Genomic DNA, 57,671 nt, shown 5'->3' on the forward strand with positions numbered 1-57,671 from the left:
TGTCTTGATCGTTCGCAATGCGAATAAAATCTTTACTCATAATGTCAAAAACTCCTCAACTAGATTACATAAATTATAGCATAAAAGTATATCAAACAATTAATTCTCATTGAGCAGCTGTTACTTAAATACTTGTGCAGCCTTTACTGCTTTATGCCAACCTTCGAATAGCTGCTCGCGCTTCTTTTCATCCATCTTTGCCTCAAATGTTTGATCTAACTGCCAATGTTTTTGTATTTCCTCGATATTGTCCCAAAAACCTACTGCCAATCCTGCTAAATAAGCAGCTCCAAGTGCTGTCGTTTCATTGACTGCGGGGCGCTCTACCGGAACATTTAAAATATCTGATTGGAACTGCATTAAAAAGTCATTCATTACGGCACCACCATCAACTCGAAGCGTTTTCAAATCGATATTCGAGTCAGACTCCATCGCAGCTAACACATCGCGTGTTTGATATGCTAACGATTCAAGTGTTGCTCGAATAAAATGCTCCTTTGATGTACCACGTGTTAAACCAAAGACAGCTCCTCGCACTTCACTATCCCAATACGGCGTACCAAGACCTACAAATGCCGGTACAACATAAACACCGTCTGAATCGTCAACACTTGTAGCGTAGGCCTCACTATCTGACGACTTTCTAAACATTCGAAGCCCATCTCGAAGCCATTGAATAGCAGAACCCGCAACGAAAATACTTCCTTCAAGTGCATAAGTCACTTTGCCATCAATGCCCCATGCAATCGTTGTTAGTAATCCGCTCTCCGATTTTACTGCTTCTTCCCCCGTGTTCATTAACATAAAACATCCTGTTCCATACGTATTTTTTACCATCCCTTTTTCATAGCATGCTTGGCCAAATAATGCCGCTTGCTGATCCCCTGCAATCCCAGCAATAGGTACTTGATGACCAAAAAAATGCTTACCTGCGATTTCACTGTAAATTTCTGAAGACGGTCGAACTTCTGGCAACATTGACATTGGGACTGATAAAATATCAAGTAGTTCTTCATCCCATTTCAAATCATGTATATTGTACATCAATGTACGAGAGGCATTGGAATAGTCCGTTACATGGACAGCTCCGTCTGTTAACTTCCAAATAACCCACGTATCAATTGTTCCAAATAATAAGTCGCCATTTTCAGCTTTTTCACGTGCTCCATCTACATGATCTAAAATCCACTTGACCTTAGTTCCCGAGAAATAGGCATCAATTAGTAAACCTGTTTTATCTCGGAATAAATCGTCATGACCAGCTTTTTTTAGTTCATTACAAATGTCGATTGTTTGTCGAGATTGCCAAACAATCGCATTATATACTGGCTCACCAGTGTTTTTATCCCAGACAACGGTTGTTTCACGTTGATTGGTAATACCGATTCCTTCAATTTGCGTTGCCTCTATATTATTTTCCGACAACACCTTAGCGATTACCGTTAAAATAGAACTCCAAATTTCCTTAGCATTGTGCTCCACCCAGCCCGACTTTGGGAAATACTGTTTGAATTCCTGCTGTGCCGAAAATGCTATATTCCCTAATTGGTCAAATAAAATTGCTCGTGAACTTGTCGTTCCTTGGTCTAACGCCATAATATACTTTTCCATAAAGCTCTCCTTTTTTTGTACGACATGCATCATAACAACGATTTATATTATTAATAAAGCACCATTTAAATCTCGTGAAATTACTATACTTTTTTCACATCAGTTAGCGCTTTTTCTAACCACTCGATTTGTTGTTGCTTTTCATGATCTGACCATTTTAAATATTGAGCCATTTCATCAATAACCGAATCTTTAAATTGTTCCACAAAATGAATATTGAAAAATAACGCACTTGTTCTGCGGATGAAAAAATCTGTTGCGACACTCGCTGATTCATCATTCATCGCATAGTATAATTGTCCATAAACAATCGCTGGTAAATCACCTGTAGCCTGTGCTACATAGTCAAACACCTTGTCGACATTCGTGCCATAAAATTTAGCTAAGAAACTACTTTGTTCTTCTGATAATCCAAGCTGTTTCCCCATGATTATTCGTTTTTGTACAAAACTCTCAAAAAATCTCGAACCACTCATATCCCCACCTGATATGGGCAAGTGTTTTGTAATTGATTGGCCAAATTTTTTATTGAACTCTTGATTTATCTGATTTACGACTAAATCCACTATTTTTTCAGCCATTTTTCGATAACCGGTCAATTTACCGCCAGCAATCGTAATTAGTCCACTTTCAGTTTGCCAAATTTCATCTTTACGCGAAATTTCAGATGGACCTTTCCCTTTTTCATGAATAAGCGGACGCACACCAGCCCATGCAGATTCAATTTTATCTAACGTCAAATTCAAATTGGGAAACATATATTTAATAGCTTCAATCATGTACTTTCGCTCTTCTATTGTTACCGTTAATTTCAATGGGTCTCCATCATAAAACGTATCAGTTGTACCGACATAGGTTTTCCCATCTCGTGGTATTGCAAAGATCATACGTCCATCACTTTTGGTGTCGAAGTAAATCGCTTGCCGTAGAGGAAAATCCGTTTCGTCAAACACAAGATGCACACCTTTTGATAAGATTAAATGCTTTTCGCCAATGCTATGTTCTAATTTACGGACGTCATCTACCCACGGTCCAGCAGCGTTTACCACTTTCTTTGCTTTGACAATATACGATTCACCCGTAAATTGATCTTGCACTTCAACTCTCGAAAATGATAAGTTGCTCCCTTGAAAGCCTATTACCTTTAAATAATTGAGAGCTATTGCACCATTAGCAACAGCAGCCTTCAATACTTCAATCGTTAAACGCGCATCATCTGTACGATATTCTACATACATACCGCCACCAAGTAAATTTTCCTTTTTAATAAGTGGCTCCCTAGATATTATCTCGTCAGCCGATAGCATAAAGCGGCGCTCACTCTTTTTTACTCCAGCTAAAATATCATAGATTTTTAATCCTAATGACGTTGAAAACGAACCAAATGTACCACCTTTATGAAATGGTAGTAGCATCCACACAGGCGTTGTTACATGTGGCCCATTTTCATAAACAATCGCACGTTCACGACCTAACTCTGCTACTTCTTTCATTTCAAATTGTTTCAAATAGCGTAAACCACCATGTACTAACTTAGTAGAACGACTACTCGTTCCTTCTGCAAAATCTTGCATTTCTGCTAAGGCCACCTTTAAACCACGAGAAGCCGCGTCTAATGCAATACCTGCACCTGTAATTCCGCCACCAATAATGAATAAGTCAAATGTCTGTTCTTTTAAAACTGTATGTCTTTGGACTCTCGATGCTGCTGAAAAATTCACCACTTATTTTTCCTCCTCACCAAACCAAACTATTCCGTCTATATCCATATTCTATACAGATTTCAAACACACCTTTTTGTAAAAACCTTAGATTTTAATATCGACCATGAAAAAAGGGCTGTACAAAAAGTAAAAAACTTTTCACACAGTGCCCTTCTCAAGTATATTAAATTATTCAGCTGTTGCTGTTTCGAATTGGATTCCTGTCACATGAATATTTACTTCACTTGTTTCAATTGCAGTCATGTTTAAAATGGCTTGGCGAATTGTTGATTGTACTTCTTTTGCTACTTTTGGAATGGCATAGCCGTATTTTACAGTACAAAAAACATCAATGACAATATTACCTTCTTCTGACATCGCAGATTTAATGCCTTTAGAGTGTACCTTTTTTCCGAAGCGCTCTACCACACCTGTTGTAAAGTTGCCGCGCGTTGCTGCAACACCATCAACCTCAGTTGCTGCGATACCTGCGATAACTTCGATAACTTCTGGTGCAACTTCGATTTTACCTAATTCTTCTTTACCAACTGGTGTTGGCTGCACAAATGCTACTGGTTGTTTTTCTGCCATGTTCAAAACATCCTCTCTTATGTAAACTAATCATTTAAGGCTTACAGTTACCTAAGCTCAGTATACTACAATTATTTACATAGTGTTGGTTCAAAGCGCACTTTTTTCGAAAAAACATCTAAGTTTTCAATCGTTCCACACAAATTGCGCCTGAACAGGATCAACTTGAACAATTTCATATTTTTCACAGTAATGCTTTGCTACAAGTAAAATATCTTGGCGCACTTGCAGCATCACCTGAGTATCATTTGTCGCAACAAAATAACGAATTAATACGCGGTAAGCACTCGGTCGAATTTCATCCACTGCAACATGAATAACTGTTTTTAAAGTTTTAGGATGTAAGGCAATTTGTTCGCGTAGTGTTTCCACAAATTGTACAATTTCCGCTTCGTTATTCTCAGTGGATAAAAATAAATAATGCTCCACTTTACGCTGTGTACGCTTTGATAAATTATATATCGGACGATTCACTAAATAGGAATTCGGCACATAAACAAGCCCTTTATCCGATGTTTGAATAAGAGTGCTTCGCAAATTTATATCTTCAATCGTACCGTCAATTTTTTCATCACCGGTCATAACCCAATCACCAATTTGAAATGGTTTATCTAGCACTACACTCATACCACTAAAAATATGCGCTAATATGTCCCGGATACCAAAAGCGAGAGCAACACCTGTTAAACCAATTGCCGTTAAGAAACCATTTAAATTAAAGTTCCAAAGTGATGCAATCGTAAACATCGCAAGGACCATTACGATTACTTTACTCATCCGCAAGAAAAATGGAGTCAATAAATCTTGATCTTTTCCCGTTTCAAATCGTCCCGGGTTTTTCAAATAAAAGCCTAATACGTCATAAAGCGCTTTAAATGCAAAATATATATAGACAGAATCGATAAACCTACGTAATTTCACATGATCGAACAAATTCACTTCCACTAAAAGCGAGCAGGCAAGTACAAGTACCATAAAAATGAGCGCATTACGCATGGAAGGGAAAATATTTTTCGCGATATCACTCATAACCGGATGCCCACGCTCTTCTAACATACGAGCGAATTTAAATATTATTGGACGAAAAATAAATTGAATGAACAATACCCCAACAATTACAAGTACTAAAGCTGTTATGCCATCTGACCATGTCGGTGGTTTAACGTTTGGAATTAACCACTTAATTGAGTCCCACAAAATTTTCACCTACTTTTTTTACATTGCGAAAAAAATCATACCATGTAAGAATTTGTTTTGACTAGGAAAAGCATCTATTTTCGTTACCCCTAATAATTTTCAGCACGTTATATACTTTAATCTGTGGCATATTTAGTTTTCTTGAACCCCCGTTACTAGTAGGATTAGGTGTAATCTTCTTATTTTTAATGCTGAAGAAAGAAATAAAGGCCTGCTGAGCATTCAACGCACTTTAACGAGAAAAATAGAAAAACCACCCAAAATTTGCTTTTGGGTGGTAAATGCATTAGTGTGGCATATAAACAAGTTGCAACACAAATAATACGGCAAAAATATAAACTAGTGGATGTACATCACGTGCACGTCCTTTAAAAATCATGACAAGCGGATAGCTAATGAAGCCAAGTGCAATCCCTGTAGAAATACTTGAAGTCAGTGGCATCGCTAAAATAACTAAAAATGCTGGGAATGCATCTTCAATATCATCCCATTTCATGTTTTTCACAACACCAATCATTAAGCTCCCTACAATAATTAGCGCTGGAGAAGTGATTGCAGCGACACCTGATAATGAACCAACCAGTGGACCAAAAAATGAGGCAATAATGAATAACACTGCCACCGTCAATGAAGTTAATCCTGTACGACCACCAACGGCAACCCCAGAACCTGATTCCAAATAAGCTGTCGATGGGCTCGTACCAAACATCGCGCCAAAAGTTGTTGCTAAAGAATCAGATAATAGCGCTTTTCGTGCACGTGGTAATTTATCATCTTTCATCAAACCTGCTTGCTTTGCAACTCCAATCATCGTCCCCGTTGTATCAAATAAAGTTACTAAAATAAACGAAAACACAACTCCATATAGTCCGTATTCAATAACTTCACGAATCGCAATGATTGGATTAAATACTATAATTCCCTCTGGTAAATGCGGCATTGCCACGACTTTCTCAATCGTTAGTTGACCTGTCAGAATAGCAATAACCGCTGTGACAATCATCCCGATAAAGATTGCACCATTTACTTTGCGTGCCATTAATGCAACGGTAACAAATAAACCAATAATCGTAAGTAGTGTAGCAGGCTTTGCAATGTTACCGAGAGCCACTAAGTTCGAATCATTCGCAACAACAATACCTGACATACGCAAACCAATAAATGCGATAAATAAACCAATACCCGCTGTAATGGCCAATTTTAAGTTTTCTGGAATCGCCGTAATTAATTTTTCACGGAACGGCGTTAAACTAATCAAAATAAAGATTAAACCTGCCACAAATACTGCTGAAAAGGCCGTTATATACGTAATTTCTCCATTTGAAGCTAAAACCACGGTATAAGTAAAATACGCATTTAACCCCATCCCCGGTGCAACTGCGATTGGATAATTCGCACACAACGCCATCCATCCTGTACCAATCACAGCAGCAATAATTGTCGCCATAAATACTTGATCAATCGGCACGCCTGCATCTGATAATATAATCGGATTAACGATAATGACATAAGCCATCGTTAAAAATGTTGTTAACCCTGCGAATAATTCACGCTTCACCGTCGTACCATTTTCTTTTAATTGAAACATACTCATTCCTTCTTTCAAAACACGAACATTATTTAAGAACTCAACTATAGTATTCGTTTTTGAGATGAAATGCAATATATTTACTACAAATGTATAAATGTTATACTATTTTGCATAGTCAGACTTTTAAGTGAAAAGAAAAAATCCCTCTAACACCATGTGTTAGAGGGAAATAACTTATGCATAAATTACGATTAAGCCTTTGATTTAGCGTTTAAAATATCGTTCTCTTCAAGGAATTTCGTGTTGAATTTCGCAGATTGGAACACTTCGTTGTTCATTAACGCTTGGTGGAATGGAATTGTTGTGTTAATTCCAGGGCCAGCTACTTCGAACTCAGATAATGCACGGTTCATTTTTGCGATTGCTTCTTCACGAGTATCCGCGTGAACGATTAATTTTGCTACCATTGAATCGTAGTACGGTGGAATTGTGTAGCCTGCATATACAGCAGAGTCAACACGTACACCGTAACCACCAGGAACAACATAAGTTTCTACCGTACCAGCTGAAGGCATGAAGTTTTTGTATGCGTTTTCAGCATTGATACGGCATTCAATTGCCCAACCGTTGATTTTAATATCTTCTTGTTTGAATGGTAATTCTGCGCCAGAAGCGATTTTTAATTGTTGTTGAACTAAGTCAACACCAGTAATCATTTCTGTAACAGGGTGTTCTACTTGGATACGTGTGTTCATTTCCATGAAGTAGAATTTATCTTCTTGGTAATCATAGATGAACTCAATTGTACCAGCACCTTCATAGTTACAAGCTTTTGCAGCTTTTACTGCCGCTTCACCCATTTGAGCACGACGCTCTTCTGATAAAGCTGGAGATGGTGCTTCTTCAACAAGTTTTTGCATACGGCGTTGTACCGTACAGTCACGCTCACCTAAGTGAACAACATTGCCATGACCATCTGCTAAAACTTGAATTTCACAGTGACGGAAGTACTCGATAAATTTTTCTAAGTACACACCTGGGTTGCCGAATGCCGCAGCTGCTTCTTTTTGAGTAATTTCGATACCTTTTACAAGATCTTCTTCTGTACGTGCTACACGGATACCTTTACCGCCACCACCAGCTGTTGCTTTGATGATTACAGGGTAACCGATTTTCGCAGCCCATTCTTTACCTGTTTCGATATTTGGAACAATACCAGTACCAGGAACTAAAGGAACATTAGCTGCTTCCATTGTGTCACGTGCAACGTCTTTAATACCCATAATTTTAATCGCATCCGATGAAGGACCGATGAATTTAATTCCCGCATTTTCACATGCCTCTGCAAATGCTGCGTTTTCAGCTAAGAAACCGTAACCTGGATGGATACCATCAGCACCTGTTTTTTGAGCTACACCTAAAACTGCAGGGAAGCTTAAATAAGAATCTTTAGATAACTTTGGACCAATGCAATATGCTTCGTCAGCTAATTTTACGTGTAACGCATCTGCATCTGCTTCTGAGTATACTGCAACGGTTTGAATACCTAGCTCTTTACATGCACGAATAATACGTACTGCAATTTCGCCACGGTTTGCGATCAATACTTTTTTCATTGGTATATTCGCTCCTTATTATTCAGCTTTAACTAAGAATAAAGGTTGACCATATTCTACTAATTGGCCGTCTTTTACTAAAATTTCTACGATTTCACCTTTAATTTCAGCTTCGATTTCGTTGAATAATTTCATCGCTTCTACGATACAAACGATTGACTCATCGCCCACTTTATCGCCTACTTTTACGTATGCCGGAGAATCAGGGTTTGGAGATTGATAGAATGTACCAACCATTGGAGAAGTAATTTTATGAAGTTCAGCTGTATCTGCTACTGGTGCAGCTGGTGCTACTTCTACTTTTGGTGCTTCTACTACTGGTGCTGGTGCAGGAACAACAGCTGCTGCTGGTGCTGCTTCTTTTTTAGGAGCTACAACTTCAGTAACACCATTTTTCTTTTTTAGTTTAACTTTTGCCCCATCTGCTTCGTACACGAACTCGTCAATTGAAGACGCGTCCACTAATTTGATAATTTCACGAATTTCTTGAACTTTGAACATTCTTAACTCTCCCTTTTAAAAAGTAATCATGAATACAAACCCTATTTTATAATTTTTCCGACTATTTTAAAACAGTTAATTTTACTTTTTAGAAAAATCGGTATAAAACACAACATTTATAGGTTAAAACATTGATTTTTTTATCATACTGCTATATAACACATACATAATTATTGCATTATTATTCAAGGTTTTCAATTGAAAGGCTCGTAGCTAACAGTTACTTTTACATCTTCATCCATTTCAGAGAGAACCGTATACACAATTTCATTTATCTGTTGTTTGGATACCTCATCTGACATCACCGTTACTTTAACATCCTGATCTTCAACTCGTACAAGTGCATCATCATAGCCTAAAGATTTTACAACCATCTCAAGCATTGCTTCTGAAGATTCTAACTTAATTAGCTCCTCCATCTCATTAAATGCTGTGTTTTTTTCTTCGGCTGTAACTTCAGCAGAAGCAACTTTTTGAGTTAATTGCTCACGAAGTTGACTGCGTTTATTGCTTGCTTCTAAACGCATTTGCTGGAACATCTCACTTTCTGATGTAACCATTTGCGAGCCATCTTGACTCACGCCTAATATTTCTGTTTCACTAATCGTATCATCTGTAAAAACCTTTAATAAATTCGGTGTATTGCGATCTTCAAAAATATAAAACACGGAAATTACCGCCACTAAACTCGCTAATGTAAAGAACCACACTGTTCGTTTTTTTACTTTCACTTTGCTTCCTCCTTGTGTTGCATCGCGACCACTTGTATACGATGCGTTGGTATTTGTAGTACATTGCCTACTGTTTGCTTTAATAACCGCTGAACATGTACATCTTGTGCACCTTGTGCCACGATAATGACACCAGTAATGTTTTGTTGTTGTGTAACAGCTAAAAACTGTTTCTCTTTTTGTTGTTCATAATGAAAATATACAAATACTTGTCCAACATCCTCCATTTCACTTAATATTTTTGCTAATTGTTGCTCAGGTATATCCGTTTGTTCAGATTGACCATTCAAGCTCATCACCATGAAAATCGACAGCACAACAATCAATACGAAAACTATAAATAAAGGACGTTTTGCTCGCGTTTTATCCACATTTGTAAGCAACTGCGCCCCCTTGCCTCATCGAATTCATCATAATGTATGAAGGTATACTTCCACTTATGCTAACAGTGACGCAATCGATGTAGTAAAAATTATATATAATGCCAACTTGACATACGTTTGCCATTCCTTTTCCTCAACAAAAAATAATAGACTACTCCCTAACAACACAAATAAAAATAATTCAATCATGTACTCCCTCCAATGGACGTTTGTACAAAAAATATGCAGAGCAGTACAATGAAAACAATCGCAAAGCCTAATAAACCACTCACTGCACATGCAACAAATAACGTTTTACCAACATCATCAAATAATGCACTCAATCTTGTATTCGTAAAAGGTTCAATGATTGCACCAATTACCTTAAATGTAAGTGCATGTCCTAATAACATAATTGCTGGCGCAAATGCCGCACTAAAAACAACAGCCAAAAACGAAACACCTATAAAGGATGAAACGATTGATTGAGACTTTTGAAAAAAGGACAAACCTTCAACGATTAAATTACCTATAAGTGGAATATTTTGTTCGATCAATTTTTTAATGGGGGATTTGACGGCATCATTTATTTGAATGAGTGCAGCTCCTGAAAACGTCAAAATCGATGTTAATGCTACTATCGCTGCAATGATAAAACTTAATACCGAGCTTCGTAGCAAATCTGACGCCTTTGCAAAAGAGATTGCAGGGAAAATTTTAGTGGATATATCAAGTAATAAAGCAATGATCAATGAAGGTATGAGCAACTTTGTTGAGACAAATAATAAAAATTGAATTATAACAATTACAATTGGATTCCAGGCGAGTAATGTAAAGATGGATTGCATCGTTAACAGCATCATCGAAAGAATTGGTATTACCGCGACAAAAAAACTTTGCAATATCGAAATCAATTCATATAGAAGAACAAATGCATCAATCACTTGCTGTGCAAAGCTAACAATAAACAATAAAATAAACAGTTGCTCAATAATGGCCGTTTCATTTGGTAATAGTGCAACAAATAATAAATAAGCTCCTACATAAAGCAAACTTAACAGTATAATAGAAAAAATAGATTGAAGTGGCGTAGCTAATAGCCCTAGGAAATCTTCCATTACGACAGCCTCTCTAATAACTGAACAAAGGTTTGAAATGGTGTTGCAAACTCATTAACCCAATAAACAATAACAGTTAAGCGGACCGAAAGTGTAACTAACGATTCATAAGCCTCATACTCTAGCTGTTTCAATAAGGCACAAAATAAATCTTTACTTAAAAATAGCAGCGCCGTATAGAGTAACCCTTTACTATAGGGCACGCTTTGAAATAATGTGGCAAGCTGCTGCCAAAGTGGGTAAACTTGAGTACGTAATATAAATTGCATGATAAAAAAAAAGATAATAATAACGATGATACTATGAAGCTTTTCAAATGATTGTTTAATAAGAATAAGCAACAATAATAATACAACACTAATAAATAGAATAATCATTAGCTAATAGCCATTAACCACTGAAAAAACACGGCGATTTCTTGAAAAAATAGTTTCAAAAAACGTAACAATTCAATTGTCATATACAAATACGCAACGAAAAATAAAAAATACGAAAATTCCTTTTTCCCAAGCTGTTCAAAAAATATATGAAGAAGTGCTATCACAATTCCCACACCTGCAACGCGTAGCACATCTTGTAGTTCCACTAAGCCCTCCTCCTTTACGACAAACTATATGCAACATCAAAAAAATTAAGACCAAAAAAGCTGAATGAAAAGTAATTAACTTTCCATTCAACTTAAAGAATTCTATTAAAATAAACTATCAATAATTTCCTGTACTGATGCTTTCTTTGCTAAATAACTGTTTTCGCCCATCCAAAGTGATAAATATTCAGGTTTATTTTGAATTGCGCTTTCTTTGCGGATTTGTAATGTTAAATAATGCTGAATTGGATATGGCGCTACAGTAGCATTTTGCAGCTGTTCTGTAAATTTGTTTTTTAATCCGCGTGCATATTTACCTGTAAATGCTTTTGTTAAAGTAGTTGACTGTTGTTCAGAATTAATAATCGCTTGCTTATGAGTGTCACTCGCATCACATTCATGTGCAGTTAATAATGCTGTTCCAATTTGAATATAATCTGCCCCTAAGCTAAACATTTGCTCGACATGATCTTTCGTCATAATACCACCCGCGGCAATAACAGGGATCGTTAGTTTCTCCTTTGCATCTGCTACGAGCTCGGCTGTAGAAATTAACTCAATTGATTCTGTGAATGAGCCACGATGTCCCCCAGCTTCACTACCCTGAACAACTACTGCATCTAACCCAGCTTGTTGTACAGCTACAGCTTCCTCTACCGTTGTTGCTGTACCAATTAAGTACACGTCGTTATTTTTCAAACGAGAAATTACCTCTGCAGAAGGTAAACCAAATGTAAATGATACGATCTTTACGCCTTCATCTAATATAGCTTGCACTTGTCCTTCAAACACTTCTGTTGATACAACACGTTGTGTATCTGGAATCCCTAATTCTTCATAGATAGGCTGCAATGCCCCGCGTGCCTCTTGTAAAATATTAATATCAATTCGCGGCTCTTCTTGTATAAATAAGTTGACACTAAAAGGCTTGTCTGTAAGCTCCTTTACTGCCCGAATAAATTCCAGTGTTTCTACGCCATTTAAATAGCCTGCCCCGATTGAACCTAACGTACCTGCCTCGCTACACGCTGCAACAAATGAAGGTGTTGTAATGCCTGCCATCGGTGCTTGGATAATTGGTTTTACTAATTGTAGTTTTGTGCTCATAGCTGCTTCACTCCTTTCCTTGATTATACTTAATCTCTACTTTTTTTGGCTATAATTTGTAAACGTTTTCTATATTTCGTCCCTATGTACTAAAAAGCCGTTTTCAAAGAGAATAAAAAAAGATAGAAATGCCGAATGACACAGCATTTCTATCTTCAATCAATTACGCACGTGATACGTAAGAGCCTTCAGTTGTGTTGATGATTAATTTGTCGCCTTGGTTTACGAAGAATGGAACGTTTACGACTAAGCCTGTTTCCATTTTCGCCGGTTTTGAACCACCCGAAGCTGTATCACCTTTAATACCTGGCTCAGTTTCAGCAACTTCTAAAGTTACTGTGTTTGGTAATTCGATACCAATTAATTCGCCTTGGAAAGATTGGATGTGTAGCTCCATGTTTTCTAATAAGTATAATAACTCATCTTGAATTTGAGCTTCCGCTAAAGTTGTTTGGTCATAAGATTCCATGTCCATGAACACATGCTCGTCACCTTGTGCATATAAGTATTGCATTTTGCGATTTTCAATCATCGCTTTTTCTACTTTTTCACCTGCACGGAACGTTTTTTCCGTTACGTTACCATTACGTAGGTTACGTAATTTTGAACGAACGAATGCTGCACCTTTACCTGGTTTTACGTGTTGGAATTCTAGTACGCGGAATAAGTTACCGTCTACGATAATCGTTAAACCTGTACGGAAGTCGTTTACTGAGATCATGAGTTATTTCCTCCAAATTATAAAATGATTAATTTTTTATCAGAATGATTTAGAATTTCATTACCCGTTTCTGTGATTAAAATATCGTCCTCAATTCGAACACCGCCAACGCCGGGAATGTATACACCTGGCTCGATTGTTACAACCATATTTGGCTCTAAAACAACTTCTGAACGGAAATTCAGTCCAGGACCTTCATGCACTTCTAAACCAATGCCATGGCCTAATGAGTGACCGAATGCTTCACCTAAGCCTTTAGATTTCAAATAATCACGAGACACAGCGTCTGCTTGTGCACCTGTCATACCAGGGCCTACTTTTTCTAGGGCTAAAAGTTGTGACTCTAATACAGCGTTGTACATTTCCACTAGCTGCTCAGAAGGTTGTCCTACAGCTACTGTACGTGTAATATCCGAAATGTAACCATTATAGTAAGCACCAAAATCAAGCGTTACAAAATCACCTGTTTCAATGATTTTATCAGTTGCTACTCCATGTGGTAACGCAGAACGTAGACCACTTGCAACGATAATATCAAAAGATGAGCTTGTAGCACCTTGTTTACGCATGAAAAATTCTAATTCATTTGACACATCAAGTTCAGTAATACCTGGCTTGATGAAATTTAAAATATGTGTAAATGCATTGTCTGCAATTTCACATGCAACCTTAATAATATTAATCTCTTCCTGACTCTTAATCAAGCGAATTTTTTCAATAACACCTGAAAGTGGAACAAAATCAGCTTTTACAGAAGATTTATACACTTCATACGTACCATAATGCATTGCGTCTTTTTCAAAAGCTAATGTTTTCACACCCATCATCGCTGCTTGGTTTGCTACTTCTTCAAAAATTGTCCCTTTATGTTGCTCAATACGGAAATCTTTTATTTGTGCTGCAGCTTGTTCTGTGTAACGAAAATCTGTAATAAATACCGCATCATTTTGTGAAACGATTGCTACCCCAGCCGTTCCTGTGAAGCCTGTCATGTAACGACGGTTGTATTCATTTGTAATTAAAATTGCATCGACTTGGTTGTCGATTAATGCTTGACGTAATTTTGCTAGTTTCATAATTAGTACTCCCCTTTTCTACTATTGTAAAAACTTGCGTAATGCTAACTCATAGCCAAATGTTCCTAGACCACATATTTGCCCAACACATTCTGCTGCTAGCTTTGATTCATGACGGAAAGCTTCACGTGCATGAATATTTGAAATATGTACTTCAATAACAGGTACATCCACTGAAGCAATAGCATCTCGGAGCGCAATACTTGTATGTGTATATGCGCCAGGGTTAATTACAATGCCAGAAACTTCAGTATCTGCTGCTTCATGAATCCAGTCGATTAACTGTCCTTCATGATTGGATTGACGAAAATCTACTGTAGCCTCAAACTGTGCAACAAGTACTTCACATTTACGTTTTACATCATCTAGCGTTTCTGAACCATAAATTTCTGGTTCACGCTTGCCTAAACGATTTAAATTAGGACCATTTAAAACGAGGTATTTCATTTTTAGCGCTCCTTTTTACGTACTGTCCTTTATTTTATCACAGAGTTTTCAGACTTCAATACTTTCGAATTACGAAATAATTATTTACGAATTGAATGGGCTGTTTCCGTTAAAAAGCGCATCGATATAAGTAACAGCACAATAAATGGTACAGATAACTTTTTAATCGACGTCCATTCAATAGGAAGATTTCGTACTTGCCACTCGACAACGAATGCCAAAACGAGACCAAAAACGAGCGAAACAACTAACGGAGAAATAAAAATAGGTAGTTCAAATACAACTAATAGAACATACGCAACGGCAAACAAGATGAAAAATAGTACCATCCAACAAGCAAGTGTCGTCCATTCAAACTTTTCGACTTTTTGTAAAAAATGTATTGGGTTCCACTTTATCAACTTAAATAAATGTAATCCTTTTAAACTTACAGTAAATACCAATGCTATAACAACAGCAGTCATTAATCTTTGCATCATAACTCCCCTTCCATACGGACTAGTATGCACAATTCAAAAATTCCTATGCCGATACGTAGTGCTTTTCTACAAAATTTAGTACAATATGAAAATGAAACTTGCATGACGGACGTTAGTACTCTGCTGTGCAAAATAGATAAAGAGAGTGGTGTACGTAAAATTGAGTAATAACGCGCCAATATATGGTGGACAGGCTCTTTTAGAAGGTGTTATGTTCACAGGACAAGATCATATGGTTACTGCAATTCGTCGAAATGACAATTCAATTGATTACTTCCATGTAAAAAAAGAGAAAAAACCAATTTATCAAAAGCTGAAGAAAATTCCATTTGTTCGTGGGGTTGTGGCTTTGATTGAATCGGCAGGATTTGGTTCACGTCATTTGCAGTTTGCTTCAGATCGTTATGATGTAAACCCTGGTGAGGAAGAAGAAAATAGTGGTGAAGAGCCATCAAAATTAATGATGATATTAGGCGTTGCTGCAATTGGAGTATTATCATTTTTATTTGGGAAGTTCGTCTTCACGTTAGTGCCTATGTTTTTGGCTGAATTTTTTAAGCCTTGGTTCCCTGGAAAAACGATACAAATTTTAATCGAAACCGGTTTTAAATTAATTCTATTATTAGTATATTTACAACTTATTTCTATGACACCACTGATTAAGCGTGTATTCCAATATCATGGTGCCGAGCATAAAGTCATCAACTGTCATGAAGCCGGTTTAGAATTGACGGTCGAAAACGTACAAAAACAATCACGTTTACATTATCGTTGTGGTTCAAGTTTTATTTTATTTACTGTTATTGTTGGGATGTTTACATATTTCTTCGTTCCAGTAGATCCTCTTTGGGTACGTTTAATGAGTCGTATTTTATTAATTCCTGTAGTAATTGGGATTTCATTTGAAGTGTTACAAGCAACGAATGCGGTGCGTGATGTTCCGGGGCTTCGCTTCTTAGGCTATCCTGGGCTTTGGCTACAATTACTAACTACAAAAGAGCCAAAAGATGATATGGTTGAAGTGGCAATCGCTTCATTCAACAAGCTACACGAAGTAGAAAAAAATCCAGAAATCGCTAAAACTTTAGCGCATGATTAATATGCCAAAGGGAATGTACAAGTTTGTACATTCTCTTTTTTGATTCTTTAAAATTATTTAGTAACCCGAACTATTTACATTGAGTTCACAAAAATAATTTGGCATAATAAAAATAAAATTCAGTTTATTTCAAGGCAAGGAGTATTAACATGAAAACTGTTTTACAATTTGCGAGGCGTTATAAATGGCCCGCGCTGATTGCATTTTGCTTAATGTTACTAGAGCTTGCGAGCGATTTAATTCAACCGCTCTTTATGGCCAACATCATTAATAAAGGTCTGCTAGAGGATAACCTCAACAGTGTTGCATTTTGGGGTGGTAGCCTTTTTGTGCTTGCACTGTTCTCACTATTGAGTGGTGTCCTCAATTCCTTCTTTTCAGCACATGTTGCACATAGTTTCGGATTTGATATACGAAAAGCACTGTATAGTAAAATACAATCACTTACGATGGCGACTTACTTATCCTATCCCTCGTCTAGTTTGATTACACGTTTAACAAGCGACGTTACGCAAACTATGAACATCGTCTTTATGATGCTTCGAATCGCCATGAAAGCGCCACTTATGGCCATTGGATCAATCATTATGGCATTTGTCATTAACGTAAAACTCGCGCTTATTTTATGTATCAGTTTTCCTTTCTTAGTCATCTTTTTAGTATGGATGATTTCTATTGGAATTAAGTTATTTGCACAAGTACAAAATCGTCTAGATGGCGTAAATCGTCAGCTTCAAGAAGGATTACAGGCGGTACGTTTAATCAAAGCATATATGCGTGGAAACTTTGAGGCTAGCCGGTTCCAAAGTGTCGCAGAAGACTTAAAATTCGATACAATAAAAGCGACACGCGTTATGGAAATTGCGCTACCAATCTTACAATTTGTTATGAATATTAGCTTACTTGTGGTCATTTGGATCGGTGCGGATGCAATTCGAGCAAATGATATTCTAGCTGGGGATTTAGCTGCAATCATTAACTACGCATTCCGCATGACTTCAGCGTTTTCAATGTTTTCATTTATCATTATTGCTTATGCCCGTGCAAAGGCTTCAGCTGAACGAATCGAGGAAGTGTTAACTATTACGGATGGTACAGAAGAGATTCAAGTATCCAGCATCCCCCTATTACAAAGCTTTAAAATTCGGTTCGACCATGTGTCATTCTACTATCCAAATTCAACTGACGAAACGTTACACAATTTATCATTTACAATTCAAAGCGGTGAAAAAATTGCCATTATGGGGACAACCGGCTCAGGAAAATCAACAATATTACAACTTGTTGAAAATTTTTATGAAGCAACCTCGGGAGCCATTTATATTAACGAGCAAAATATTCGGGATATTCCATTACAGCAACTACGCCATTCTATTGCCTATGTACCACAGCAATCGTTATTATTTTCTGGAACAATTTTAGAAAATTTACGTTGGGGACGTCAGGATGCTTCATACGAAGAAATTATAGAAGCTACAAAAAAAGCACAAATTCACAATGCTATTGAATCATTTGAACATCAATATGAGACAATGATTGGTCAACGGGGTATTAATCTATCTGGTGGCCAAAAGCAGCGTTTAGCGATTGCACGTGCTTTACTAAAGCCATCATCACTTTTAATTTTAGATGATAGTACTTCTGCGCTTGATGTAAATACCGAGAAAAAACTTTGGCAAGCACTTGATGAAGAACCACTAACAATGCTGGTTGTAACACAAAAAATTCATACAGCCCAAACAGCAGACCGTATTTTACTTATTGAAGAAGGTAAACTAAGTGGATTCGGTACTCATGAGGAGCTTTTAAAAACGAACAAATTATACAACAAAATTGTGGCTTCTCAGCAGGAGGTGCTTGCATGAGGAAAATTTTTAACTATGAACCGATTATTACAAAAGAACAAATTAAGCAAACAAGCGGCAAAAAGAAAAAAGGTGCTCGTGCGGAAAACTGGACGTACACGATTAAGCGTATTTTAGATTTCGTAGCCGAACAAAAAGCGCTATTAATGGTTGTGTTAGTTTTAGTAGTGGTAAGTTCTGTACTGGCACTTATTGGTCCATTTATTATTGGCCGATTAATCGACCGTTTTATTGAAGGTGGCTCTCTTAGCGCACTCGATAAATGGCTTTATGGCTTAGCGCTAATTTACTTACTTTACGGACTTGCAAGCTACTTCCAAAACTATTGGATGGTTAGCATTGCACAGCAAACCGTGTATCGTATTCGTACGCAGTTATATGAGCATTTCTTTAAGCTGCCACTACGTTTTTTCGATAAACGCAAGCACGGTGAACTAATGAGCCGCGCAACAAATGATATCGAAACAATTAGCTCAACATTAAACAGTGCATTTATTCAAGTCGTTTCTAGTATTTTAACGCTAACAGGTACTGTTGCCGTAATGCTTTGGTTGAGCCCACTGTTAACCCTTGTTACAATGCTGATAATTCCGCTTATGTTTTATGGTATGCGCTGGATAACAAAGCGTACGAGCTTACTCTTTAAACAACAACAGGCCGCCATTGGAGAAATGAATGGTTTAATTGAAGAGTCGATTACTGGGCAACATGTCGTAAAGGCGTTTTCGCAAGAACAAGAAATGCTAAGACAGTTTGATGAAAAAAATAACCGTATTCGTTCAGTAGGTTTTTGGAGTTTGACCTATTCTGGCTTCATTCCAAAAGTAATGAACACATTAAACAGTTTAAGCTTTGCTATTGTTGCCTGCGTTGGTGGTATTTTCGCGTATTACGGACATATTTCCATTGGGACGATTGTTATTTTTACGGAATATGCGCGTCAGTTTACACGTCCATTAAACGATTTAGCCAACCAATTTAATACCGTTTTATCAGCACTTGCTGGGGCTGAGCGTGTGTTTTTAATTTTAGATAAAAAGCCTGACCAAATTGAAGGAAATAATGTAACCTTATCAGGTGATGTTCGTTTTGATAATGTATCATTCCAATACGATCAAGATGCGGTAAAGCCTACCCTTTTAAACGTTTCATTTAATGTTGAATCCGGGCAATCTGTTGCGTTAATTGGCCAAACGGGTGCTGGTAAAACAACCATTATGCAGCTGTTAACAGGGCTATATGAAAAAACGGCCGGACGAATTTTATTTGATGGTGTGCCGATTGAGGAAATTTCTAAAGCCAATTTACGAAAGCAAATGGCCTTTGTTTTACAGGATCCGTTTTTATTTGAAATGTCGATTAAGGACAATATCCGTTATGGTAAGCTTGATGCAACCGACGAGGAAATTATCGAAGCGGCAAAAAAGGCAAATGCGCATAACTTTATTGATAGGTTACCAAACGGCTATGATACCGTGGTTTCGGGTGATGGCAGTCAAATTTCACAAGGGCAAAAGCAGTTAATATCTATTGCACGTGCCTTTGTTGCTAATCCGAAAATTTTATTATTAGATGAAGCTACAAGTAGCATTGATACTGTAACCGAACTGCATATCCAAGCCGCGCTTGAAAAATTAATGCAAGGTCGGACAAGTTTTATTATTGCCCACCGCCTCAATACCATTTCACAGGTGGATTACGTCATCGTACTAAACCAAGGGCAAATTGTAGAACAAGGTTCGCGTAACCAACTCATTGAGGAGCAAGGGATATTCGGTCAAATGTTAAATGTTTAACTATCTGCACTACACGTGCTAGATTTAGAAAATGCTTTCTCAAATTACAATGGGGTGCTAGAAATTACTTTTCCGGCACTCCCATTTTTGATTTCATTTTTAATAATTATTGCTAATCAAGATTTCCTGACACAGTTGTATAACCGACTCTCCATCCCTTATCAGTTTTAGAAACTTTGTATTGGTTAATAATGTTTTCAGACATCGGATCGGTAAATCTTAGCTTTGATTCGTCTTTTGTTAATTGTGCATAGCCCATTTCATAGATATCTATTAATAAATGCTGTTTATTCGTTTTTACAACCTGTTTTTTCCATTGTTCATACTGCGGCACTTCTTCTGTAATGTCCATTAATGCGTACATCAATTGATAATCCTCTACATAATTTGCATATAAATACACGGATTACAGTATTCACTGAGCTATCCTTTAACAATGCTTCCCCCCTTTTTCACCACTTAGACGAAACTTAGCAACATTTCCGGTTCAAAACCTGTCATACTTTCTTTGTATTTTTTCTAAACATCCACTACCATTAGATTAAAAGAAAGGCAGGTAAATGTCATGACGACTATATTAATCGTTGAAGATGAACAACAAATCGCGCGTGTGCTCCAACTTGAGTTATCATTTGAAGGCTATGAAACAATCGTGAAGCACACTGGAACAGACGGACTACTCGCATTTCATGATCAACCTGTCGATTTGATTTTACTCGATGTGATGCTTCCCGGAATGAATGGTTTAGACGTTTTGAAGCGAATTCGTAAACATAATGAAACAATCCCTATCATTTTATTAACGGCAAAAAGTGAAATCCAAGATAAAGTAAATGGGCTCGATTACGGAGCTAATGATTATGTGACTAAGCCCTTTGAATTTGAAGAACTGCTTGCTCGAATTCGTGTAGCGCTGCGTTTTACTACTAAAACAGTACCTAAACAGGAGCAAGCTTTAGAATTTGAGGATATTACATTAAATGAGCAAACACGTGAAGTATGGCGTGCTGGTCATTTAGTTGAGCTTACGGTTCGCGAATTTGATTTACTTGCACATTTTATGAAGCATCCAAAGCTTGTGCAGTCACGTGAACAAATTTTAAATGCAGTATGGGGCTATGATTATTTTGGCGATACGAATGTCGTCGATGTCTATATTCGCTATTTGCGCCAAAAGCTTGACCAACCATTTCAGCTTCCGTCACTTCTGTGTACAGTGCGCGGTGTTGGCTATGTATTAAAGGAAGCGGCTCATGAAGCTTAATACAAAAATCAACATCGTCTCGATTTCCTTAACTATGGTTATATTAATTAGCAGTTTTTCCGGCATTTATTTTTTATACGAACATTTTGCAATTACAACAGAAGCGGAGCATTTACAAACACGCGCGTTGGAGCTTACAACAGCTATTAGTGCACTAGAACAAACTGAAGGTATTGATATGGTATTTCGTGCTTATATTCCAACAGATGGAGCCATTATCGTACAAGATGCTAACGATAAAACGTTAATTCGTTTACAAACAACAGCCGAAAAAATTGATGTAGCAACACAAAAAAACGAGCTATACACAGTCAAATCAGTCGGCAACATTCCATACATTGCAATTAGCACACCCATGATTTGGCCAGATGAGCAAATTGTCGAAGCAAAATTCATTCAACCGTTACCGACGATTACCGAAAATTTAAATCGCTTATTCATTATTTTATTATTAATGACCTTACTCGCCCTTGTACCAATCTTTTTAGCAAGCCAATTGCTCGTTCGATTAATCGTCAAACCCGTTACAAAGCTAACAACAACGATGGAGCGAAATATCCAGCAGTCTAGCTTCGAGCAGTTAGCAGTAAACCAACGCTCAAAGGATGAAATTATGCAGATGACTTCAACGTACAATACATTAATGGCACAGCTTGAAGATTTACATGACAAGCAGCAGCAATTTATCGGCAATGCGTCACATGAATTAAAAACACCTTTAACAGTAATTGAAAGCTACGCTAAGTTATTAAAACGACGCGGAACCGAAAATGTAGAAGTTACAGATGAAGCGCTACATGCAATTATTCAGGAAAGCGCTAATATGAAGCACTTAATTGAACAAATGCTCACACTTGCAAAGTCAGCAGAAACGACAAAAATAACTGTTAGTAACTTCGAGCTTTCATCGTTTTTACATGCCATCGCTACAAATGTACAAACCGCCTATCACCGAGAGATTCATGTGAAGGCACCAAATGTTGATGTCATGACTGATGAATCAATGCTAAAGCAATTACTTTTTATATTTATTGATAATGCAAGAAAATATAGTGATGGTTTCATTGAATTACAAGCTTTTGTAGATGAGTATTTACACATTGAAATTCGAGACAACGGAATCGGTATTCCAAAGCAAGATTTACCACATATCTTTAACCGCTTTTACCGCGTTAATAAAGATCGGAATCGAAAAACAGGCGGTGTTGGTATTGGATTATCGATTGCACAAGAATTAGCGCTTCGCCTACATGCCACTATTAACGTAAAAAGTGAACTCGGTCAAGGAACAATTATTCAAATTACACTTCCGCTGCATGGAGGTAATCCGCATGAATCGTAAACGTGCTTTACTTATTGTTACTATAATTATTTTAACGATGTTTGTCGTCCTTGCCGTAAAGCAATTAACGACCCCCAAACAATTGACTATTGCCGAAATAACGAAGCAAGTTGAACAAAGCTATAATGCAGAAATAGTATCGATTGTTGAAAAGTCAAATGAATTCGTAACGTCATTTAAAAAGGACGGTTCTATTTTTGAAGTCTCCGTAAACAATGAAACTGGTCAATTTTCAATGTTAACGATCATCCAACAAAACAGTACACCACCTACCGAAAATACAACCGAGGAACAGCCTAGTCAACCACAAACGCCAACAATTCTTACAGAGCAACAAGTGATCGAGATTGCACTAAACGAAATTTCTGGTGAAATCGATTCGGCTGATTTTGAGAATACAACCGATGGTGGATACTATTTTGTAGAGATGGAGCAAGGCAATCAAGAAATAACGATCCAAATTCATGCCATTACCGGAAAAATCTTATCGATTCAATATGATGATTAATTTTCTCATCAAATTCTAATTTTTCTCTCATATAGTTCTCATCTTCATTTCTTATACTTAGCTTATAACCAAAACAAAGGAGAGAATGAATATGAAGAAAAAATTAGTTGTCATTCCTGCATTATTAGTAGCAATCGGCGGAGGTGCATTGCTTGCACAAAGCGATTACTTCGAGGCAGCTTCAGTAAATCCAAAAGTAACAGCTGGCGAGGCAAAGAAAATTGCGTTGAAGGAATTTAAAGGCGATATCATAAACTTTGACTTTGATTATGATGATGGTCAACCACATTATGAAATCGATATTGTAAAGGATAGTGAAAAAGCGGAATTAGAAGTGGACGCTATGAGTGGTGCGGTGAGAATTACAGAACGAGAAGCAATTTCACAAAGTACAAAACAAAAGACTTCATCTATTACACCGAAAACTACAAATACAGTAACAATTTCGGAGCAACAAGCGCAAGAAATCGCATTAGCACAAGCCAATGGTACAATAACAGAAATTGAATTAGATGACGATGATGACCATGGCTTTGTTTACGAAATCGAAATCCGCAACGGCAAAATGGAATATGATTTCAAAATTGATGCTACTACTGGCGCCATTGTTGAATACAAAGAGGATTTAGAAGACTAAAATATCACCTTAATGTAATGTTTCTGAGTTCTTGTATTATGATAATGTCCTATTTTTTACCTTTCATTTTTGTTATGATAATACGAGAACATTTTAGAGGTGACAACATGAATGTAAAAAATATCAATCGTTTATTCGTACTGATAGGTATCATTATTTTAGTGATTGCCGGGCGCTACGTTATTACGAGCCAAGAGGTAGTCGAAATGCCCACTGTACAGGTCGTTACGCAAACGGAAGTTATCCCATCAGTTGCTGGGAGCTATTGCTGGCATTCCGCAGGTGGAGGAAAATGCGTAGATACAGCCGCGCCACACGAATTGTTTGAAGGTGAGCAGCTTCCTTACGTAAAAGTAGCACCAAACGAAATAATTGAATTTCAATATAGCCAAAAACCAACAAGTATCTCCATCCAACAATGGGTTCAAGACTTTGATTACAAGGAAATTTCCACTACTATACGATTTACTGCCCCATCTGAGAAAGGGACGTACATCATTTCTGGACTGGCCCGCTTTAATAATGGTGACAGAACAGATTCGATTGCGATTGAAGTAAAATAGGTGCAACTTGGAACCAGTCATTTTTTTATTTTCAAAGGCATAATGGTAGGTACAAATAATAATATTTCTTCAAAAGTCGTATATTTGGCTATAAAACGTTACCAATCGGTTCCTTCGATTACGATTGGAAACAGGGTATTGATTTTGTCACCCCAAACTTTTGCTGTTAAGATAATTTAACTTGATAAATACGCATTTATCACCCTACTGTGAATAAAAATTGCTAAAACGCAATACTTTATGGCCAATACGTTTCTCGTTTGTATTTATACTTTTTGAGAGGCTGGGACAAAACAAAAATACAAATTTTCTCCACGGAGAAAATTTGTATTTTTTTGATGTGATTAAAATTGGGTTCCGTTCCGGGTACGCTTTCCGCGGGCACGGCCTGAGCCTGTAGTCTCAGGCATCGGTGCTCCTGTCGCTTTGCTTTCGTCGCAAAATTAATTTTGCTGTTCCCGCAGGATTTGTTCAAATTATTAACTATTTTAAATTAGAGTTTTTACGGATTTTGGTGTGAGAGAAAGTTAGTGGGATTAAGGAAAAGCCCCATGCAAGATTTTTCTCACATAGGGCTCTCCCACTCTATCTTCTCTTATTCTATTTACATAAATTGTAGTGAATTCTCTGAGTTGCATGTGCACCCGGTGCATGGTATCAACGATTAAATTCCGATCGGTGTAATACTCGAAAGTAGTATAGAATCATTCAAAGTAGGCATCGTAGGAATAACGATTTCCTCCGTCAAGATTGGGTCCTCATTTAATAAATTTTCATTAAATAATGGATTTTCAAAAATATATGGACTATCCATTTTCACGAAATTCCCAACGTTCACATTCACAACTAACTCCATCTTACCGTATTTCACCGTAATCGTTGTTGAACCTTCCGTTTTTCTCGGGCTGACTAAACCGTTTGTTACAGTTACGATTTTTTTGTCTGCCACAACATAATTTGCAGCTTGTGTTACATCTCTTTCGAAGACGGTTCCATCAGGCATTGTCGTCATTTCAGAGATATAAAGTTGCGCTTGTTGATTTAGGTTCAAATTAATGTCTGTTAAGTTTGCAACGAGTACCACTTCAGGTTGTGATACAGTCACATCTACTTTTACTTCCATATTATTGTATATTACCGTGATTGTTGTAGTACCTGCTGCCTTTGCTCTTACTTTACCTTCTGAAACAGCCACAACTTGCCCATCTGCAACTCTATATTTCGTAGCAGAAGTTATATCTCTTTCTTTTACTTCTCCATCAACTGAAGTTGTTACTTCTTTAACCGTTAGTTGCGCTTCATCTCCAGCTAATAAATTTAGTTGTGTTTGGTCTACCGAAATTTCTACTTTCGGTTCTTTTACAGTGACATTTACAACAACTTCATTATTTCCATACTTCACTGTAACGGCTGTTTCACCTGCTGCTTTTGCCGTTATTTTTCCTTCTTTTACAGTAGCCACTTTAGTATCCGCTACTTTATACGTAGCGTTTTGCGTTACATTTTTTTCTGTCGTTTTGCCATCTGCCGTCGTTGTAATCTCTTTTACTTTTAAGTTTGCTTCCTTACCAGCTAGCAATTCAACATGTGTTTTGTCTACTTCCAATGTCACGACCGGTACTGTCACATTCACATCTACCGTTAGTTCATTGCCACCATATTTCACTGTAATTGTTGTATTGCCTTCAGTTTTCGCTCTTACTAGACCCGTTTGTGATACAGAAGCGATCATCGTATTTGCCACTTTATACTCAGCAAAATTTGTTACGTCTGTTTGCTTCGTTTTGCCGTCTGCTCCTGTTACGACTTCTTTAATTACCAGTTGTGCTTCTTTTTGAGGCTCTAAATCAATTTGTGTTTTGTTTGCCGTCAATGTCACAGTTGGTTTCGTTACTGTTACATTCACCGTTAGTTCATTTTTACCGTATTTCACTGAAATCGTTGTGCTACCCGCTTCTTTTGCAGTAACTAAACCGTTCTTAACAGTCGCAATATTTTCATCTGCCACTACATATGTTGCTTGTTTTGTTACATCTTTCTTTTTAACTGTTCCATTTGGTGCAGTTGTTTCTTCAGTAATTTTTAATTGTGATTCTTTGCCAGATTCCAGCGTAATATCTGTTTTGTTCGTCGTTAACGTAACGCCTTTTTCACTTACCGTTACATAAACTGTTAACTCGTTTTTACCATACTTCACTGTAATTTCTGTGCTTCCGATATTTTTCGAAATGATTAAACCATTTTTAACAGAAACTACTTTAGTATCTGCTACTTTGTACGTTGCTGCTGTTGTTACGTCTTTTTGTTTTGTTGTGCCATCTGCAGCTGTTGTAACTTCCTTAATTGCCAACTGTGCTTCTTTTCCAAGCTCTAAATTGATTTCAGTTTTGTTTGCAGTTAGTGTTACAACGGATTCTGTCACTGTTACATTTACTGTCAACTCGTTTTTACCGTATTTCACAGTAATTGTTGTCGTGCCCGCATTTTTAGCTGTAATTAAACCATTTTTCACAGACGCTACTTTAGAATCTGCTACTTTGTACGTTGCCGCTTTTGTTACGTCTTTTTGTTTTGTCGTACCGTCTGCTGCTGTTGTTACTTCTTTAATAACTAATTGAGCTTCTTTACCTTTTTCCAAATCAAATTCAGTTTTATTTACAGTCAAAGTTACACCTGGAACAATAACTGCAGGATCCTCTACCGTTACATTTACTTTTACTTCATTTTTACCATGCGCAATCGTAATTGTCGTAGAACCTTGCGCTACTGCCGTTACCTCACCATTTACAACTGTTGCAACAGATTCATCTGTAACAACATACGTTGCTTCAGCCGTTACGTCTTTGTTTGTAGGATCTCCATTTGCAGGAGTTGTCGTTTCTGTAACCCTTACTTGACCCTTTTCCCCAGTTTTTAACTTTAATTCTGTTGGGCTAACGGACAATTTTACTTCTGCCTCTGGTTCTGGTTTTTCATAAATTAAAGCTTCTCCAACATTTCCTGCTTCATCTTTCACAATAACTTTCACAGCTTCTGTCTCATCTGTTACAGGGAATGTGAATGTACCATCTTGTGCTAAATTAAATGGAACCGCATCGGCTTCTTTTCCAGCAATTGTCGCAACATAAGACGCGTGTAGTTTTTCATTTAAATCAAAATCTAAATCATATAAATATAATTCTTCATTGTAGTCAATATATTTATCAACTACTTTACCAGTTGCTACTTTATCAGTAACTGATCCTGTAATTTCTGGTTTCGTTGTTTTAACGATAATTGGTCCAACGTAGTCACCGATAACTTCTGAACCTACTTGTCCTGAAAAGTCAATTGTATACAGACCATCCGGAATCTTTGTTGCAGGTGCACTTCCCCATGGTTTGTACTGACCAGCAACTTTTAGCGTATACGATCCTTTTCCAAGAGAAGTACCAGCATGTAAATAACCAATGTAACCATCACCATATTCTCCACCTTCAGGATTCATAATGTCCCAAAGTTCGATATAGTTAGTTGTTACATCGCCTGTCAGTGTGAATGATAGTACAGCTGAATCTTTGACGCCGTCATTATTAAAGGATAGGTCTGTTTCAGTGATCGCCATATTCGTAATTTCTGCTGATGCTGCTTCACTAAAGTCTGCCGCAAATGGCAATGAGATTGTAGAATCTCCATCGTTAATGTGGATATATCCTAAAATTTCTGAACCTTTTGGAGCTGTAGCTTTTGAAGCTGTTAATGTAACATTTAACAATTGTTCTCCAGCTAATGTGAATGTCGGTTTATCAACAGTCACTTGTGCATCGCCAAATGATTTGGTAACATCTACAGTCACATTATAATTCCCGCCGCTACCTTTCATATCTTTTACAAGAATTTGTTTCGTAACAGAAATATTTTCAGATAGTTTCTGAGGACCGAATGTTACAGTCCCTTTTAAGTTATCAACAATTGAGCCACTTCCGTCTAACACCGCTTTATCCAGTGCATAAGCAAGTACTTCTGGGTGTGCAGCAGCATATGCGTCTACTCGACCAGCACCTTGAGCGAATACATCATATTTAGATTTATCAAGAACTTTCGCCGTATTCGAAAGTGCAACTTTTACATCAAATGCATTCCATGAAGGATTCGCTTGTTTGACAAGTGCTGCAATACCCGCAATATGAGGTGTTGCCATTGACGTACCTGTTTTACGGTCATACGCTTCTGAATAAACTGCATCCGGGAAATCTGCTTTATACATTGGAATTGTCGACATAATGTTTGTACCAGGTGCCGATACATCCGGTTTAATATCAAAGTTTGGTGTAGATGGTCCGCGTGAACTTGAATCATTTACTTCATCGCCCGTTGTTTTAGTAGAACCAAAATTACCAAACGTTACTTTACCCGATCCTTCTTTTAATGCTGCTCGAATTGCATCTCCATCTGTTTGAGACATATCAAACGTTGGTAAGAAGGCAAATGAATCCCCTATGAAAGCTCCAGAAGGGTTTGGCGCATTTGTGCCACCAGCAAAGTTGTGAATAATTGTTGCTACTGCACCGTTGTCTTTTGCGTGTGCAATTTTATCCACAAAGGCAATGCTACCACGAGAAATTAATGCCACTTTCCCGTTTACATCAATTCCGTTATAATCTTTTGCTTCCCCGTTTCCAGGAACAGCAACAATTTCAAACTCACCTTGAAGTTGTGTCGCTAAATCTTTTCCAAAAGTTGTCCCCATCAATTGCAATTGTTTCGTCAAATTATAACTTCCAACTGCAACATTGACTTCTCCATTATGCATTGTTTCTGGGTTCGATGTGTTACCTACTGCAATTCCTAAACGGGCTGTAGCTGGCGTACCCATTGTGCCACGATTAGGACCATCATTTCCTGTAGCGATAACAGAAATTGTACCGGCCATCATCGCGTTATTAATCGCAAATGATCCACTATCTGTTTCTGTGTTCGCCCCTCCACCTAGAGAAAGGTTAATGACATCCATCTTTTCGATGACTGCTGTATCAATTGCTTTCACAATACCAGAAGACGCACCACTTCCATATGCGCCAAGCACACGGTAAGCATATAAATCTACTTTAGGTGCAATTCCTTTAATACCATATTCGTTCGCACCGATTGCAGCGATTGTCCCTGCTACGTGTGTACCATGTGACGTATAGAACGCATTTCCTCTTTCATTAAATTCAGGCATATGTGCTGGACGCTCAACTGGAGATGTTTCAGATGCATCATCATCGGCACGGTTTTTTGTGTAGCTAGAGGAATTTGGAATAAAGTTTTTTCCACCTTTATAAATTCCCGCAAACTCTGGATGATCTGCATCAATCCCTGTATCAAGAACAGCCATTTTAATGCCTTGCCCTTCAAATCCTTCGTTCCAAAGCTTTTCAATGCCTAGGAATGAAATACTTGTATTCATCATCGCTTCCACTTGCGTATTTTTCAGTGGATTAGATGGTGTAGTAGGTTTCGTTTTTAACGGTTTTTCTTCAGACGCATGAACAATAGTGTCAGGCTCAACTAGCGTAATCCCTTGAACTGTTAGTAATTTGTCTAAGTCATCCGCTTTAACTTTTGCTGAAAAACCATTTAATACTGTATCGAATGTGTATCCTTGCTGAATATTAATATTATTTAAAGCTAATTCCTTTAATACAAAATTTTGCTGTGCTTTGACTTTCGTTCTTACTTGTTTTTCCTGTGAAGAAGAGAACGCTTTTCCACTTAAGTTGTGTATGCCTTTTTCCAGTGCGACTGGTTTCTCAGACAAGTGAATAATTACGTCAACGTCTTGATTGCCAGAAAGACCTTGTAACTCTTTGTGTAGTTTTGGTCCTCCATCTAACACATTTAATTGATCGGCAATTGCTGCCTTTAATTGCATCGTGCTTTCGCTTTGTGTCGTTGGTTTAAATGGTTTTAGCTCGTTTGCTGATGCAGCTTGGAACGGACTAAATAACGAAAAGACCATAGTTAATACTAAGAACAAACTAAAGAATCGATTATTAAATAAACTCTTCACTAAATTTCCCCCTAATACAGATTTTTTTGCTATATAGAATGAACGAAAGAATCCTTGCTATTTTTCTATTACGTATTCTTATAACGTAGGCGCTCAATAAGCTGGTAAAGTACATTTTTGGTCACTTCGGCAAGAAAATAGATTGCTAAAGCTCCTTAGTTTGAGCGCGCTGTTGCTGTAGAAGGCGATGATCTCTAGTATTTTTATTATTTTAATAAAGAGCTACATTCTTAAAATTCAATTTATATATGAAATTATGAGTTTATTCAACTTCCTTACTACAAATATTTTTGTAGAATGAAAGCATCCTAAATAAGGCGTTTTGCTAACGTATTTTGATTTCAAGAAGCCTTTTGCAAAACGGTTGAGTCAGACATGCTCCAAATTAATTCAACCCATTCTGGATGATCGATGAATGGATTTCGATTGCCCTGCCATTTGAAGATGACTTCATTTCGATTTCTCTCAAACTCGTCAACAGGATCCAATTCATGCCATTTTAAAAGCACTGAAAGCTTCCCGTGATAAGGAGCCGATCCGTTACTTAGCTTGTCGTTTAATTCAAGATCGACACGGTCGCCTACTTCATATCGAGTGGCCATGTAAAATAGCATTCTAGCTACGTCACCTTTAACGTGATTTGGCGGTTCCCAAGAATTTGATTTTTTGTAACAACCGTCACAGCCTTTTACAGCAGTTCCACCGTTATCAAAATCAAGATTCCCTCGAGCACTGTTTACCTGTACATCTGTTGGGCGTAGATGATGGATATCTGTTCCTGGTCCTTTACTTGTACCGAAATTGCCATGGGATTGTGCCCAAACATGCTCACGGTTCCAATCTCCGACATTGCCACCATTCCGTGTTTTTGAACGCGACTCATTGGAGTAAAACAGAATGACGTTATTCGCATTATTCGGATCTTCGTCTGTTTCCCGCAATGCTTCCCATACTTCTGAATAATCCAACTGTTTATGACCTGAAATAATGTCATGAAGGGACTTTTTTAGTTCCTGTCCTTCTTTCCCAATTGCATCTTTATAGTAGTCATCCACTGGGATCGGCGGTGACACATCCTCTGATACCGTTACACTGAAACTTATAGTGACCGACTTTGCTCGATCGCTCGCTGTGACAGTAATGATATGTTTACCTTTTTCAAGCTTAAGCGTTAATACATCGGTGAATAGATCAATCAAACCATGCGTCGTAGAAAATAACAGCTTATCTCCGTTTGGATCTGTGAAATGGTCGGAGAGTGCGATTGAAAGGGTCTCGCCTATTTTCACTTGTTGACTAGGAATAGCTTTTTTAACAACAGGTGCTTCATTATTCGTTGGATTGTATATGCGTTTCCCATTCGAATCATAAAATACGATATTTTCCGGATCGGCCCCTTCAACATACTCAATTTTCTGAATATTTTCAGCGCCTTTAATGGCAACTTTATTTGGCCCCTCAACCGTGATATGACCTATCACTGTCCCTTTCAAGTCAACTTTTAATCCGTTTTTCTTTGGTTGCAAAATAACGCGATTCGTTTTGAAACCTTCACCAGCTAGTTCAGCATAATCCCCTTTAAGGTAGAGTCCATCCTTCAGCTTTGTAGTTGCATCCATATTAACAGAGACACTTGACTCAGCTATGACAACTTGCTTTTTCTTTTCGTTTACTAAGTTATACATTTTGCCAATTGGTAGTGGCTCCCATATAACAGGCGAATCGAAACCAATTTGTACTAATATCGGATCATGATCACTTGCACGCCCCGCCATATCCGTGAAGTCGGCATTAATATGCAGTATGTCGATTTCCGTTTGTTCTACTAAGTTATTGGATACTAAAATATGATCTAACACTTGTGAATTTCCTTGATACACATACGAGTATCGATCTGAAGTTTCAACTTTGTTAATCATATTCGTCATGAGATTGCCTTCATGAATCTTTAAACTATCCGAGAATTGGAAGTCGTTGAAATCGCCGACAGATACGATATTTGCTTCTGGATTTTTTGTTTTAACATCTCCAATAAATTGCTGGACAATATTCGCAATTTTTCTGCGTTGCACTTCACTGCCGTAGACTGGTGGTTGTGTCGATCCGAATAATGGTGTATCGCCTGATTTGGAATTCCAATGATTGGCGATGACAATAACTGACTCACCTTGGAACTCAAACTGTGCCGCTAATGGCTTACGGCTACTTTTAAATGCATCATTGTTCGGCTCAATACGTCCTGGGTTATGCGTCAGCTTACCATTTTCATAACCGACCGCTGTCGTAGCATTGCCGTGAGGAGCGCCTTCTGTTAATGTCACACGTGCAGGATTGTACAGGAAACCTACTCGAATATTTGCATTCGGTTGGCCGCCATCTTCGTTGTTTACAGGATCGATATTGACGTATTCATACTGGACGCCACCTGCATCTTTGATTGCTTGAATTAAACGTTCATAGCTTGCAGCAGCCTTCGAATCACCAGCATCTGGACCGTTATTATCCTGAACCTCCGTAACGCCGATAATATCCGGATTTTGCATATCGATGGCAAAAGCTCGCGCTAGTTTTCTTGCTTTGTCTGCAGTTGTTGTTTTCGTATTGTTAGAGAAATTCTCCAAATTGTAAGAAGCGATTGTCAATTTATCGTCCGCTTTCACAATCGTTGTTTTCTCAGGCGTGGCATTTCCTTTCGTATGCGCTGCTTTCATTTCATCGAGCGATACGTAAATTTTATAGTTTTGGAATGAATAACCGACCACTCCAGTAATCGGACCTTTAAATGCGTCACCTGTCGCCACTTCGAAATCTCGACCAGGACCATTCGGCTCTAATCGGAACTGAATGCGATTGGCATTTTGGTTATTTTGCTCAAGCAAAACACCACCATGTATCGTGTTAGTTGCCCCCCTTTCAAGGACCGTAACTAAATCGCCATGCTCTTGAGGTGCCGTTGCTTTCACATTGCCAACTTGTACACGCATCCCTTCTAAACTTTCCCAAAAATCAATGGCATCGACAGTTGGGTTAAAAATTTCTAAATAATCACTATCAATGTGCTCACTTGGTATATTCTCTTCATCAATTATAATCGGCTGAGGAAGTGCTAAACCCCTTTTTATAACAGTCACTCGCCCGCCTTGATCATCTCGCACATTAATTTGCGTTACTTTCATATCGGTCTGTTGGCGATCATCGTATCCGTCAATGGCGTATTCACTTACTTTTCCAGTAACTGAAACGAGATCCCCTACTTGAATCGGCCAAGCATTTCGACCACTGTACAAAATGATGGCCTCAGAAGTATTAGGGTCGTTGTCAACAAGTTCATCAGGCGTTTGAATATGGTAGTACGTAGAGCCACTTAAAGTAAACGAATACGTAACGACCCCTTCAATGCCTTCTACCGCTTGATTGTTAAATGGCGACGTATGACCGGCTCCTTGAATGTCATGAATTTGAAGACTGTCAGTTATTACATAAGTGTACGTACTCACTTCACTAAAGCGATGATCGTCCGTTTTCACAACCGCATTTAGCATAGTATCTTCTGTAATTTCGATTGATGTTGTATATGCTACCCCGTTTGTTATCGGGTCTGTTCCGTCTAGCGTATAAAGGATTTGTGCGTTGGCCGTACCAGTCGTTAATGTAACCGATGTCTTACCAATGAAAGTCCCGCTGCCTGGATTCGCTAAAGCAGGTTGAACCATTGTACTGTCTACGACAATATCGGCAATACTGCGTGGGATGACTTGATAGTCGTTATCGAATTGCTGAACAATACCTGTGATTGCATCATATGTCGTTCCAACCGATAAACCTAACGAAGCATTTTCGTCTCGAACAAGAAATTCCTGTCCATCCGTAGCAACATAATTTGCCCAACCACTTCCAGCCTGCACATCAGATAGAATGACATTGTGAATTGTCACAAGCTGCGATTCATTAGATTCTGATACTTCTGCACCAGTGATAATTTTCGGCGTAGGTTCCCCACTATTTTCGACTTTGTCAACAATTGTCGCACTGTCTAGTTGAAGCAAGCCACGGAAATTCGCCAATGTACCCGTTAATGTGACCTCATCGCCAATTTTCACATTCAAGCTCGTTGGCCGTACTGCAATACCACCTGTTTCATCTTGGACTGAAATAGTATTTTTTAAAGTAGCAGCTACAATCCCTTTAATGGAAACCGTTTCTCCTAGAGGTAATGCACGAGCATCAGCAATGGGAAGAACATCTGTTGGTTCAGGTTCTTCTGGATCAGTTCCATCCATTTCATGGGACCCTAAATAGTCAAACGTATCTTTCGGGTAAACAATCCACTGTTCATCCCGATTAAAAGCATCATTCGTAATTGGATCGCCCTCTTTTACGGTCGCTTTTCGAACCAACGATACATCTGTTCCCCAGTTACTTCTTGCTCCTACTTGTCCAAAAGAATCGATGATGTTGTCTGACTTTTTTAATAAAATGGCATCATCACCATTAAAATTAATGACACTTTGATTTTCAAGATGTCCCTTACTTTTTACTTCAGGTACTGCATCTCGGTGATAGATTACATAGGTTTCTTCGTTGTTTAAACTTCCCGATAATGCTAATTTTGCTGTAGCAGTCGCGGAGCCATTCGCATATAATTCCAGCGAATAGGCACTCAAGTCCACAGTCGTCCCTGTCCCGTTATACAGTTCGAGCGCTTTATTGAAGCTGCCCCCCTCTACATATTCAGAAATAACTAAATCTGAAGCATTTGATGTACTCATAGCAGTTGCCGTTGTTGCAAAGGCAGGTGTTATTAAACTCGCAACTAACCTAAAAGATAGGATAGTACTCATATATGCTTTCAATTTTCTTCTGCTCATTTGGGCTAAACTCCTTTCACTATAAACTTGCTTCAGTAGAAGTCCTACACTTCTAAAAGTGGGGGATGAATATCAAGTATTTACTGAATTCGTTGAGATTAATAAATCTCTGCTGAATCCAGTAATGTCCCCAACGGATGTCACAGATTATACGATGAGCTTTCGAACATGTTCCAAAAAATCTGGACGCAATTACGCCGAGACGTAATTGCTTTTTAAAAAGCAGTTACTATTGGATGTCAATACTCGGAAACCCAAATTAATGTGACAATTTACCATCGCTCCCTTGCCATTTACTTGCATCGAATCTACAGAAATTCAAATACATATTAATGGTAGCACCATCATTAAATGAACTCCATAAGACCTTTTGGAGGCTAATGAGAGATTTTGTGATATTTTAGGAAAATCCTTAAATGTTATTCGACTGTATTCTTTTATTCCATATAAAACTTCGACAAATTTTATTGAATAAGTAAATAGCAAAATAGCCCTCCAAAGCATAATTGTTTGGATAGGCTATTTCTTATATAACTTGATATGTTGTTTTATTTTTTTCGAATAACTGCACGAACTGGAGCACCATCAGCAGCCTCAATTTTTAAGGGCAATGCTATAAAATCATAAAGACCTGGCTCAATACAACTTAAATCTAATCCTTCAATAATCTGGATTTGATGTGCATATAATGCATGATGTGCTTGCACTTCTTTACTCGTTAACGAATCAACGGATGGATTATCGACTCCTAGTAAGATAACCCCTCGTTCTTTTAATAATGCGGCAACCTCGGCATCTATAATTGGAATATGCTGCGGAAAACTATCTGAAATTCGATCCACCGTCTTCAATAAAATGCGCTGTACACCTTGAAAGTCAATTGCTTGTAAAAAGGCTGCGGTAATAATTGAATGCGGTCGGCAATCAATTACTAAGCAGTCACCGATAAATGTATTGACGTCTAACTGATCGATGGTTGGTCCTTTATTGTCAAAATGAAACGGCGCATCTGCATGTGTGCCTGTATGCAAAGACGTTTCGATTTTCCCTATATTCACAGAACCCGTTTGCTGTTTCGTATAGGCTATTTCAAATGAAAACGGAGTGTCTCCTGGCCAATTTGGCATCCCCTTTTTCATTGTTTGTGTAATATCAATCCACACATTACATCACCTCTAGTATTGAATAATTAAATATCCAAGTACAACTAAAATTACTGTTGGTACTGCGAAAGTCATTAAAAAACGATATATTTTATAAAAACCTTCACCCATTTGACTTCCTTGAAAAAATTCCTTCTTTACTAGTTGCTTATCCATAATATGAATAATAAAAATCGCGATGAGTAAGTTGCCAATTGGTAAAATAACATTTGACACTACAAAGTCCGTAAAGTCAAAAATGTTACGACCAAAAATGGACACATCCCCTAACGTACTATACGTTAAAGTAGAAGGTATTGCCGCAATAAACACAAGAACCCCTATCACCATTGTAATTTTGGCACGAGAAGCATTCCACTTCTCTACAATCGCCGCAACAATAATCTCATACAAACTAAATGAAGAAGTTAACGTTGCAAATAAAAATAAAATTAAGAACATCGCTAAAAACAGTTCTCCAAATGGCATTTGTGAAAATGCAGCTGGAAGCACCATAAATAGTAATGGTGGCCCACTTGTGACTTCCATATCAAATGCGAACACAACTGGGAAAATCGCTAGACCTGCTAAAAACGATACAAAAATACTTAACCCTACTACTGAGCCAGCTGAATTTGGCAAGCTAACATCTTTCTTCAAATACGAGCTATATGTAACAAGACATGAAAACCCGACTGCTAATGCAAAAAACGACTGTCCTAACGCATATAAAATCGATTCCCCTGTAATGTTCGAAAAGTCAGGGTATAAGAAGAACTTAATCCCCTCCATTGCCCCATCTAGCGTTACAGCACGCACCACTAAAATAAAGAACATGATGAATAATAGCGGCATCATAAATTTATTCGCTTTTTCAATCCCGTTTTGAACACCTAATGCAATAACGATAACGTTCGCAATCGTAAATAATGCAAGGCCCACTAATGCGATCCACGGTGTACCTGTTACTTGCCCGAAAAATGCACCTGGGTCTAAATTCGGATCAATGACATTGCCAACAACTGACACTCCACTATATACGAAAATCCAACCACCAACTACACTGTAAAACGATAGTAATAAAAAGCACCCAATAATGCCTAACTTTCCAATCCAAGCCCATGCTTTCGTATTCGGTGCTAGTACCTTATAAGCGGTTACTGCTTCTTTTTGTGCTGCACGACCAATGATATATTCCGATAATAACATCGGTAAACCTATTAATAACGTTAATAGAACAAAAATTAAAAAGAATGCGCCGCCACCACTTTGACCGGCTACATAAGGCATTTTCCAAATCGCCCCGAGCCCAATCGCTGCACCAGCTGACGCTAATACAAACCCTAATTTACTTGACCATTGTCCTTTACTCTTCTCCATCTAACTCACTCCACTCTAACTATCTGTCTCTAAACTATAATGTTGTTCGTAAATCCCAAAGCTCTGGGAAAAAACGATGATCAAGCACTTGGCGTAAATAGTTCACACCAGAGGAGCCACCAGTGCCTATTTTAAAACCAATAATACGCTCAACCGTTTTCATATGACGGAAGCGCCATTGCTGTAATGCATCTTCAATATCTACTAACTTTTCTGCCAATTGGTATAAATCCCAATAAGTATCGATATTTTCATATACAGTTTTCCAGGCTGCCGCAACGGAATCGTCACCACTATATACTACAGAAAAATCACGATTAATCAATGTTGGATTTATTTCCAACCCTGCTTTTACGAGTGCTTCAATCGCGACATCGTATATACTTGGCGCTTCATAGGCCTGTTTTAGTTCGTTTAATATCTCTTGATCTTTTTCATAAATTTTTAAGATATGCTTACTTTTATAGCCAAGTGCAAATTCGATTTGGCGGTATTGATAGCTTTGAAATCCTGAAGCTTTTCCGAGCGAATCACGGAACTGTAAATATTCAGCAGGTGTCATCGTTGCAAGCACATCCCATGCTTGAATAATTTGATGCTGTATTTTTGATACACGAGCGAGCATTTTAAACGCAGGTTGCATGTTCCCTAGCTGAATTGTTGTAATGGCAGCCTGTAATTCATGGATAATAAGCTTCATCCATAGCTCGCTTACTTGATGAATAATTAAAAACAACATTTCATCATGATGCTCTGATAAGCGCTTTTGACTCGATAATATAGCATCTAACCCTAAATACTCGCCATACGTCATATCATTTTTAAAGTCGGTATGAATGCCTTTTTCCGCACTGATTTTTTGTTCTAAGTCTGAAATCGATTTTTTGTCCATCAAATTTCCTCCTTATGCAATAACATCTCGTTTATTTTCAAATGATTCATACACTTTCTCATGCATAATGCCTTTTAATATTTGAACAGCTTGCCACACTTCTGCAAATGAATTATATAACGCAACCGGTGCTAAACGAATGCCATTCGGTGCACGGAAATCAGGAATAACTCCTTCACCTTTTAGTGCCTTACAGATTCGTGCTGCCTCATCATGAACTAAAAATAAATGCCCGCCACGAGAATGATCTAATGGGTTGCCGAAAGTGAAGGTATTTGGAATTTCCTGTTCAATACAATCCATCATAAATTGGGTTAACTTCAGTGATTTTTCACGTATAGCGTCTATCCCTACTTCACTAAACAACTCAAGTGAGCCTATAATAGGCGCTAAACTTAATACATGCGGCGTGCCAATTTGATATGCCCCCGCGTCGCTTGATTGCGTTAATGTAATGTCTAAATCAAATTGCTTATTTTTATTTGAGCCAAACCAACCCGCTAAGCCAGGTGCAGTGCCAAAATGTTTTTCATGCACAAATAGCCCAGCAACGGAACCTGGCCCACCGTTTAAATGCTTATAATTACACCAAAAAGCAAAGTCCGCACCAATGTCATGGAGCTTGTGTGGAATTGAACCGATTGAATGACATAAATCAAAGCCAACAATTATATTTTTTTCGTGTGCAGCCTTCGTAATCTCCTGTAAATCGAGCACTTGACCACTGCGATAAAGGACCGCTGGCAATACCGCCACTGCGACATCATCCGTCATTGCCTCAATAATGTTTTTTGTAGTTAACGTTTGCCCGTCCTGTGATTTCACTAATTTCATATGGTTTTTTGACAAACCCTTTAGCGCTAGCTGACTCTGAATTGCATATAAATCCGACGGGAAATTTAGTTCGTCTGCTAAAATTTTATTTTTGGTTTCAGTTGGTTTGAAAAAACTTGCAAGTAGCTGGTGCAAATTCGTTGTTGTAGAACCTGTTAATACAACCTCTCCACTTTCCGCACCAACAAGTGGTGCACAAAGCTCCCCTAATTCTTCCGATAAATAAAACCACGGGTTGTCACCAGAAGTCCAACCATCAATTCCATGTTCTTTCCATGAATGTAATAATGAGAGTACACTTTTTTCCGAACGCTTTGATAATAAACCAAGTGAATTTCCATCGAAATAAATTTGACCAGGTTGTTTATAAAATTCTTCTGCATAGCTATTTAACGAATCTTCGTTATCGAATTGCTGCGCTGTTTCAATTGTAATCATCGAATCACCCTCTTACATTAGTTTATTTAATCGTAAAGTGAATTACATTATTTGTCAAAGTATTCCGAAAACAAAAGTAACTCTTTGTAAAGAAGTAACTACAGTTGAATAAGTAGGTATATATACGTCGGCATCATCAACGAAACATTCATAAAACGCAGCTTACGCCAGCTATTATTATCATGCTTTTGTTCGATGATGATATTAATGAATGCGAAAACAAACCCTAACAAATAGATTCCTGCGATATGAATGTGTGCATTACTAGACATTCCTCCCACAAAAAACAAGAACAACACAAAAATATAGCAAATTGTCATTATACTTTGCGTATAATGCGAATGCATCGGTAGCTTTCGCTTCTGATCTTCTTCAACACGCATTTTTTTATCAATGTACATATTGCCACCAAACAGTAAAACAAAAATGATCACAAGCAAAACATATTGCCACGTTTGGTAGCGAGTATTCATAAACGAAATAAAGCCCGAGCCCTCTGTAAATTCATAATAGAGGCCTTTGTGAACGTCTTTAATATATATTCTATTTGCTGTTAAATATTCATAGAAGACAAGATTGGAGCCATCGCTATAGGTAAATCGATAGGATTTAGACACTTTTGACTTAACTGGTGGTTCTTCAATTTGTTGTAGAGTATCGAGTGAAGCTTGCATGGTTTTCAGCTCATCCTCAGCCACCGTCTGACTAACTCCTAAATAATAATTAGATTTCGGATCACCTTCACCATCTCTCACTAAAATTGATGTTAAATAGGCGTCTGAAGAAAGGTTTACGGTGTTATCCGGGATCGGCATTGTCGCAACAAACAATAACACGAGCAGCACTATTGAAAACGATACTGCTGGAACTTGCCAATGGAATGGCTTTTTGTTTATTCTTCTTTGGATTCGTTCGAAATCAGCTTGTTTTTCAACCTCATCAATTTTTATGGACTGTAAGTTATTTAACTGTTTTTCATCAAGCATTGCGCACACCTCCTAATAGTTCACGTAACGCCTTTAATCCACGCGCGGTATCATTTTTAACCTTTACTTCCGAGGTATTTAAAATTTGCGCTGTCTCTTTGACAGAATACTGCTCGATATAGCGTAAAATCACCACTTCACGGTAATTCGTTTTTATTTGCTGTAAAGCATTGTATAGCGTCTCATTTTCGGCATTTTGTAATGTTACTTCTTCTGGTAACTTGGCATTCGCTGGCGGTTCCTTTTTTAATGCAAAAAAGCCGATTAACTTTTTTCTGCGATAATGGTCGTATATCAAATTTCGGGCAATTTTTAGTAAATACAGACGTTCATTAGCATCATAATCTTTTTGATAATAGCGGTAAAAGGTTTCTTGCAGTAAGTCATGCGCTAAATGGCAATCATTCGTTAAGTAAAGTATGTATTTATAAATCGCTTCATAATGAGTATCAAAGACGTCTCTTCGCAAAGTACCTCCCCCTTCTTAGTTGTATAGACGAATGACGATTAGTTTGGAATCAGTTGTTTTTTAAACTTTCAAATAAATTCACAAAAAGAAAAACCTGAACATGGATTTCATGCTCAGGCTTCTTATTACACACCCATTTTACGGCGCGTATTGCTTGTTTTCTTCGATTGCTGGCTCTTCATTTTTTTCGTTGACGTGTCACCTTTTAAATTGTTTGTACCGCCACCTGCATTGTTTTTCTTTGCTTCTAATTGCTGTTTTACAAGCTCTTGTAAACTTAATTTTTTCTTTTCTGTTTGCTCAGACATTTGGCAAACCTCCTTTTAATTACATGTTAACTAAGTATAATGCAAAATCCCTTGTTTTGTAAAAGGAATTACGATAACCAGCGTTCTTTTACCTCCGCATCAAGTAGCCCAAGTTTTTCAAAATGCTCAGCTATTACTTGCATAAGCATTTCCTCATGCTCTTCCACCTGAATGATACGGAGCACACGGTTAACAATAGGAGCGGCTTTACGATCAATTTCAAACATTGTATTAAATGCACGTACGCGTAATACGGGATCCTCGCTTAAGGCGGCCTCTTCAAGTTCTTCAAGTGGAACCATTTCACTAAAATGGGCAAATGGATCTTCATATAGATCACAGTAAATGCGCTCGATTACTTGCTCGGTCGTAATGCCTAACAATAAATCATTGATGAAAAATCCTGTCTCACGCTGCTCAATGTTATGTACATCGAAATCAATGAATTCCTGATTTTCTAAGATAAAATAGTGTAACGACGGTGTTAAATCTCCAATATAGCTAAAAACATCCTTATATTGCTCACGCTCGGTATAAGCTTTTGGACGATAAACAAAGCTTGCCTTTACATCAGTGAAATCAATCGTCCATTCGTCATATGGTGAGCCGGACAGCACACGAAGCACGTAGCCATTTGTTGTCTCGATCAGTTCATCATACACATAGTCGCGCGCAAGCTCACCCGTTTCCTGTGCCTCCATAAACGTTAGACGGATCACCGCTTTTGGTGTAAAGCCACCTCGCATATCAATGAGTAACGTCACATTGCCATCTTGACGCTTGATATTTAAAATTGCGCCATCATGCAAAGAATCGTTAAAAACTTCAGCAGCTGCCTCATCGAATTTTGTTGCAATCAATAGACGATTTTTGTACATGTTTTCGAAATGGACTTGATGTGTTGCAATAGTTTGTTCACACCAGTTCAAAAAATCCTGCCACTGTTCTGACATCCTATATAATGTTCCGCTATCAATCGCTCCATGAAATCGCTCCGGAATCCATTGTTTTTCAGCCTTTAACTCTTGCATTGAATACGTCAATCTATCTAAATCTATATCGCTTTCTGGAAAATATGCTATATGCGCTACATCTGCTTGATGCTGTGTTTCTTTCGATAAATAAAACATTCGAGCCTCCTTGATAGTTTTAAATATTGTATTGTAGACTTTTAATTAATATGAAAAGCTAAATAAGTCAGATTAAATCAAGAAATTGGTGATGAAATGTACTACAACTAATATACCGGTTTTTTACAAATCGTTCATAATAAATAATAAGCTATCATATAAAACATTTTAATTAAGGGGTGGTATTTTTGATTGAAAAACTTATTGAAATAGATCATGCACAGCTTTGGACCGAAAAAAGAGGGGAAGGTAGTATTCCTGTCATCTTAATTAGTGGAGGACCTGGAACTTGTAATTATTTAGAACCTCTTTCTAGTCTAATTGATGAGGTTTGTGAAGTAATTATGTTTGACCCTAGAGGCTGTGGTCGTTCTAGCGATGATGGCAATGGGTATGATTTAGCGTCTTGTCTTCGTGATATTGAATGGATTAGAAAAGCGTATGGATTTAAAAAATGGTTAGTCATTGGGCACTCATGGGGAGCAGATGTGGGACTCGCCTATTCACTATTGTATTCGCACTCTATATTAGGCTATGTTTCTATATCTGGGACTGGAATACAAAATGACCGAGATTGGAAAGACTCTTACAGTCGAAACAAGCTAGAAATTGGTGAATTTACCCCAGATTTTGAGTATGAGGTCAATACGATTGTCCACAGATCCCTAATTGATTCTTGGAGAACATTTATTAAAAATCCGAACTTACTCAAAGATATTTCACATCTAGATTTACCCACATTATTTATCTATGCAGAAAAAGATATTCGCCCCTCCTGGCCAATTAAGCAAATTTCTGCGCTTATTAATAATTCAAAATACATAGAAATAGAGGGTGCCGAGCATTATGTTTGGCTTAGTAAAAAGATTGAATTAGCAAAAATACTTCGAGATTTTATAAAAAACTTCGAATCATGCATTACACATGATATTAATTTTCCCCTTGAATAAGCATGTTAATATCAAAATTTAATATACAAAAGCCTCCTACGAATTGTAAGAGACTTCCTGTGCTTTATCATTAAAATAATAGCCGATGCCGCTTTTTGTCTTAATCCATTTCGGTGAGCTCGGCTGTTCTTCAATTTTCTCACGTAGTCTACGAATATGTACATCTACCGTACGCTTATCGCCTTTAGTAAAATCGAGCATTTCAATAATATCTTCACGGGATTTAATATCACCGGGTTGTTCTAATAAATGCAACAGTAGCTTAAACTCTCGTTTTGTTAACGGGATTTCTACTTCTTCCTTATACACTTTAAACATGACAAGATCCACTTTAAACGGACCAATTACCAGCTCCGATACACGTGCTTGCTGCTGTTGCTCTTTTTCATAGCGTTTCAAATGTAATCTTAGACGTGTCAATAGCTCGCGGAACCCAAACGGCTTGCGAATATATTCAGTAGCCCCCATCTCAAGTGCTAAAACAGCATCTAATTCATCTGTTCTCGAACTAATCATAATAATTGGGATGTCAGATTGATAACGAATTTGACGACATATCTCTATACCCTCTATATCTGGTAATGTCCAATCGAGTATTATTGCATCAGGCCCGTATTGTACGAGCGCATCTAGTCCAAGTTTACCGGCTGTTTCGATACGTACTTCATAGCCATCTTTGATTAAATACAACTGCAATAAGTTTCCTAAATTTTCATCATCTTCAACGACTAATATTTTTTTCGTCATCAATGATTCCTCGCTTCTCTAGTTTAAGTCAAATAACTGTCCTTTAATAAAGTAAGCTGTTGATTCGGCCATATTTGTAATATGATCGGCCGTACGCTCGACAAAACGATTAATAAATAATAGCTGTACAACTTGTTCCGTGTCTTGCGGATGTTCTGATAAATAAGTTGTTAAAACGGCATAGTTTTGATGATTCTTCTCATCTACCTTGTCGTCTAATTCACCAACTGCTTTTGCAAGTGCAATATCTTCCTCGATGAAAGCCTTCATCGCCTTTTTCAGCATGTCCATCGAAATATTTTTCATTTCGACTAAGCTTGTTTTCGAAATGACCGAATCTGTTTTACTAATTTTTATTGTCGCTTTTGCAGTGTTTACAGCAAAGTCTGCGATACGCTCGATATCTGAAGACATTTTAATCATGCTAACAATACGACGAAGATCTCTAGCAACTGGCTGCTCTTTTGCCATTAACCAAATTGCCATTTGATTGATTTCATTTTCGAGCTCATCAATATAGGCATCTCCCTCAATGACATCAAGTGCAACTGTCATATCTTGCTCCTGTAATGCTGTAAATGCCTTTTCCGTTGCCACAACTGTTAAATCTACCATTTCGACCATTTTATTTTGTAGCTCAAGCATATTTTTTTCAAAGTTTTCACGAATCATGTCCTATCTCCCCCCTATTATCCGAAACGACCTGTTACATAGTCTTCTGTGCGCTGATCTTTAGGTGTTGAGAAAATAATATTTGTATCATCAAATTCCACAACCTCACCGTTTAAGAAAAATGCCGTTTTGTCACTAATACGTGCAGCTTGTTGCATGTTGTGCGTTACAATGACGATTGTATAATCCTTTTTCATTTGTGTAATTAATTCTTCTACCTTTAATGTTGAAATTGGGTCAAGTGCTGATGTTGGCTCGTCCATTAAAATCACATCCGGCTTCATAGCAATAGCACGTGCGATACAAATACGTTGTTGCTGTCCACCAGAAAGACCAAGCGCCGATGATTTTAAACGATCCTTTACTTCATCCCAAATCGCTGCACCGCGCAGTGATTCTTCAACAATACCATCTAATGTCTTTTTGTTTTTTATTCCCTGCATGCGTGGGCCGTACGCTACGTTATCATAAATACTCATTGGGAACAGATTTGATTTTTGAAACACCATGCCCACTTTTGTTCGTAACTTAATGACATCATTCGATTCGTAAACATTTTCTCCATCAATTTGAATATTCCCGATGACACGTACCCCATCAATCAAGTCGTTCATGCGATTTAGTGTACGTAAAAACGTTGATTTACCACAACCTGAAGGACCAATTAATGCTGTTACTTCTTTTTCTTTAATATCTAAATTGACGTTAAACAATGCTTGTTTTTCACTATAAAATAGGTTCAAATCATTTACTTGAATTTTCGTTTCCTGTACATCTGTTAAAATTGCTGACGAGCTGTTGAAAATCGCTGCTTCTGATACGGTCATAGTCATTGTTTTTGCTCCTTAATAATCTGCCTTGTTTAATTTTTTCGAAATATATGTTGCTGATAAGTTCAGCGCTAAAATGATAACGATTAATACAATACCAACTGCCGCTGCTAAGCCAATATCACCCGCTTCTTGCGTTACTAAATACGAATGTACCGTTAATGTTCGTGCTGATGAGAAAATGCTTGATGGCATTGCTGCTACCGTTCCTGCTGTTAAGAAAATCGCTGCCGATTCCCCAACGATACGGCCAATCGATAATATAATTCCCGATAAAATCCCTGGCATGGCACTTGGTAAAATTACTTTATATAATGTTTGTAATTTTGTTGTACCAAGCGCTAACGAGCCTTCACGATAAGTTGCTGGCACTGTTTTTAATGCCTCTTCTGTCGTACGAATAATGACTGGTAAAACGATAATTGTTAACGTTAATGATGCTGCTATAATCGACATCCCTAATTTTAAAATGGCTACGAAAAATACCGCTCCGAATAACCCATAGATGATCGAAGGTATCCCGGTTAAGCTTTCCGTTGCATAACGAATTATATTTACTAAACGACCTTGCTTTGCATATTCATGTAAGTAAACCGCCGCTAAAATCCCGATTGGCGTTGCAATCACTAATGAAATTATTATGGTTAAAATTGTCGTTACAATCATTGGGAAAATCCCACCGTCACCTGATGGCGAATAATCTCCAAAAATAAAGTCAAAGCTTATATATGAAAATCCTTTATAAAAAATATAACCAACAATGACAACTAATACTGCGACTGACACAAAAGCTGAAGCCCATAATAAGCCGCGTAAAATATTATCTTTCATTTGACGCATATTACTTAGCTCCCTTCGCTGTGATGCGTGATAGTACAAAGTTTAATAGTAAGATAAATGAGAATAACACAATTCCTGTTGCAAATAGCATTTCCTGGTGTGTACCTGCTGCGTAACCCATTTCCAGTGCGATATTCGTCGTCAATGGACGCACCGAATCGGTTAAGCTTGTCGGGATAATCAGTGAGTTTCCGGCCACTAAAATTACAGCCATCGTCTCGCCTAACGCACGACCTAAACCAAGCACAATTGCAGCCATAATCCCTGATTTTGCTGCAGGTACAACGACTTTAAAAATCGTACCAATTTGTGATACACCTAGTGCTAGAGAACCTTCACGATATGTTTTCGGCACCGCACGAATTGCTGTTTCTGCTACTGTTACAATCGTTGGTAGCATCATGATTGCTAACACTAATATCACCGCAATCAAGCTTTGTCCACGTGCTAAGCCTAAGTTATTTTGTAAAAAAGGTACGATAATCGCTAAACCGAACACCCCATATAACACCGAAGGAATCCCTGCTAATAATTGAATAGCTGGTGAAACAATTTTCGCTACTGACTTTGGTGCAATTTCCGCTAAAAAAATCGCTGTTAATAAGCCCACAGGTACCCCAATAATAAGTGCGCCAATCGTTGCATAAATCGATGCGACAATCATTGGAAAAATCCCGAATTTATCTTCTGACGGAACCCAATCACTTCCAAAGATAAAATCTAAGAAACTATAACCACCTGTTACAAATGGGTTTGCCCCTTTATAAAATACGAAGCCTACGATAAGTAGTAGACTTACTACTGAAAGTAATGCACAGGCTAAGAAAATTTTTGATGATAAGCTTTCTAAAAAGTATTTACGTTTATTGCCTTTACTTATTTGCTGTTGTACGTCATATTCTCTTTGTGTTGTCACAGCTTTGTCCTCCATGCCCACATTATTTCGTTAATGGAATCGCACCTGCTGATTCCACAATTTTTTGTCCATCTTCACTTAATATATAGTCCATAAATTTCGTTGCTGCTTGTGGCACTTCCTTATCGTAGACAAATATGAATGGTCTCGATAATTCATATTTCCCATCTAGTACATTTGCTGCCTGCGCTTGTACACCGTTAATTGCTAATGCCGAAACGGTTTCATCGATATATTCGAACGAAATAAATCCGACCGCATGTTTATTTGTCGCAACCGTCGTTTTTATATTTCCGTTACCACTTGCTACAATCGCATTTCGAATCAATTCACCCGATTCGTAGCCTACAATTTCTTGAAATGCATCGCGTGAACCTGATCCGTCCTCACGTGATACAACGACGATTTCCATATCCTTACCGCCAAGCTCTTTCCAGTTTGTGATTTCCCCTGTAAAGATTTGCTTCACTTGCTCCATCGTCAAGTCTTTCACTGGATTCGATGGATGGGTTACGACAACAATCCCGTCATACGCAATGACAAGTTGTTCAATTCCTGAATCGATTTCTTCTTGCTTTAAATCACGCGAACTCATACCAATTTGAGAAACGCCGTTAATAGCATTTGTTATCCCTGCTGATGACCCAATTTGATTAATTTCTATTTTGACATCTTCTGTTTCTTCATATTTAATCGCTAATTTTTCTGCTAAAGGTCCGACAGATGTAGACCCCGAAATTGTAACGAGTTGTCCTCCGCCATTTGAACTCTCTGACTTCCCACCACATGCAGCTAGTAGCATAATTGTGATTGCAAATGTAATTATATAGATTGTCTTTTTCAACATGTTGCCATCCTCCAAGCATTTTCTATCTGCCTTAACAATAACGTTCAATTTTTAATGTTCTGTACGAAACGTGTAAACCTTCTGTAAATTGTGAAGAACAAAACAAAAATTGATAGAAAAAAGAACAATACTTTCAGAATAATCAATTAAAATAGCGATTTTTTGTTAATATTTAGTGTATTTTTGTAAATACAACGCAAATTCACGAGGTTATTTTGTAATATTTTCATTTCTCACTTCATAAATATGGCGAAATGATGAGCAAAATTGTGCGATAACTTTTTTAAGTTGCGAAAGCTGTTGTTCGCACATGAATTATCCGAAAAGTTTGTTTACATTGGATTTACAAAAGGAAATTATCTTTACAAGATTGCAATTGTTCTAGTGAAATAAAAAGCAAGTATATGTATTCCAGAACAAATACTGTATACTAATTTAAAAATTATGAAAGAAGGAAGTGAAGACGATGTTTTATACACCATTATTTGAACAGGACGTACCAGTGATTCTTCTTCCATAACGGTAGAAGAAATTTTCTTCCGTTTTCGGACAGGCATTTTACAAACGGAGGAATCAAAAATGAATGAAAAATTAGTAGGCGCTTTATTTTTATCGCTCGCAGCAAGCATTTGGGGCGGGATGTACGTTGTTGTAAAGGTAGTAGTTGACGTTGTACCACCATTTGAACTAGTGTGGATGCGCTATTTCATTGCGGCTATTACGTTACTCATCATCGGTTTCATAACAAAACAAATTTGGGCAATTGCAAAGAAAGATTGGTTAATTATTTTCATCGTGGCTCTCATTGGGAATACGATCTCGATTGTGACACAGGAAATGGGCACGCTGCTTTCTAGTGCTCAAATGGGGACTATCATTACTGCCACAACCCCTGCTTTTATGGTGTTATTTGCGCGTTTCGTATTAAAAGAGACGCTTACTTGGAAAAAGTGCTTTTCAATTGTGCTTGCTACAATTGGGGTTGCAATCATTGTTGGCAACGGTGCGATTGATAGCACTCAGCAACTTGGTGGTGTTTATTTACTGATTGCAGCACTTACCTGGGCATTCATGTCTGTGCTTATAAAAAAAATTCCTGCCAGTTATTCGCAAATTGTAGTCACGACGTACACTTCAAGTATTGCAGTTATTTTATTGACCCCTATTGTTTTACCGAAACTATCGCAGTTAAATACGGAAGCAATGACTCAGCCTTCAATTTGGGGAGGCTTACTATATTTAGGTATCATTTCTACTGCATGTGGCTTTTTACTTTGGAACAAAGGCCTGCAGCTCATGAATGCTTCTAGTGGCGGCTTATTTTTCTTTTTGCAGCCGATTGTTGGCACATTTTTAGGTTGGGTACTACTCGGAGAAACTATTGGCTGGTCGTTTTGGATTGGAACGGTATTGATATTTGTCGGGATATTTTTAGTAATAATAGAAGAGTAAAAATTACGGACGTATCGTTGAAATAACATACGTCCATTTCTTATAGAAGGAGGCTACATTTTGAATCAATTACGCCTCGGCGTAATTGCGTCCAGATTTTTTTCAAGCTCGCTTGAAAAACTCCCCTAAAAAATCCGTGACATCCGCCGGGGATTAACTTGGTTCAGCCGGGGTTTGAATCGAAGAACTAAATTTACATAAAGCCTCACTCGGGGTTTTTAAATTTAATAAAGCGGCGTTCAGTGCTATTTAAGTGTGGGGTTCGTTCAAGAGGGGCTGCTAAGTGAAGGTCGTAAATTTGAAGATGAATATTTTTATTTGATTAAAATGGGCATGTTGAGTAGTGAATGGAATAGCAAAAAGTATTTCTACATGTGAGGTTATTTCCGAAAATAGTGAAAAATGCTTGTCCGAAAAGTGATTTCTGGACAAGCACTTATGCGCCGAGGATAAAGTCGAATCCGTAACATCTTAAAGATGCTCTAACCTATTTCAGCCGATGTTTAGTCACCCACTGAAATAAGTTAAATCTTTCTTTAAATAATAATGCTCAAAATCTCTACCTACATTATTAATACTACCAAACACTTCGTAACCATTCTTTTTATAGAAATCTAGTGCCTGAAAACTTAGAGTATCTACTTTAATGAAATCACATTTTTTACTTAATGCAATTTCCTCTAGTTCTAATAACAATTTCGTTCCATATCCAGAATTTCTAAGATCCTCATCTACAATAAGGATATATATCTCCAACCAATTCCAACATACGGCGCTCATAATTCCACCATAAATTTTCCCACTATCATCTTTAATAAATAAACAGATTTCTTCATACCTATCTCTTAAGTCTTTTGGAAAGTGTTTTAAATTAAATTTATACAGTTCATCTTCGAGATATTGTTTATCCGTTTTAGTTATCTCTCTAGTAATATGAAGTGACATTTGCTACTTTCTCCTTTTCTCCCTAATTATTAAATTTAACTAACTTCTATAAAATGATGTAAAAAACCTTTCACTTACTATAAATATCCAGATAATATCGAAATATCAAATTATTTATTGATTAACCAAGAACGTAATTTTTCTGCGTAATAAGGACGTTCATCAGGCATTGTAAAGACACCTTTTGTCATGTAAAGATTGTCACCTTCGTACCTTGGATATACATGAAGATGATAATGCCATACGTCTTGATTTCCTGCTGGTTCATTATGTTGACGAGTAGAAATTCCATCACAACCATATGTATTTTTCATTGCAAATGCGGTTAATTGAGCTACACGATGAATTTCAGCAGCCATTTCTACCGGAAGTTCATAAATATTTTCATAATGTTGATTCGGAACAACTAGAACATGTCCTTTATTGTTCGGCCACCATTTACTAGCAATAAATGCAGCAACATGTTCGTTTTGATATATTATATCTCTTTGTTTTGTTCCGTTATTTTGTTTTTCTTTACCAGAAACAATTCGGCAAAATGGACATTCATAACCTTTTGGCATATGTGTATGCAATCTATTTCACTTCCTTTCGATGATTCGATTTTACGAATACAAGAATACCAAAATAATCCTATTCTAATTATACAGAAAATGGTACCTCTTTTTCATTAATAATTAAACTTTATTTAAACCCGAACATCTTTTTTATAAACTGCACAAATATTAATAAAAATAAAAAACCGAAACCCCTATTTAAAGATAGGGAGTTTCGGTTTAACTTTATTTCAAAGCTACACAATTAATACGCTATTTTAAATTACAAGCCACATTTTAGCTGTGCACCACAGTTTGTACATGTGTTACAGCCGCCCATTTCTTCTACCGTACCTTGACGACAAACTGGACATGTGTTGCCGACTTCTGACCCGATTGTTACGTCAGTGTCTGTTAATGGTTTAATTGTATCCACTAATACGACTTGACGCTTTACCTGTTCCTCGGCTTGCTTTAATTCTTCAAATTCTAATTGTTCATCACTATTTGCTTCTTCCGCTTTAAGTGTTAAAACTTGTGTATCACGAGAGCCGTCTACGTATACCGTTCCGCCTTTTGCGCCACCATTATAAAGACGCTCGTACACTTTTTGTACCTGCTCTACACCATAGCCTTTTGGTGCGTTTACTGTTTTCGAAATCGATGAATCAATCCAGTTTTGGATGATGCACTGTACATCGGCATGCGCCTCTGCTGAAAGCTCCATTGACGATTTGAACCAGCTTGGTAAATTATTTTCATCTACGCCTGGATTTGCCTCTAAATACTCTTTAACGATTTCTGCTTTTACTTCAATAAACTTCCCTAAACGTCCTGAACGGTAATACGTGAAGCTGAAGTATGGCTCAAGTCCTGTTGCAACACCAACCATGGTACCAGTTGATCCAGTCGGTGCAACTGTTAATAGGTGTGAATTGCGAATACCGTTAGCAACTACACCTTCGCGAATATGCTGTGGCATTTTTTTCATGAAACCAGTATGGATAAAGGCTTCACGTAAACGCGCTGTTTCTTCTTCCGTATCACCTTGTAAGAATGGGAAGCTACCACGCTCTGTTGCTAACTCGATTGATTGTTCATACGCAGCAGTTGCAATCGTTTTGAAAATCTCATCAACTAGCTGGTTACCTTCTTCTGAGCCGTATTCTTTTTCGCAATAAATTAAAAGATCGGCCAAGCCCATAACACCTAAACCAACACGGCGTTCGCCAAGGGCTTGCTTTTTGTTATCCTCTAAGAAGTAAGGTGTCGCATCAATTACATTGTCTTGCATACGTACACCGACTTTTACCGTTTCACGTAATGCATCGTAATCAACTGTTTTTGTTTCTTTGTTTGCAAACATCGCTAAGTTTACCGCAGCTAGGTTACAAACAGAATATGGTGCAAGTGGTTGTTCGCCACACGGATTCGTTGCAACGACTTGCTGACCATACGCTTTAGCATTCGTCATGTCGTTAGCATTATCAATGAAGAAAATTCCTGGCTCTGCTGCATAAGTTGCACAAACATTAATTAAATTCCACAGCTCTTTTGCCTTAATTGTGCGGTGAGTGCGTACTGGGTAACCTAGCTTTTCCCACTCGCGAACATCGCCTACTTCATGCCATTTTTCGTTGTATTCTAGCATTTGCTGTGGCGTGTAATTCGCTACATCTGGGAATCGTAATGGGAAATCTTCATTGTTTTCTACCGCATCCATAAATTCTTTCGTTAATGTGACCGAAATATTTGCGCCAGTTAAGAAATCTGGGTTGTGGACTGAGTACGTACCACCATCGCGAAGCTTCGTTTCAGCATCACGAATAATTGCTTCATTAAAGCCACCAAAGCCTTCGATGTTTTTATAATTAACAATCCCTTGATACATCGCGTCTTCTTGCTGAGACAAAGGCTTGAATTTTAATTTTTCTTTTGCTAAACGAATGATTGATTCATCATTTGTATTTTCGATTAAATATCGTAAAATACGTGGATTTTGCATTTTTGAAATGATAAATTCCACAATATCAGGATGCCAATCAGCTAGCATAATCATTTGTGCTCCACGTCTAGAACCACCTTGTTCAACAAGATGCGTTAGCTTAGCAATATCATCCAACCAGCTAACTGAGCCACTTGATTTACCATTAACTCCGCGTGCTAATGTGTTGCGAGGGCGTAGTGTTGAACCATTCGTACCAACACCACCACCGCGGCTCATTATTTCCATTACTTGCTTACGGTGATCACTAATACCTTCACGTGAATCCGCAACAAATGGCATTACGTAACAGTTAAAGAACGTTACTTCAGTTTCAGAGCCAGCGCCATAAATAACGCGCCCTGCTGGTATAAAGTTCATCTTAACTAACTGTTCATAAAATTTTTCAAACCATTCTTGGCGTTTTTCCTCCGTTGTTTCAACAGCGGCTAAGCCCGTTGCATTACGCTTTGCAATTTGCTCATAATAAATTTCGAGCGGCTTTTCAATAATATCTAATGAACGTTCAATTATGCCTGTCGTTTGTTCCTCGCCTTCTAATACATGACGATAATCTTCTTCAATACGAATAGTGGCTGTTTTTTTGTCCTGATTAATAGCCTCGATAATTCCAAGTCCACGCGCTGGGAATTTGGGATCTTGTTTCACAGTTAAGACAACAAAATCTCCTGCTTTTAATGTTTTCTTTTCCGTATCTTTAAAAGAATAACGGTCAATCATGACAAGACGTGAAACTCCTTTATGCGTAATGTGCATATCCGGTGTAATCGGATGCACTTGCGGAAATTGTTCAATATCTTGATTAAGTTGATTGACTGGGATGGATTGTTCTACCACACTTACCACCACATAAGCCCCCTTTGAACGATTTATTAATTTTATAGTCCCCAACAAAAACGAGAATCAAACACAAGATATTGTGTTTGATTCAATAGGACTACCCTATATGTTGAGCTGGATTTATTTACTTAAAAAAGATTACAACATATTTTTTTTTCAAACAAGGTCTTGATTTTTTTGAATTTATGTTAACCTTAAGTATATCAACGTTTCGAGACATAAAAATTTTTTTCAAAAAACTAAAACACATGTTCGTTTTTTATTTTCTATAATTCCACTCATCCGTACAATATTTATTTTTCATTAAATGTTCAACATATTGTTGTTGTGTTTCATTCAATTGATATGGTACAAGTTCAATATCAAGCGCTTCTTTAAAGCCATTTGAAAAAGCTTCAATACAATCCGCAATCGTAAATGGCGTATCAACAAATTGATTCATTGCTACTGCTTTTTCAGGTAATTTTTTTCGCATTCTCTCTTTTGCTTCATCCGACTCAAAATTGAACACGGAAAGTAATAGTTCTTCATCCAAATCTAGTAAAATAGCACCATGTTGCAAAATAACACCTTTTTGACGTGTTTGCGCACTACCCGCAACCTTTTTTCCTTCAACGACTAATTCATACCAGCTTGGTGCATCAAAACAAACTGCACTTTTTGGTTTCTTTAAATCCTCAAATTGTTCCTTCGTCTCTGGCACGCTAAAATACGCCTCTAAGCCAAGTTTTTGGAATCCTAACAAAATCCCTTCACTAATAATACGATAAGCTTCTGTCACCGTTGCAGGCATATTTGGATAGCTTTCCGACACAATAACTGAATAGGTTAGCTCCTGGTCATGTAACACTGCACGACCACCCGTAGGACGACGCACAAAGCCTAAATTTTGTTCTTTCACATTTTGTAAATTAATATCTTTATGCGCTCGCTGGAAGTAACCAATAGACACTGTTGCAGGGTTCCATTCATAAAAACGAATAACTGGTGGAATTTCACCCACACTATGCCAATCTAACAACGCTTCATCTAACGCCATATTATAAGCTGGGTGACACGGACCCGAATTGATAAAATACCATTGTTGTTTCAAAATTTCCTCGCCTCCAATTGTTCATTTTAACAAACTAGCTCGACTATCTCTAGTTATTCTCTTATAATAGAAATTACAGAAAGAAAGGGGCAATAACGCTGTGACAATTTTATACACAATTCTCGTTATCCTAGTTGTGATCGTTGCTTATATCGTGATCAACTCAATGCGCTTAAAAAAAGCCGTAATTAATTTAACACAAGAACAGTTTATCGAAGGCTACCGTAAAGCACAATTAATCGACTTACGCGAACCAAAAGAATTCGAAGCGGGTCATATTTTAGGTGCTCGTAACATTCCTATGACGCAATTAAACAACCGTCATAAAGAAATCCGTCCAGACTTACCAGTTTACCTATACTGTCAAAATACTGGTCGAAGTGCACGTGCAGCCTTAACATTAAAGAAAAAAGGCTACAGCCAAATTTACCAATTACAAGGCGGCTTCAAGACTTGGACTGGTAAAGTAAAATCTAAAAACTAATCCATAAAAACTCTCTAGCATTTTAGAGAGTTTTTTTCATGCACATTTATGAGTTTCTACTATTATATAGTTATTTCGTTAGAAGTCTTACCTGTGAACAAAAAAAGAGCCAGAAGATTCCCTCTGACTCCTAAGTTTTTATTAAACTTCCTGTGCTACTGCTTCAGGTTTTGTGTAACGTAACACTGGTGTACGTGCAGCGCGTGTCTCATCTAAACGGTTTACAACAGTTGTATGAGGCGCTTCTTGCACTAATGCAGGATTATCAATTGTTTCTTGCGCAATTTGAATCATTGCATCACAGAATGCGTCTAATGTTTCTTTAGATTCTGTTTCAGTTGGCTCAATCATAATCCCCTCTTCCACATTTAATGGGAAGTAAACTGTTGGTGGGTGGTAGCCAAAGTCTAACAGACGTTTCGCGATATCAAGTGTACGTACGCCAAGTTTTTTCTGACGACGGCCAGATAAAACAAATTCATGTTTACAATGACGGTTGTATGGTAAATCAAAATGTTCTTCTAAACGACGCATCATGTAGTTGGCGTTTAATACCGCATATTCTGTTACCGCTTTTAATCCGTCTGGACCCATTGAACGAATGTATGTGTATGCACGAACGTTAATACCAAAGTTACCGTAGTATGGTTTTACGCGACCAATTGATTGCGGACGGTTGTAATCGAAGTGGAATGTGCCATCTTCTAATTTCACTAAAACTGGCTTTGGTAAGAATGGAATTAAATCTGCTTTTACCCCTACAGGACCTGAACCAGGACCACCGCCACCGTGTGGACCAGTGAATGTTTTGTGTAAGTTTAAGTGTACGCAGTCAAAGCCCATGTCGCCAGGACGTGCCTTAGACATTACCGCATTTAAATTTGCACCATCATAGTAAACTTTACCGCCGACACCGTGAACGATCTCAGCCATTTCTAAAATGTTTTCTTCAAATAAACCAAGTGTATTCGGGTTTGTTAACATTAAAGCTGCTGTGTCTTCACCAACAACACGACGTAAATCATCTAAGTCTACTAAACCGTCTTCATTAGATTTAATAGTAATAGTTTCAAAGCCTGCAACTGTTGCAGAAGCTGGGTTTGTACCATGTGCTGAGTCTGGAACGATTACTTTATTACGGTGACCTTCGCCATTTGCTTCATGGAACGCACGGATCATCATCAATGCTGTCCACTCACCATGTGCACCTGCAGCTGGTTGTAATGTTACTTCATCCATGCCTGTAATTTCTTCTAATGAAGTTTGTAAATCGTATAATAATTCCATTGCACCTTGAGCTGTTGACTCATCTTGTAATGGGTGGATATTTGCAAACCCAGCATAGCGTGCAACGGCTTCGTTAATTTTCGGATTATATTTCATCGTACAAGAACCTAGTGGGTAGAAGCCTGAGTCTACACCGTGGTTACGACGAGAAAGTGCAGTATAGTGACGCATAATGTCTAATTCAGATACTTCTGGTAATTCTGCTACTTCAGTACGAACTAATTCAGCTGGTAGAAGCTCTGCAAGATCGAAATCAGGCACATCTAACGCTTCTAAATTATAGCCAACGCGACCT

52 protein-coding genes (2 of these 52 only partly in view) are annotated in these 57,671 nt (G+C 37.7%); 11 read left to right on the top strand and 41 right to left on the bottom strand.

The window, feature by feature from the left end; all coding sequences use genetic code 11:
* The 19 genes from O7776_RS12055 to O7776_RS12145 form a co-directional block, all read right to left on the bottom strand.
* Positions 1-40, bottom strand: the 5' portion of a protein-coding gene (locus tag O7776_RS12055; RefSeq protein WP_274307309.1) for an aminopeptidase. The gene continues 227 nt to the left of window position 1, outside the view; the window shows 40 of its 267 coding nt (coding positions 1-40); the start codon lies at positions 38-40; its stop codon lies beyond the left edge, outside the window.
* Between the two features lie 80 nt (positions 41-120).
* Positions 121-1,611, bottom strand: coding sequence for a glycerol kinase GlpK (gene glpK, locus O7776_RS12060; RefSeq protein WP_274307310.1), 1,491 nt, complete (start codon positions 1,609-1,611; stop codon positions 121-123).
* A gap of 83 nt (positions 1,612-1,694) precedes the next feature.
* Positions 1,695-3,332: a glycerol-3-phosphate dehydrogenase/oxidase gene (locus tag O7776_RS12065; protein ID WP_274310493.1), complete on the bottom strand. Its 1,638-nt coding sequence runs from the start codon at positions 3,330-3,332 to the stop codon at positions 1,695-1,697.
* Positions 3,333-3,503: 171 nt separating this feature from the next.
* On the bottom strand, positions 3,504-3,905 hold the full coding sequence (locus O7776_RS12070; RefSeq protein WP_274307311.1) for an Asp23/Gls24 family envelope stress response protein: 402 nt from the start codon (positions 3,903-3,905) through the stop codon (positions 3,504-3,506).
* Between the two features lie 126 nt (positions 3,906-4,031).
* On the bottom strand, positions 4,032-5,111 hold the full coding sequence (locus O7776_RS12075; RefSeq protein ID WP_274307312.1) for a mechanosensitive ion channel family protein: 1,080 nt from the start codon (positions 5,109-5,111) through the stop codon (positions 4,032-4,034).
* Positions 5,112-5,388: 277 nt separating this feature from the next.
* On the bottom strand, positions 5,389-6,690 hold the full coding sequence (locus O7776_RS12080; RefSeq protein WP_274307313.1) for an NCS2 family permease: 1,302 nt from the start codon (positions 6,688-6,690) through the stop codon (positions 5,389-5,391).
* A gap of 194 nt (positions 6,691-6,884) precedes the next feature.
* Positions 6,885-8,249: an acetyl-CoA carboxylase biotin carboxylase subunit gene (gene accC, locus O7776_RS12085; protein ID WP_241368911.1), complete on the bottom strand. Its 1,365-nt coding sequence runs from the start codon at positions 8,247-8,249 to the stop codon at positions 6,885-6,887.
* Between the two features lie 18 nt (positions 8,250-8,267).
* A complete protein-coding gene (gene accB, locus O7776_RS12090) occupies positions 8,268-8,750 on the bottom strand; it encodes an acetyl-CoA carboxylase biotin carboxyl carrier protein (protein WP_274307314.1) in 483 nt (160 codons plus the stop codon).
* 194 nt (positions 8,751-8,944) lie between these two features.
* Positions 8,945-9,481 (bottom strand): SpoIIIAH-like family protein, encoded by a 537-nt coding sequence (locus O7776_RS12095; protein WP_274307315.1) that lies wholly within the window; start codon positions 9,479-9,481, stop codon positions 8,945-8,947.
* Positions 9,478-9,864, bottom strand: coding sequence for a hypothetical protein (locus tag O7776_RS12100; protein ID WP_274307316.1), 387 nt, complete (start codon positions 9,862-9,864; stop codon positions 9,478-9,480). Before O7776_RS12100 ends, O7776_RS12095 begins: the two co-directional genes overlap by 4 nt.
* A 54-nt stretch (positions 9,865-9,918) precedes the next feature.
* Complete coding sequence (locus O7776_RS12105) at positions 9,919-10,053, bottom strand: hypothetical protein (protein ID WP_255731345.1); 135 nt, start codon at positions 10,051-10,053, stop codon at positions 9,919-9,921.
* Positions 10,050-10,961, bottom strand: coding sequence for a stage III sporulation protein AE (locus O7776_RS12110; protein WP_274307317.1), 912 nt, complete (start codon positions 10,959-10,961; stop codon positions 10,050-10,052). Before O7776_RS12110 ends, O7776_RS12105 begins: the two co-directional genes overlap by 4 nt.
* Positions 10,961-11,338 carry a pyruvate formate-lyase gene (locus O7776_RS12115; RefSeq protein WP_274307318.1) on the bottom strand — a complete coding sequence of 126 codons (378 nt, stop codon included), beginning with the start codon at positions 11,336-11,338 and terminating at the stop codon, positions 10,961-10,963. The genes O7776_RS12110 and O7776_RS12115 overlap by 1 nt, the downstream gene beginning before the upstream one ends.
* Positions 11,338-11,547, bottom strand: a complete 210-nt coding sequence (locus O7776_RS12120; RefSeq protein ID WP_241368905.1) for a stage III sporulation protein AC — start codon at positions 11,545-11,547, stop codon at positions 11,338-11,340. Before O7776_RS12120 ends, O7776_RS12115 begins: the two co-directional genes overlap by 1 nt.
* A 105-nt stretch (positions 11,548-11,652) precedes the next feature.
* Positions 11,653-12,654, bottom strand: coding sequence for an NAD(P)H-dependent flavin oxidoreductase (locus O7776_RS12125; protein WP_274307319.1), 1,002 nt, complete (start codon positions 12,652-12,654; stop codon positions 11,653-11,655).
* A gap of 163 nt (positions 12,655-12,817) precedes the next feature.
* Complete coding sequence (gene efp, locus O7776_RS12130; protein WP_274307320.1) at positions 12,818-13,375, bottom strand: elongation factor P; 558 nt, start codon at positions 13,373-13,375, stop codon at positions 12,818-12,820.
* Between the two features lie 17 nt (positions 13,376-13,392).
* Positions 13,393-14,454 carry a M24 family metallopeptidase gene (locus O7776_RS12135; protein WP_274310494.1) on the bottom strand — a complete coding sequence of 354 codons (1,062 nt, stop codon included), beginning with the start codon at positions 14,452-14,454 and terminating at the stop codon, positions 13,393-13,395.
* A gap of 18 nt (positions 14,455-14,472) precedes the next feature.
* Positions 14,473-14,898, bottom strand: a complete 426-nt coding sequence (gene aroQ / locus O7776_RS12140; RefSeq protein ID WP_274307321.1) for a type II 3-dehydroquinate dehydratase — start codon at positions 14,896-14,898, stop codon at positions 14,473-14,475.
* Positions 14,899-14,978: 80 nt separating this feature from the next.
* Positions 14,979-15,377: a DNA helicase gene (locus O7776_RS12145; RefSeq protein ID WP_274307322.1), complete on the bottom strand. Its 399-nt coding sequence runs from the start codon at positions 15,375-15,377 to the stop codon at positions 14,979-14,981.
* A 211-nt stretch (positions 15,378-15,588) separates the two neighbouring features.
* On the opposite strand from O7776_RS12145, the gene O7776_RS12150 reads away from it, so the two are divergent.
* The 3 genes from O7776_RS12150 (at position 15,589) to O7776_RS12160 (ending at position 20,137) form a co-directional block, all read left to right on the top strand.
* The gene (locus tag O7776_RS12150; RefSeq protein WP_420802183.1) at positions 15,589-16,476 is read left to right on the top strand and encodes a DUF1385 domain-containing protein; all 888 of its coding nucleotides are present in this window, start codon (positions 15,589-15,591) and stop codon (positions 16,474-16,476) included.
* A gap of 149 nt (positions 16,477-16,625) precedes the next feature.
* Positions 16,626-18,341 (top strand): ABC transporter ATP-binding protein, encoded by a 1,716-nt coding sequence (locus O7776_RS12155; RefSeq protein ID WP_274307324.1) that lies wholly within the window; start codon positions 16,626-16,628, stop codon positions 18,339-18,341.
* Positions 18,338-20,137: an ABC transporter ATP-binding protein gene (locus O7776_RS12160; protein WP_274307325.1), complete on the top strand. Its 1,800-nt coding sequence runs from the start codon at positions 18,338-18,340 to the stop codon at positions 20,135-20,137. The genes O7776_RS12155 and O7776_RS12160 overlap by 4 nt, the downstream gene beginning before the upstream one ends.
* 112 nt (positions 20,138-20,249) lie before the next feature.
* Here the strand turns inward: O7776_RS12160 and O7776_RS12165 are convergent, their stop codons facing one another.
* Positions 20,250-20,504, bottom strand: a complete 255-nt coding sequence (locus O7776_RS12165; protein WP_274307326.1) for a hypothetical protein — start codon at positions 20,502-20,504, stop codon at positions 20,250-20,252.
* Between the two features lie 198 nt (positions 20,505-20,702).
* Here O7776_RS12165 and O7776_RS12170 point away from each other — a divergent pair, with 198 nt between their 5' ends.
* The 5 genes from O7776_RS12170 to O7776_RS12190 all read left to right on the top strand — a co-directional run bounded on the left by O7776_RS12170 (position 20,703) and on the right by O7776_RS12190 (position 24,451).
* On the top strand, positions 20,703-21,401 hold the full coding sequence (locus tag O7776_RS12170) for a response regulator transcription factor (RefSeq protein ID WP_274307327.1): 699 nt from the start codon (positions 20,703-20,705) through the stop codon (positions 21,399-21,401).
* Complete coding sequence (locus O7776_RS12175) at positions 21,391-22,743, top strand: sensor histidine kinase (protein WP_274307328.1); 1,353 nt, start codon at positions 21,391-21,393, stop codon at positions 22,741-22,743. Before O7776_RS12170 ends, O7776_RS12175 begins: the two co-directional genes overlap by 11 nt.
* Entirely contained in the window at positions 22,733-23,251 is a 519-nt protein-coding gene (locus O7776_RS12180; protein ID WP_274307329.1) for a PepSY domain-containing protein, read from the top strand. The genes O7776_RS12175 and O7776_RS12180 overlap by 11 nt, the downstream gene beginning before the upstream one ends.
* Before the next feature lie 91 nt (positions 23,252-23,342).
* On the top strand, positions 23,343-23,888 hold the full coding sequence (locus O7776_RS12185) for a PepSY domain-containing protein (protein ID WP_274307330.1): 546 nt from the start codon (positions 23,343-23,345) through the stop codon (positions 23,886-23,888).
* A 107-nt stretch (positions 23,889-23,995) separates the two neighbouring features.
* Positions 23,996-24,451: a cAMP-binding protein gene (locus O7776_RS12190; RefSeq protein WP_274307331.1), complete on the top strand. Its 456-nt coding sequence runs from the start codon at positions 23,996-23,998 to the stop codon at positions 24,449-24,451.
* Positions 24,452-25,115: 664 nt separating this feature from the next.
* On the opposite strand, the gene O7776_RS12195 is transcribed toward O7776_RS12190, so the two are convergent.
* The 10 genes from O7776_RS12195 to O7776_RS12240 form a co-directional block, all read right to left on the bottom strand.
* The gene (locus O7776_RS12195) at positions 25,116-30,485 is read right to left on the bottom strand and encodes a S8 family serine peptidase (protein ID WP_337999443.1); all 5,370 of its coding nucleotides are present in this window, start codon (positions 30,483-30,485) and stop codon (positions 25,116-25,118) included.
* A 341-nt stretch (positions 30,486-30,826) separates the two neighbouring features.
* Positions 30,827-35,353 (bottom strand): endonuclease, encoded by a 4,527-nt coding sequence (locus tag O7776_RS12200; protein ID WP_274307332.1) that lies wholly within the window; start codon positions 35,351-35,353, stop codon positions 30,827-30,829.
* A gap of 548 nt (positions 35,354-35,901) precedes the next feature.
* The gene (gene kynB, locus O7776_RS12205; RefSeq protein WP_274307333.1) at positions 35,902-36,516 is read right to left on the bottom strand and encodes an arylformamidase; all 615 of its coding nucleotides are present in this window, start codon (positions 36,514-36,516) and stop codon (positions 35,902-35,904) included.
* A 12-nt stretch (positions 36,517-36,528) separates the two neighbouring features.
* A complete protein-coding gene (locus O7776_RS12210; protein ID WP_274307334.1) occupies positions 36,529-37,875 on the bottom strand; it encodes a sodium-dependent transporter in 1,347 nt (448 codons plus the stop codon).
* Positions 37,876-37,909: 34 nt separating this feature from the next.
* A complete protein-coding gene (gene kynA, locus O7776_RS12215) occupies positions 37,910-38,767 on the bottom strand; it encodes a tryptophan 2,3-dioxygenase (protein WP_274307335.1) in 858 nt (285 codons plus the stop codon).
* 12 nt (positions 38,768-38,779) lie between these two features.
* Entirely contained in the window at positions 38,780-40,039 is a 1,260-nt protein-coding gene (kynU, locus tag O7776_RS12220) for a kynureninase (RefSeq protein WP_274307336.1), read from the bottom strand.
* 98 nt (positions 40,040-40,137) lie between these two features.
* Positions 40,138-41,025 carry a hypothetical protein gene (locus O7776_RS12225; protein ID WP_274307337.1) on the bottom strand — a complete coding sequence of 296 codons (888 nt, stop codon included), beginning with the start codon at positions 41,023-41,025 and terminating at the stop codon, positions 40,138-40,140.
* Positions 41,018-41,494, bottom strand: a complete 477-nt coding sequence (locus O7776_RS12230; protein WP_274307338.1) for an RNA polymerase sigma factor — start codon at positions 41,492-41,494, stop codon at positions 41,018-41,020. Before O7776_RS12230 ends, O7776_RS12225 begins: the two co-directional genes overlap by 8 nt.
* A gap of 125 nt (positions 41,495-41,619) precedes the next feature.
* Positions 41,620-41,802 carry a hypothetical protein gene (locus tag O7776_RS12235; protein WP_274307339.1) on the bottom strand — a complete coding sequence of 61 codons (183 nt, stop codon included), beginning with the start codon at positions 41,800-41,802 and terminating at the stop codon, positions 41,620-41,622.
* 68 nt (positions 41,803-41,870) lie between these two features.
* On the bottom strand, positions 41,871-42,932 hold the full coding sequence (locus tag O7776_RS12240; RefSeq protein ID WP_274307340.1) for a DUF4085 family protein: 1,062 nt from the start codon (positions 42,930-42,932) through the stop codon (positions 41,871-41,873).
* A 188-nt stretch (positions 42,933-43,120) separates the two neighbouring features.
* On the opposite strand from O7776_RS12240, the gene O7776_RS12245 reads away from it, so the two are divergent.
* Complete coding sequence (locus O7776_RS12245; protein WP_274307341.1) at positions 43,121-43,882, top strand: alpha/beta fold hydrolase; 762 nt, start codon at positions 43,121-43,123, stop codon at positions 43,880-43,882.
* Positions 43,883-43,918: 36 nt separating this feature from the next.
* On the opposite strand, the gene O7776_RS12250 is transcribed toward O7776_RS12245, so the two are convergent.
* Genes O7776_RS12250 through O7776_RS12275 form a run of 6 tightly spaced genes read right to left on the bottom strand, consistent with a single transcriptional unit; the run spans position 43,919 to position 48,734 of the window.
* Complete coding sequence (locus O7776_RS12250; protein WP_274307342.1) at positions 43,919-44,629, bottom strand: response regulator transcription factor; 711 nt, start codon at positions 44,627-44,629, stop codon at positions 43,919-43,921.
* A gap of 18 nt (positions 44,630-44,647) precedes the next feature.
* A complete protein-coding gene (gene phoU / locus O7776_RS12255) occupies positions 44,648-45,301 on the bottom strand; it encodes a phosphate signaling complex protein PhoU (RefSeq protein WP_274307343.1) in 654 nt (217 codons plus the stop codon).
* Positions 45,302-45,318: 17 nt separating this feature from the next.
* Positions 45,319-46,134, bottom strand: a complete 816-nt coding sequence (pstB, locus tag O7776_RS12260; RefSeq protein ID WP_274307344.1) for a phosphate ABC transporter ATP-binding protein PstB — start codon at positions 46,132-46,134, stop codon at positions 45,319-45,321.
* A 12-nt stretch (positions 46,135-46,146) separates the two neighbouring features.
* The gene (pstA, locus tag O7776_RS12265) at positions 46,147-46,971 is read right to left on the bottom strand and encodes a phosphate ABC transporter permease PstA (RefSeq protein WP_274307345.1); all 825 of its coding nucleotides are present in this window, start codon (positions 46,969-46,971) and stop codon (positions 46,147-46,149) included.
* Between the two features lies 1 nt (position 46,972).
* Entirely contained in the window at positions 46,973-47,887 is a 915-nt protein-coding gene (gene pstC, locus O7776_RS12270) for a phosphate ABC transporter permease subunit PstC (protein ID WP_241368874.1), read from the bottom strand.
* A gap of 22 nt (positions 47,888-47,909) precedes the next feature.
* Positions 47,910-48,734 carry a phosphate ABC transporter substrate-binding protein gene (locus O7776_RS12275; protein WP_274307346.1) on the bottom strand — a complete coding sequence of 275 codons (825 nt, stop codon included), beginning with the start codon at positions 48,732-48,734 and terminating at the stop codon, positions 47,910-47,912.
* A gap of 579 nt (positions 48,735-49,313) precedes the next feature.
* Between O7776_RS12275 and O7776_RS12280 the strand changes: the two genes are divergently transcribed.
* Positions 49,314-50,186 carry a DMT family transporter gene (locus O7776_RS12280; protein ID WP_274307347.1) on the top strand — a complete coding sequence of 291 codons (873 nt, stop codon included), beginning with the start codon at positions 49,314-49,316 and terminating at the stop codon, positions 50,184-50,186.
* Positions 50,187-50,693: 507 nt separating this feature from the next.
* On the opposite strand, the gene O7776_RS12285 is transcribed toward O7776_RS12280, so the two are convergent.
* The 4 genes from O7776_RS12285 to O7776_RS12300 form a co-directional block, all read right to left on the bottom strand.
* The gene (locus tag O7776_RS12285) at positions 50,694-51,131 is read right to left on the bottom strand and encodes a GNAT family N-acetyltransferase (protein ID WP_274307348.1); all 438 of its coding nucleotides are present in this window, start codon (positions 51,129-51,131) and stop codon (positions 50,694-50,696) included.
* Between the two features lie 110 nt (positions 51,132-51,241).
* Positions 51,242-51,706 (bottom strand): HIT family protein, encoded by a 465-nt coding sequence (locus O7776_RS12290; RefSeq protein WP_274307349.1) that lies wholly within the window; start codon positions 51,704-51,706, stop codon positions 51,242-51,244.
* Positions 51,707-51,950: 244 nt separating this feature from the next.
* Positions 51,951-54,518 (bottom strand): vitamin B12-dependent ribonucleotide reductase, encoded by a 2,568-nt coding sequence (locus O7776_RS12295; RefSeq protein ID WP_274307350.1) that lies wholly within the window; start codon positions 54,516-54,518, stop codon positions 51,951-51,953.
* A 253-nt stretch (positions 54,519-54,771) separates the two neighbouring features.
* Positions 54,772-55,551, bottom strand: coding sequence for a lipoate--protein ligase family protein (locus O7776_RS12300; protein ID WP_274310496.1), 780 nt, complete (start codon positions 55,549-55,551; stop codon positions 54,772-54,774).
* Between the two features lie 154 nt (positions 55,552-55,705).
* Here O7776_RS12300 and O7776_RS12305 point away from each other — a divergent pair, with 154 nt between their 5' ends.
* Entirely contained in the window at positions 55,706-56,089 is a 384-nt protein-coding gene (locus O7776_RS12305; RefSeq protein WP_241368868.1) for a rhodanese-like domain-containing protein, read from the top strand.
* Between the two features lie 141 nt (positions 56,090-56,230).
* Here O7776_RS12305 and gcvPB read toward each other — a convergent pair whose 3' ends face one another.
* Positions 56,231-57,671, bottom strand: the 3' portion of a protein-coding gene (gcvPB, locus tag O7776_RS12310; protein WP_241368867.1) for an aminomethyl-transferring glycine dehydrogenase subunit GcvPB. Its footprint extends 44 nt past the window's final position; only the last 1,441 of its 1,485 coding nucleotides appear in the window; its start codon lies beyond the right edge, outside the window; its stop codon occupies positions 56,231-56,233.

Origin of the sequence: Solibacillus daqui, assembly GCF_028747805.1 — a bacterium.
Classification (GTDB): domain Bacteria; phylum Bacillota; class Bacilli; order Bacillales_A; family Planococcaceae; genus Solibacillus; species Solibacillus daqui.

What these genes read in the sequence shown, in the direction of transcription:
- glpK (WP_274307310.1), bottom strand. Translation starts at nt 1,611, where the DNA reads ATGGAAAAGTATATTATGGCGTTAGACCAAGGAACGACAAGTTCACGA.
- O7776_RS12070 (WP_274307311.1), bottom strand. Translation starts at nt 3,905, where the DNA reads ATGGCAGAAAAACAACCAGTAGCATTTGTGCAGCCAACACCAGTTGGT.
- O7776_RS12080 (WP_274307313.1), bottom strand. Translation starts at nt 6,690, where the DNA reads ATGTTTCAATTAAAAGAAAATGGTACGACGGTGAAGCGTGAATTATTC.
- accC (WP_241368911.1), bottom strand. Translation starts at nt 8,249, where the DNA reads ATGAAAAAAGTATTGATCGCAAACCGTGGCGAAATTGCAGTACGTATT.
- accB (WP_274307314.1), bottom strand. Translation starts at nt 8,750, where the DNA reads ATGTTCAAAGTTCAAGAAATTCGTGAAATTATCAAATTAGTGGACGCG.
- O7776_RS12105 (WP_255731345.1), bottom strand. Translation starts at nt 10,053, where the DNA reads ATGATTGAATTATTTTTATTTGTGTTGTTAGGGAGTAGTCTATTATTT.
- O7776_RS12110 (WP_274307317.1), bottom strand. Translation starts at nt 10,961, where the DNA reads ATGGAAGATTTCCTAGGGCTATTAGCTACGCCACTTCAATCTATTTTT.
- O7776_RS12115 (WP_274307318.1), bottom strand. Translation starts at nt 11,338, where the DNA reads ATGATTATTCTATTTATTAGTGTTGTATTATTATTGTTGCTTATTCTT.
- O7776_RS12125 (WP_274307319.1), bottom strand. Translation starts at nt 12,654, where the DNA reads ATGAGCACAAAACTACAATTAGTAAAACCAATTATCCAAGCACCGATG.
- efp (WP_274307320.1), bottom strand. Translation starts at nt 13,375, where the DNA reads ATGATCTCAGTAAACGACTTCCGTACAGGTTTAACGATTATCGTAGAC.
- aroQ (WP_274307321.1), bottom strand. Translation starts at nt 14,898, where the DNA reads ATGAAATACCTCGTTTTAAATGGTCCTAATTTAAATCGTTTAGGCAAG.
- O7776_RS12145 (WP_274307322.1), bottom strand. Translation starts at nt 15,377, where the DNA reads ATGATGCAAAGATTAATGACTGCTGTTGTTATAGCATTGGTATTTACT.
- O7776_RS12150 (WP_420802183.1), top strand. Translation starts at nt 15,589, where the DNA reads ATGTTCACAGGACAAGATCATATGGTTACTGCAATTCGTCGAAATGAC.
- O7776_RS12155 (WP_274307324.1), top strand. Translation starts at nt 16,626, where the DNA reads ATGAAAACTGTTTTACAATTTGCGAGGCGTTATAAATGGCCCGCGCTG.
- O7776_RS12160 (WP_274307325.1), top strand. Translation starts at nt 18,338, where the DNA reads ATGAGGAAAATTTTTAACTATGAACCGATTATTACAAAAGAACAAATT.
- O7776_RS12170 (WP_274307327.1), top strand. Translation starts at nt 20,703, where the DNA reads ATGACGACTATATTAATCGTTGAAGATGAACAACAAATCGCGCGTGTG.
- O7776_RS12175 (WP_274307328.1), top strand. Translation starts at nt 21,391, where the DNA reads ATGAAGCTTAATACAAAAATCAACATCGTCTCGATTTCCTTAACTATG.
- O7776_RS12180 (WP_274307329.1), top strand. Translation starts at nt 22,733, where the DNA reads ATGAATCGTAAACGTGCTTTACTTATTGTTACTATAATTATTTTAACG.
- O7776_RS12185 (WP_274307330.1), top strand. Translation starts at nt 23,343, where the DNA reads ATGAAGAAAAAATTAGTTGTCATTCCTGCATTATTAGTAGCAATCGGC.
- O7776_RS12190 (WP_274307331.1), top strand. Translation starts at nt 23,996, where the DNA reads ATGAATGTAAAAAATATCAATCGTTTATTCGTACTGATAGGTATCATT.
- O7776_RS12200 (WP_274307332.1), bottom strand. Translation starts at nt 35,353, where the DNA reads ATGAGCAGAAGAAAATTGAAAGCATATATGAGTACTATCCTATCTTTT.
- O7776_RS12210 (WP_274307334.1), bottom strand. Translation starts at nt 37,875, where the DNA reads ATGGAGAAGAGTAAAGGACAATGGTCAAGTAAATTAGGGTTTGTATTA.
- kynA (WP_274307335.1), bottom strand. Translation starts at nt 38,767, where the DNA reads ATGGACAAAAAATCGATTTCAGACTTAGAACAAAAAATCAGTGCGGAA.
- kynU (WP_274307336.1), bottom strand. Translation starts at nt 40,039, where the DNA reads ATGATTACAATTGAAACAGCGCAGCAATTCGATAACGAAGATTCGTTA.
- O7776_RS12225 (WP_274307337.1), bottom strand. Translation starts at nt 41,025, where the DNA reads ATGCTTGATGAAAAACAGTTAAATAACTTACAGTCCATAAAAATTGAT.
- O7776_RS12235 (WP_274307339.1), bottom strand. Translation starts at nt 41,802, where the DNA reads ATGTCTGAGCAAACAGAAAAGAAAAAATTAAGTTTACAAGAGCTTGTA.
- O7776_RS12240 (WP_274307340.1), bottom strand. Translation starts at nt 42,932, where the DNA reads ATGTTTTATTTATCGAAAGAAACACAGCATCAAGCAGATGTAGCGCAT.
- O7776_RS12250 (WP_274307342.1), bottom strand. Translation starts at nt 44,629, where the DNA reads ATGACGAAAAAAATATTAGTCGTTGAAGATGATGAAAATTTAGGAAAC.
- phoU (WP_274307343.1), bottom strand. Translation starts at nt 45,301, where the DNA reads ATGATTCGTGAAAACTTTGAAAAAAATATGCTTGAGCTACAAAATAAA.
- pstB (WP_274307344.1), bottom strand. Translation starts at nt 46,134, where the DNA reads ATGACTATGACCGTATCAGAAGCAGCGATTTTCAACAGCTCGTCAGCA.
- pstA (WP_274307345.1), bottom strand. Translation starts at nt 46,971, where the DNA reads ATGCGTCAAATGAAAGATAATATTTTACGCGGCTTATTATGGGCTTCA.
- O7776_RS12275 (WP_274307346.1), bottom strand. Translation starts at nt 48,734, where the DNA reads ATGTTGAAAAAGACAATCTATATAATTACATTTGCAATCACAATTATG.
- O7776_RS12280 (WP_274307347.1), top strand. Translation starts at nt 49,314, where the DNA reads ATGAATGAAAAATTAGTAGGCGCTTTATTTTTATCGCTCGCAGCAAGC.
- O7776_RS12285 (WP_274307348.1), bottom strand. Translation starts at nt 51,131, where the DNA reads ATGTCACTTCATATTACTAGAGAGATAACTAAAACGGATAAACAATAT.
- O7776_RS12300 (WP_274310496.1), bottom strand. Translation starts at nt 55,551, where the DNA reads ATGGCGTTAGATGAAGCGTTGTTAGATTGGCATAGTGTGGGTGAAATT.